Source organism: Estrella lausannensis, assembly GCF_900000175.1.
GTDB classification, from domain to species: domain Bacteria; phylum Chlamydiota; class Chlamydiia; order Chlamydiales; family Criblamydiaceae; genus Estrella; species Estrella lausannensis.
Window position 1 is genome coordinate 1 of sequence record NZ_CWGJ01000025.1, and the last position, 57,671, is coordinate 57,671.

Sequence of the window (57,671 nt, forward strand, 5' to 3'; positions counted from 1 at the left end):
ACACAAAAAAATTGACAGACTCGTTGCCATTGATCAAATTGTGCCTGAGCTTCAGAGGTGAATGATAAAATGACTGGATTTCCATCCTGATCGAATTCTAATCGATCTAAATGATCGAAAATTTTCTGAACAGGCTCTTCCAATTCAGAAATCGAGATTCCCTCAACTAGTTCCCAAGAGGTTTTAGGTTCAGGGGAAACCATCGCCTGGAATCTTTGAATAAGTCCATTATCGCCTGATCCACCTCGAACAGTATCACGAATATGTTTGGATAAAGGTCCGGGCTGTATGCTCCCAAATATAGATAAGCAAAGCGCAGGAACAGATAATGATCCTCTGCCGATCCGATCTACATCATAATCACCTTTACCACTCCAACTTTCTAAGTAAAACTCTCGGTCATTTTCGTGACCATGTTTTTCAAAACTATTTAACCACCCGGCAAGCTCATCACGGTACAAAAGAAGACCTTCGGGATTTTCAATAAGAAGCTCTGAAAGCTTTTCTATAGTTGCGTCTTGAGTTTTATACCTTTTCCTTTTGGGTTCCTTTGGTGGTTCTTCTTCATGAAATTGGATCTTGGCTTGATCGCTATGGTTTTTGATAGCTTCTTTTAATTCCCTTTTGTAATCCTCTTCTCTGATTTTCTTTCTAATTTGCCAGGTGTCATACTCCTTTTGATGCTTCTTTATGCCTTCTTCAAAATGCGCTTTGGCTCGATTGGCAAGAACAACTAAAAAATGAAAAGCCGCATTCATAGCTGGACTTTTCATCATCGCTGGACGCCCAATACACATTCCCCATAGATTTGCAAATTCTATCCAGCGACTACCCGGTCTTAATTCTAATCCACGCTTTCGGCCGATTAGGCTTCCAACACTTACTAAAAAAGGGGTGATAACATAGTCTTCTGAAATTTGCATTTGCATCGAAACACCTTGAGCCCATTGAACAATGGGATCTGCTAGCGTATGCAAGGGGCTAGGCAGGGTTTGAAAAGATATTTCTTCGAGCGGCTGAGGGTCTGATTCAAAAATGGGATATTCAACTTCATCGGAGAAATATACATCTGCATCAATGAGATTTGAAGATGAGTATTCTAAAAAAGCTTTTTGTAATTCAGTAGAATTTGACTTTTGGATGGCGTCAAAGCCGTTCCAATCTTGAGGACAAAAAGGTTGTAGCTTTAGCCAATCGACAAGATCATCACCCTTTTTCATATCCTGAAATTTGCAGAGGAATACTTTAGAATCAGGACATGCCTTCTGAATTTCTTTGAAAACAGCCGACATGTACCAATGGCCAGGATCATCGTTGTCAGGAACTAGCACAAATTCCTGAATGTGGCGATATCTTGCAAGGATCGCCCAATCCGCTTTTTCAACGTTACTAGACCCCATCATTGAGGTAATGGCAGGTAAGTCAATAGAATGCGCAGCTGATGCGCATTTTTCTCCTTCAAAAATATAGGCTCTTGTTAGAGAATGATTCAGCAGAAGGGTTTGAATACCATATAGAGGAGAAGGAGTTGGCGCTCCTTCTTCCCAGTCTTGATTTTTAAATGAATATTGACGAAACCATTTCTTTTTTGGTTTATCAGGGTCTTGGTATCTTACAACCAAAGAGATATCTTCTCCTTTCTCATTTTTATAAGACCAGTAATAAACCCGATTTTTCTTTTCGACTATTTTGGGAAGCTCATTCATAAGCCCCCCATTTTTTGCTAAGTCTTTGACAAGCTTCTAAAAAAGGTAGTTCATATTTTTTTTGTGTATATGCGATGACGTCTCCACCACTAGCACCACACGAAAAGCACTTAAAAGCTCCATTTGAGGAGCTAATGAAGAAACTTCCTGCTTTACGATCGTTATGAAAAGGACAAAGCCCCCCTGATTTCCATTCCCCCTTTTTTCTAGTCTCGACGTCATGCCCTTCGTCGCTATAAAAATCGATGGGATCTATTAATTCTTTCAATTTCAGGGTATTAATGGATCGATGCGATTCTTTTATATACTTCATCACTATCTCCTCACTTGGCCTTCGATCCATCTTTCGAAGAGATCGCGTCGTAAATAAACTCGCTTACCAATTTTTCGAATGGCCTTTTCAAGTCCATTACGATGACGCAGCATCAAAAAATGCCTTAATTGCCCTAAAGAAAATGGATAGCGAGAATCTTCAGCGATTTGCTGAACACTTAAGTACTCATGATCATTCATAGACACCTCCCAGTGTTTGTTGAATTGGGTTAGTGTCTGTAATGATAATTAAGATGGTGGCTTTAAATTGTGTTGAGCAAATAGGCTATTTGCCCAACACGCGCAAGTTTCTGTTAATTAGAAATTTAAACAAGAAGGGAAATCCTGAAAGATACGTTTCAGTTCATTCCTTTTGTACCAAATACTCCTGATAGTTTCAAAAGAAAGTGGTATTCCTATTGACTCTAGAGCTAATCTCATGGCATCACAAAGCGAATTTTTACTTTTGTACAGTGGATCTGGATTTCTCGTGATGGATAACCCCGTATCATTTACCGATGCTAAGAGCAATACAATTTGAAAATCGCGAAAAAATGTTTCATAAAAATGTTTTCCTCGTTGTCTCTTCGGCTTACTTTTTTGATCTACATCCAGAAGAAATGATAAAAGTTTTTCCGGTACACAGCCATTTTGCTCAAGCAGTTTTTGGGCCAGTTCTTTTGCTGCCATGCAGGCAACAATGTTAGTTTTTGCCGCACACAGCAATTCTTCAATATGTTCGCCTGTGAATATAATTTTAACAAAAGGATCTTTGTCCCAAGGAGGGGCAGGACGATCAAAAAAAACATGCATAGCAAAGCAATAGTGCATACCGATAGGCAATACTTTACACCGTTGTCCACTTTGCGAAATTAATTCTATTCCTGACAAAAATATGAAATATATTTTTGATAAAGTAATGCCATCTAAACCTACGAATGCACCGCGTAAAACAAAGGAAAAATAGTTTTTTACATCTTCAAAGACAGGATCATTTGTTTGCATATGTGCCTCCTTTGAAAAGTCTTTTTTCAATATTTTCCCCGATGAAGCGCGTTGATTCGGCATCAAGGTGGGTGTAGTGATCTGTCATACTTGCTGATGAGTGTCCTAGCTGAGAACGTAGCTGTAAACCACTTGCACCTGCTTTAGCACCCATTGAACAGTAGTGATGTCTAAGTCCATGAAAGACAAAGTTTTCTATTTGAGCGGACTTAAGGGCTTTATTCCAGGATTTTTTAATATCGACTATTCCGAAGGCCGTTTTACTTGCAAATACGAGATTTTTTATTGAATCGCGCTGATCATATATTTTTTTAAGTTCTTCGATGACGCAATCGACTAGTCCAATTTTTCTCGGATGTCCATTTTTTGAATCTTTGATGTGCGCAATTCGATTATCAAAATCAATAGCATCCCATATAAGATTGAGGATTTCGCTTTTCCTCGCTCCAGTAGTTAAAGCAATTAGTACAATGCAATAGAGATAAGGACTTTTGCTTGCATTACAAGCTGCCAAAAGTCTTAATTCCTCATCCTGGTTAAGAGTTCTTCTAATCTTTGGATTGGTTTTCAATTTCAGCAGATTCAAGCATGGATTTTCATCTATCCAACGCATGTTTTTACAAGCATAACGGAACGCCCCGCTAAGAGTTGAAAAATATCTATTTACAGTAGCCGGATTGAGTGTCTTTCCACGTTCATTGGGTTCGCTTAATACCTTTCTCTGAGCAATAAGGACTTCAGGAGTAATATAGGTAAGTGCGTATTTTCCAATTTTATTTTTAAAATACTTTAATTGAAAGATTGTGTCATCGGCTGCCTTATGATGGCCTATGACTGCATCTTGAATGTAAAGATCAATCAGCTCAGCTACGGTTTTTTCTCTATTTTTGGTAAAGTCGTACTTGCCTTTCTTGATCTCGGTCTCAGTTTCTTTCGCCCAATCTTCGGCAGCTTTTTTTCGATCGAAATGATCTGAAACTGTGGGGTAATTTTTAATTCTGATGACAGCTCGCCAGACTTTGGAGCCGTCTTTATTTGTACGTTGATAGATGGATGCCATCTTAAACCTCTTGTTAGTTTTGGTTTAAGCGGCTGGCTGTGCTTATAAGTTATTATTTTACTGCACCGTCATTGCACCGCGAGGGGTGAATTTAGCTTAATTAAAGTATTTAATACAAGCTAAATCACTCTCTAACAGGTGTATAAGGATTGCCCAAAGCCGGAGTCGAACCGACGACCTTCGCATTACGAATGCGCTGCTCTGCCAACTGAGCTATTCAGGCATGGAGAATTAAGATTAAAGCGTAGTCGATCGGAGCGTTTTTTCTCAATATCAAGTTGGAAATCCGGTTGCGTCTTGCCGCCGGATCTTGTAAGTTCCGTCAAAAAATTCGGTTCCGCTTTCACATGAGAAACTGCTATTTATACCCCGCTCTGCTTGGGCTCGTCCTGCTTGCTGGATCCCTCACAGCCGGTCCCAGCTCCATCTTCTGGACCAACTGCACCACCGCTATCTATCCGGCAGGTCTCATCCACCTCGATGGCGACACCTATTTCAACGTGGTTCCAAGAAAGCACGATCCTTCGGTACCCTCCGACACGGGGCTTGAAGCGGGGCTGCTGAACTGGCATGGCGTTCAGGCGGAGGCCGGCTTTGACTATGCCGGAGGCGTAGACTATCCTTTAGCCCTCAACGCCGGAGCGGCGATTCCCGAGGGGTGGCTTTTTCCGACCGCACCCTCGCTCAAAGTCGGTCTGTTCGGTTTTGGGTTGCACACCAGCAGCGACAAGAGAAACAATCAAAATATTGTCGATGTGATCGTAGGCTTTTCCCTGCCCGAGGTGATTGGAGGCAGAGTGTTTTTCGGTGGGTTTTCCGGCGGTTCCGCCATGGGCAAGAACCGGCAGGGGCTGATGGCGTCATATCAAAAGTTTTTTTGCCCGGCCACAGGCTGTGACGGGGTGGAGTACCACCGCTGGATGGTTTGCTGCGACTGGGCATCGGGGAAGAATACCATCGGCGGTGGAGGCGTAGCGCTTGGCTACTACCCGCACCCCGACGTCTCCATCCTGACAGGTCCTATTTGGTTTAACTCCGCCGCAATCAACGGCAGGTGGAAGTGGTCTCTCCAGCTCGGAATCAACTTTTCTTTCTTTGACGGCTGCCGCATCGGGAAATAAAGAACTTCATGGCTTCGAGTGGCGGATCGAGAGGAATTTTTCCGTCAGGTACTCAAGGATACCGGAGGGCCCACCCTCGCGGCCGATACCGGAGTCTTTCATGCCGCCAAAAGAGGCCTCGGCGGCACTCGGCAGGCCATCGTTGATCGCGATGATCCCAAACTCCAGGTGGTTTGAGAAATGGTGCGCGCTCGCTAGGCTATCGGTGAAGAGGTAGGCGGCAAGGCCGAAGCGGCAATCGTTGGCCAAAAGCAGCGCCTCATCGGCGCTTTTCACTTTCATCAAGGCCGCGATAGGACCAAATGTTTCCTCGTGGAAAATGCGCATGCCGGGTGTGACTCCGGAGATGACAGTGGGCTCCCCGGGTTTTCCGCCCAGGAGGAGCGAAGCGCCCTGTTCGAGTGCGTCCTGAAGGTGCTCTTCCATTCGTTTCAAAGAGAGCGGGTGGAGGTGGCAGCTGACGTTCGTTTCGGGATTCAGGGGAGAGCCAAAGGTGAGTTTCTCGATTTCATGGATCAGCTTCCCGGAGAATTCATCAAAAATTTTTTCATGGATGAGAAACCGGTTCGCGGCGATGCAGGTTTGTCCGGCGTTGCGGAATTTAGCGGGGATGGCCTCTTTTGCGGCCAAGTCGAGGTCGGCATCGTCCAAAACAATGAACGGAGCGTTTCCGCCGAGCTCCAAGGTGACTTTCTTCAGCGTATTCGACGACAGATTGTAGAGGAGTTTTCCCACTTCAGCGCTGCCGGTAAAGCTCAGTTTACGGATATTCGGAGAGGCAAGAAGCTCCTGGCCGATCATTTTCTCATCACCGACAAGAACCTGGAAAACAGAAGGGGGGATGCCCGCCTCATGGCACGCTTTCGCCAAAAGGAGCAGGCTCATCGGGCTCTCCAGGCTGGGCTTGGCGATCACCGTGCAGCCGGCGGCAAGGGCCGCGGCGCACTTCCTTGCCGCCATTGCGATGGGAAAATTCCAAGGGGTAATGACAGCTGTGGGGCCGACGGGCTCGAGGCGGGCAAGGAGTAGTTTTCCCTTGCGGGAGCTGGGGATCTCCAGTCCATATAGCCGTTCTGCCTCTCCCGCAAACCAGGTAAAAAACGAGGCGGCGTAGGCCACCTCGCCGGCCCCTTCGCTAACCGGTTTGCCCATCTCGCGCGCCATCACCTCGGCGAAAAGGTCTTTGTTTGCGAGAAGAAGGGAGGCCACCCGCCGTAGGGCAGCGCCCCTTGACGGAGCCGGCTCCTCTCGCCATGTCTGAAAGGCTTTCATCGACAGCTCGATGGCTTCCAGGACGCCGTTTTTGTCGACAGGGTGGAGCTCGAGCCACTTCTCATCGGTCGTGATATCTTTGAAAGGAAGAGGGGTGCTCTCCTGAAGCTTTCCGCCGATTAGACTGGTGATTTTTTTATCCTGCAACATGCTGTCTAGAGGCATAACGCTTCCTTTTTTCAGGTCCGCAGCGGTATTGTTGGAACAGTCATTTGTAAAGGATCGGTCGATGATTAGGAAAGAAAAAAACGGTGTCGCCTGGCTTGAATTTGAGCTTTTCCAGCAGTTTAAAGAGGTGCGACACGGCATCTTTTTAAGGAAGGGCGGAGTGAGCTCAGGTGAGTTCAGTTCGCTGAATATCGGATTCAAATCGGAGGATTCACAAGAAAATATTTTAGAGAATCTGAACAGGTCTCTTAAATGCCTGGATGTAAAAGAGTGGCGGCGCGGGCGGCTCAATCATGGATCCACGGTTGTTTTGGCGGAAGAGGCCCCCTCCGATCCCCAGTTCCAGTTCGACGGTCTTGCCACTAAGAGAGAGGAGCTCGCCTTAGTCATCACCCACGCCGACTGCCAGGCAGCCCTGTTCTATGATCCGGTCAACAGAGCGCTCGCCAACATCCACTCCGGGTGGCGGGGCAGCGTCCTCAATATCTATAGCAGCACGATCCGCTTCATGCAGGAGCGATTCGGCTCAAGGCCGGAAAATCTCTTTGTCGGCATCTCCCCCAGCCTTGGGCCGGAAGATGCGGAGTTCATTCACTTTAAAAAAGAGCTGCCCCGCCATTTCTGGCCGTTTCAGCCGAAGGAAAATTATTTTGATTTCTGGGAGATTTCCAAAGCGCAGCTTCAAGAGGCGGGAGTGCCGCAGTCTCAAATCCAGATCGCCGGCATCTCCACAGTAAGAGAGCCGGAGGATTTTTTCTCCTATAGAAGAGACAAGGGCAGCGGCCGCAACGCCACCATCGCCGCTCTTGCCGGATGAGTTTTAAGAGGGGCGAGAGGCCCATCAGAAAAAAAGAGAGAAGCCCCCTTGCAATAAAAACCTCAAGATAGCATAATGCCTGTACCACTACGCGCCTGTAGTTCAATGGTAGAACAGTAGCCTTCCAAGCTACGAGTGTCAGTTCGATTCTGATCAGGCGCTATTACACCGGGCTCTTTTAAGCAGCGCAACACCACCTACCTCCCCTCTTTCACTTTGCCAGCCCTCTTGCTCTCCTTAAAAGGGTTCGGTGTAGCTTTAAAAAAACATCGAAATTAACACCAAGACCGAAATTTCGCAATCAGTGCGAAATGCCGTCGTCAAATAGGAGGGACAAGGCTTGGCTACTCAGAACCAAGAACAGATTTCTGTATCTATTAAGGATCTTTTAGAGGCAGGAGCCCACTTCGGGCACCAGACCCACCGTTGGAACCCGAAGATGAAGCGTTATATCTTCGAGGAAAGAAACGGTCTTTACATCATCGACCTCGCCAAAACATTGCATCTTCTGCGCAATGCTACTAACATCGTCAAAGAAGTGGTTGAGAAACACCGCTCCATTCTTTTTGTCGGCACAAAAAAGCAAGCAAAAGACGTTGTGAAAGAGCTGGCTGAAAAATGCGGCGAATTTTACGTCAGCGAAAGATGGCTCGGCGGTATGTTGACCAACCTCAACACAATTCGTCAGTCGATCAAGAAGCTGGAAAAGATCGAAAAGAAAATCTCGACCCAAGCTGACACGATCACTAAAAAAGAGCTGTCCGAGCTTACCAAGCAGCAGATCAAACTGGAGAAAAACCTCTCCGGCGTCCGCGGCATGAGAAAGCCCCCAGGCCTCGTTGTTGTTGTTGACCCATCCAAAGAGCACATCGCCGTTGCAGAAGCTAACAAGCTCGGCATTCCGGTCATGGCGCTTGTCGACACAAACTGCAACCCGGATCCAATCCAGCACGTCATTCCTTGCAACGACGACGCTTTGAAGAGCATTAAGCTCATCCTGGACGCATTGGCCCAGGCTGTCGTCGCCAAAAAAGGCGAGATGCAGATCGGCATCGGCAAGCAGACTGAAGGCGAAGAAGACAGCGAATCTGCAGCTTCGAAGAGAATGGAAGACGCATTGGCAAGTCAAGAAGGAGAATAGTCCGATGGCTAACGAAATCACAATCGACATGATTAAAGAACTGCGCGAAAGAACAGGCGTCGGCATGAACGCATGTAAAAATGCGTTGGTGGAAGCTAGCGGGGATATGGATCTTGCGATCACAAACCTCCGTAAGTCCGGTATGGCTTCGGCAGTAAAGAAAGAAGGACGCGCAACAAACGAAGGGCAGATCGGTTCATTCGAAGGCTCTGAGACAGTAGCGCTCGTTGAAGTGAATGCTGAGACAGACTTTGTCGTTAAAAACGACAAATTCCAGGAGTTCGTCAAGAGCCTGGCAGAGCAAGCTGCGAAGAGCAATCCAGCCAGCCTGGACGCTTTCCTTAAAGAACCCTACTCCAAAGACCAGTCGATGACCGTTGATGAATTCAGGGCAGTTCTTGTCCAGACCATCGGCGAAAACATTCAGGTGAGAAGAGTCCAGGCGTTCCCCAAGAAAGGCGACCACTCGATCGGGATCTACTCCCACCTCGGCGGGAAAATCCTCGTCACTGTAGAGATCGCCGGACAGGGAGAAGAGAAGCTTGCGAAAGACATCGCGATGCATATCGCGGCCGCAAACCCTCAGTTCCTCTCGCCAGCCAGCGTACCTCAGGACGTTCTCAATCATGAGAAAGAGATTGTCCGCAGCCAGGTGCCTCAGGATAAACCTGACGCGATGAAAGAGAAAATTGTTGAGGGTAAACTGCAGGCGTTCTTCAAAGAACAGTGCCTGACAGAGCAACCCTACATCCGCGATGACAAAATGTCAGTCGCACAGCTTGTGCAAGCTCGCGGCAAAGAGTCTGGAAAGGCTCTTGCGATCGCTTCCTTCACTCGCTGGGATGTCGGCCGTTAATCGAATCGACGCATTTTTTTCTTCAAGTAAACCCGCCATCCGGCGGGTTTTTTTTTGCCCATATTCTTTATGTTTGGCAAAGAGAAAGATCTCCCCAGGGTGAAAGGGTGTGAGACACCCCATAGTGGGATAGGAGAGGGTTTGCTCAAGACCTCAGTGCCGGAGTTTGAAACGTTTTCGGTATTATTGACTTGTTTGAAAATCGTTAACTGCTTTTCTTTTTATTTATTTCTTATTCTGATAGAATCTTTTGCCTATTATTAAAATATTTTAGCGCGCAACTAAAGTACGCAAGCAAGGAGAACATCATGAATAGCGTGTCCTTTAATTTTTTCTCTGTGAATGAAGTTCTCAATATCGCCGAACGAAAAAGCGTGCCGCTAGAGCCTTTCGCGCTGGGAGTCCTCAAGGAGATGGCCGACAGTGATGGCCAGATCAACCGCTTCAGCTTAATCACGCAAGAGGCCGATGAAATGAAATTCAGCCTCGATCTATCCTCTCTTGACTCTTTGCGATTTCAGGAAGACCACTCCCAAGTCCGTCTTGGGATCAACAATTTCACGGTAGCAACTCTCGTCAATCTATTCGGTGTGGTAGCTGAGGAAGCTGCCAGAAGGTGTATGGAGCAGACCGGCGACAAAGTCAGAGCTTGCATTTCTAAGATAGACCTAAGCCGCAACATGGTATCGGGAAAAAGCCTGCTGTGGTTTAAGTTCATCGAAGGCGCCGAGGAGGCGTCTTGTGGTGGGTTGCAAACCCGGGTGAGTTTGCCCATCTTGGCCCAGATCGAAGAGCTTAAGATGGATAAAACATGGGTTTCCAGTCTGGGGTTGAAATTTGCGTGTCTCCTGAAGAAATTAAAATCGCTCTCGCTGGACTTCTGCCCCCGTGTCGATTCCGTGCTCAATCCCCACGTCAGCAGCATCCCTTCGCTTGAGGCGCTGAGCATCATCGGCACAACGATGTCCATCGGTAATGAGGAGATGCGCAACCTCGCGGCCAAATTCCCTCATTTGACATCGCTAGAGTACTCGCAAAAACCCAGCTCATCGGCCCTGCCGCAAAAGGTTCTTGGCATCACCGATCCCATCACGCTTTCCACGGTCATAGACCCCGTTCTCTTTGAGTGCGGGCATCTTACGGGAAGAAGTGAAGCGGACCAGATGGGAAAATGCTACTCCCAGTGCCACTCTAAGGTAATAGGAGCCTTCAAACCACTCCTGACCAGGCTCGAGAAAATCGGGGACCGCTGGCAAGTGCGGCTTATCGATTTCAAAAGGCGGAATCTTTCCGGGGCAACTTTTTATCACGACCGCTGCGGCGCCCTGTTTACATCCGAAACAGTCAGGGAAATATTTGATTCATTTAAATCAGGCGAGTCATGCCAATCGGGGGAAGAGCTCCCCTTGTGCCCGGCCTGCATTGCCAACCCGCTAACAGGCATGCCTGTTCCGATGCAACTGATTAAAGTCTACCCGGAAGAGACGCCGCTGAGCGTCGATGAAAGATCGCAGTCGATGGCAACCCTCTATCAGCAATCGGAATACATTATCTGCTAGAGAGCTCTTACGCATTTCGGTATACACCTTTTATCCCGATCCGTTTATCCTGAGGCAAAAAAGAGGGTGTATGGAGCAAAGAATAAAACCGAAGAGGGTGCTGCTCAAGCTTTCGGGCGAAATCCTGATGGGAGAAAAGCCCTTTGGGATCGAAGCGGAAAGCTGCGAGAAGCTGGCTGTCGCCATCAAAATGATGAAGCAGCAAGGGATGGAAACAGCCCTTGTGATCGGTGGAGGCAATATTTTCCGCGGTGTGCGTCTCAAAGAGATCGGCATCGAGCAGACGCCGGCAGATCACATGGGAATGCTTTCCACAATGATGAACGGAATCGCCCTCGAACGGGCGCTGGTGGCTCAAGGGACCAAGGCCAAAGTTCTAAGCGCCGTCCCTTGCCCCCCAATAGTGGAGCAGTACGAGTGGCGTAAAGCGCTCGATCTGCTTTCCCAGGGAACGACCCTGATCTTTGTGGGGGGGACAGGCAATCCCTATTTCACCACCGATAGCGCCGCTGCCCTAAGAGCAAGCGAGATTCAGGCGGATCTTCTGCTAAAGGCCACAAAAGTGGACGGCATCTATACCAAAGATCCTATCAAACATCCGGATGCCAAAAGGTTTGAGACCATCACCTACGGGCAGATTCTTGCCGACAAACTGGAAGTCATGGATGCGACGGCTATCGCGTTATGCCGAAGCAGCCGCATCCCGATCTTTGTCTTCAATATGGCTAAGCTTTTCTCGCAGCCATTTGAAACGATTTTACAAGAAAAGAATGGAACCCTAGTAAGTGGAGATTAATAATGGGGATCAAAGAACAGACAGAACAGGGAATGAAAGAGGCGATCAACCACCTGACCCAAGAACTCAAAAATATTCGCACCGGCAGGGCCAATCCCGGGATTCTCGATAGCATCTCTGTGGAGATCTACGGCTCCCAGATGCGCATCCGTGATGTTGCCAACATCACCGTTCCGGAGCCGAGACAGCTTTTGATCACTCCCTACGACAAAAGCAACACTTCAACCATCGGCAAGGCGATCGATAAGGCCAACCTCGGCTTCCGTCCCGTTGTCGAAGGAGATGTTGTGCGCATCAACTTCCCTGCCATGGACGAAAGCGTCCGCAAGGATATGATCAAATTGTGCCACAAAAGACGCGAAGAGGCCAAAGTGAGCATTCGTAATGTGCGCGCCCATTCCAACAAAATCGTTCGCGAAGAGAAAAACGGCGGTAAAATCAGCGAAGATCAGTGTGTCCATCACGAAAAGGACATTCAGACCCTGACTGATAAATACTGCAAAATAGCCGACGACCTGAGCGCTCAGAAGGAAAAAGAGGTGTCTACAGTGTAAGGAAAAGGGATCTGCTCTAGGGCAGATCCCTTTCTGATAACGACTTAGGAAAAAATGAAAAAAAACTGAATTTTGCGTTGTAAAAAAAATCGGGCTGCATGTAATATTAAGGCTCTTCAATGAAAGATGATGAAATCTTCTGAAAAGCAGGTTCATCAGTCCGGCCCCATCGTCTAGTCAGGCCTAGGACACCGGATTTTCATTCCGATAACAGGGGTTCGAATCCCCTTGGGGTCATCAAACGAGTCTTTAGCTCAGCGGTAGAGCATCTCACTTTTAATGAGAGGGTCGATGGTTCGAATCCATCAAGACTCAATTTGATTCACACACCTCCCCACCCCTCCTTATTTACAATTATTACCTTAACATTCTATATTGAACAGCAGAAGACCCCTTCAAGAGCGGCCCTTTCTTGCTTGAACAGGAAAGCTTCGGTTTGACGATCGCCTTCCGGTAAAAATAGGGTAACGAGGCATATGGAACAGAATTTTTTTGAAGATCAAGAGGAAAAGCTGCCGGAAAGGCCTCTTGAGTGCGGCGAGTGCAAAAAAGAGATTAGCGTTCGCTATACAGAGGCGGAAAAGGGAAAAGTCACCGAAACATCCATGTGCGCTGATTGCCCCAATCTTCAGAAAAAGCTCAAAGGATCAGCTCTTACGCATCATGAAACAAATACAGCCAAGGCGGGTCTTGTCTGTGGCGACTGTGGAACAAGCCTCGAGGACTTCCAGGTTGGGCATCCGTTAGGCTGCAGCCATTGCTACGAAGTGTTTGCCGATGTAATCCTGATCGAACTGACATCGCGCGCCAAAATCCCTCTCAAAATCAACACGACCAAGAAAAATCAGCCGCTGCATATGGGAAGAACCCCCGGCGAGACGATCGAGGTCAATCCTTCGCTTCAACTCATCGCCCTGAATGAAGCTTTAAACGAGATGTTAAAGAAAGAAGAGTATGAGCAAGCGGCCTTAATTCGGGACCAGATCAACGCCCTGTCCGAAGAGGCTGAGAAAAATAAGAAAAATGAGAAGAAAGATTCATGAAGGATCCCGTTCGCCCGGCACAGTTTCTTTCCGAGAAAAAGCTGTGGGATACAAACGCCAACAAAATTTTTCTGGCGAGTACAGTCTCTTTAAAACGCAATATTGAGAAATTCAACTTCCCAGGCAAGCTGAACGGGGATCTGCAGAAAACGATCATCGCGCTGGTTTCTAAAGAACTGGCAAAAGAGCCCGGTTTGCGGCAAATGCTCCTTTTTCCCGCGGAAAAGGCCGAAGCGTTTGACAAGGAATACCTGATGGAGCACTTTTTCGCCCGGGAGAAGGTGTTTCAGGCCCACAGTGGAGAGGCCTTCATGATCGATGAGTCAGGAAGCTTTCTTGTCCTGCTCAATATCGACAACCACATCGAGTTTTTCATTGTCGACGTGCAAGGGGAAATGGAAAACTCCTGGAACCGTTTAGTCAAGACGGAAACGGAACTTGGAAAGTCGATCAAATATGCTTTTTTGCCCCGCTTCGGCTTTCTCACATCCGATCCCGGCGACTCCGGAAGCGCTTTCGAGGTCACAGCCTACCTTCAGCTCACCGGGCTGATCCACTGCGGTAAGATCGATGAGATCTTGGAGTCGACGGCCGATGAGTCGTTTTCAATCACAGGCCTTCAGGGCAGCCCGACAGAGATCATCGGCGATGTCTTAGTCATCAAAAACAACTACACATTGGGGATGAGCGAAGAGAATATCATCGCCTCTATCCGTTCTTTAGTCACCAAGCTCACTGTCGAAGAGGTGGCCGAACGCACCAAGATCAAGTCGGAATCGATGGCGGAAATCAAAGACCGTGTCAGCCGCGCTTTTGGCATTTTAGTTCACTCCTATCAGATTGAGGCGATCGAGGCGTTGAATGCGATCAGCCTGGTGAAGCTGGGAGTTGATCTGGGATGGTTTGAGGGCATCTCTTTTGAGGAGCTGAACTTACTGTTTTTCAACTGCCGCCGAGCGCATCTTCTGAGTCAGTTTAAGGATAGCATTTCAGCTGAGGAGCTATCGCACAGAAGAGCCGAATTTATCCACAAGACGCTGAAAAATGTTCGTCAGCTGATTTGACGGTATGTCTTGTCGTATACCGAAAGCCTATCAGAATTTGGCATAGGGGCCTCGCGACTCTGAGACCGCTTGGGATATTAGACAACTCACAATCTTTCGATCGTGGGGAGATTTGTCTTTGCAAAAACCCCATTTTGAGACACTTTCGGTAGAAGAGACGGCTCACTAAAAAATCATACGATTTCAGTTTTTAGCTCGTATCCAAGGTTGCCGATTGGAAAAATCATAAGGGTTGTCAAGATGATGGAAAATGCCGTGCGCGCCTGCGTCCTCAATCAGTCGTCCCATATCCACTATTACGATCATCTCTCTCCCATGGCCGCGCTGCTCGAGATCCCCTTCCTCTTTGTTGAGGAAGACGACATGGCGCGCAATATGCGCTTCTATCCCGGTCTTAAAGGCGAGATCGTCGCCTTTCAGGAGTTTAACCCCGAATATCTGCTTCAACACTACGACGTTGTCTTGATGAGCGACCTATGGGACAGGCACGTCTTCCGGGAAAAATTTGCTCCTCTGGAAAAGGAGTATGGTAAAACGATGCGCCATGTCCACGTTCCCCACGGCTTTTCCGATAAAGTATTTTACATCAGGAAAATGGCCAACGAAGACATCACCTTCGTTTATGGAGATAACATGCTCGATCTGTTAAAGAGCGAGGGGGTGTATGAGAACTTAAATCAGTTCATTATCTCAGGCAACTACCGCTACTCTTATTACAAGAAACACAAAGAGTACCTCGATCAGATTGCAAATGAGGATGCGCTCGGAGGACTTGACCCGAATAAAAAGACAATCCTCTACGCCCCCACCTGGATGGATCTGGAGCAGTCGACCACCTTTTTTGACAGTTGTCATCACCTTCTGGACAACGCCCCTTCCGATTATAATATCTTGGTGAAGCTGCATCCGCGCCTTGAGTTGGATGATACTGTCGGTTTCTATGAGATCCTAGGCCGGTACGCCAAGGCGAGTAATATTTTCTTCGTGACCGATTTTCCTCTGATCTATCCGTTGCTTGCGAGAGCCGATATCTATATAGGCGACATGTCCTCCATAGGATACGACTTCCTCGCTTTCGACAGACCCATGTTCTTTCTGAACAAGGATCGAAAAGATCCAAAAAATGACAGAAGAACCTTCCTCTTCCAGTGCGGAACCTTAATTGAGGAAGAAGACTTCGCCAATGTATACCGGATTATAGAAAAAGCCCTTCCGTATGATCAGGAGCGGTTTTCGGCTATCAGAAAAAAAATCGACAGGTATACGTTTGGCGAAGAGAGGCCCTTTGAAGAGATCCGCAAAGATCTTTTCAGGGAGTGTCAGACCCCTCCTAAGAAATAATTTTAAGTCAGATCCCACTGTTTGACCAGGTCGTTGGCCCGCTGTAAATCTTCGGGAAAGTCGATCTCCACGCAGTCGCCTTCTGCGCATTCGACCGCTTCGACGTCAAGCCCTTGGTGGATGCAAAGCTGGATGGCATACTCGAAGTAATCCTCCCGTTTGCAACTCCTGAGGTTGTCGCGAAGCATTCCGAGGCTCTCTTTCGGAAAGAAATTGATTCCGACAGCTTCTCCTCTCGGATCGGATACTGTTTTAGCAATCTCCTTGATGAAGCCGGAGGAGTTTAAGTTGTATTTGACCTCCTCCTCACCAACCTTTGAGGAGTTCACCAGCATCGCCGCCCTTTTGGAGCTCAAGATGGATTTGATGGTTTTGGGATGGAATACCACATCGCCATTCAGCCATAAGACATCTTCATCGATGAGGGAGAGGGCCCTGAGTAGGCTCTTTGAGGTATTTTCTTTAAGATAATCGGGATTGTACACGTAGAGCACATCCGGGAACTTCTCCATGATCAGCTCTTTTTTGAAGCCGACGACGACGATGATCTGCGGGCAAGAGGAGCTTTTGAGCATTTTTATTTGCCACTCGAGGATGCTCTCGCCGCTGATGAGCTCGGTGAGCGGTTTTGGAAGGGAGTTTCCCAGGCGGCTGCCTACCCCGGCTGCCAAAATGATCGCTTTCATGAGGATTGATCCGGAAATAAAGTTCAACTGTCCAAAACGAGATTTCAAGCGCGATCGGATGGATCGCCGCTATAGGAAAACAAACTCCGGCCTGTTTTCTTAAAAAATGCGGACTCTTCTGTTGATGCTATCTTTCACGAAAAAATGCAAGGGGGGAAATACCGCTGCCTCAAGGGGGGGGGGCGGAAGAAACTTATGCGAGCTTGGCAGATGCCTGGGCTGTGAGGCGGGATTTTTTTCTTGAAGCTGCGTTCAGCTTCAGGATACCGCGCTTCGCTCCTTTATCCAGCATGGAGTAGCTTTCTTTCAGGGAAGCTGTGATAGCCTCTTTGTCTCCTTTCTCAACTGCTGCAGCAAATTGCTTCAAAGTTGTGCGGAGAGAAGACAAGAACGACTTGTTGATCAGCCTTCTTTTCTTGTTTTGGATATCGCGCTTTTGGGCCTGGGGGCGTCTCACGGGAGCTTTTTTATCCCCTGCTTTATCTTTAGCCATTTTTCCTCTGTAGGTTGAAATTCATAACTTTATCAGTCAAAAACAGCTAAATTATAGGTTTTAAAAGATAATTCGTCAAGGAGAGGGAACTCGCCTGCGCTCTCCCTAGGCGGAGAGGAGTAAGAGACTGTCTCTAAGGCTCGGGCTTACGGATCAATTTATTTTAAATCAAAGTTATGATTTGGCAAGGGTTGACTAAATTGGAGGGTATAGGGAATAGAGGAGGTATTAAAATGTTCATCGTTTGAAAAACAATCCCCTCAGAAATTTGATCGATTTCTCTTTTTCTATGCTGTACATTTTCTAGGTTGTCCATTTTCCCAATTTTGTGGAAGGCCTCTTACAGCCTGTACTAAAACTGATGTATATATGGTTTGCTGCTGAATTGGCCGATTGCGACTGCTAAAAAATCGCTACGCTTAAATTTTTTTTAATTTGAAGGGTGTCAGGAGAAGAGCGTAGCCCTACCGCTTAGTTCTTCTCTACATACCTGGACTGTGAGGAGGGTCTATGGCATTCAATGTGGAAAGAAGAACTGAGAAGCAGAAATACCTGGGAGATGGATTCTCGTCAAGGGAAGACAAAAAATTTCAAGAGGGGGACGATCCGGAGATCCGGGTTTCGGATCTCGGTTCAGGCATTTTAAGTCCTTCTGCGGAAAGAGAGGAGAGAGTGGCTTCTCTTTCCGAAGAGAGGGTAGCCACCCTTGTAGTCGGCGGTCCGCAGCAAGAAGGCAAGCCCGTGGCTCCAAACGAAAGGAAAGCCAAGAGGCAGTCCTTTTCGCTAGATATCGAGAAGGTCAGAAGCGTTGCTTTTGCGAAGACCGGCACGGTAGCTCCCCTTAAAGAGTCGCCGAGTCAGGCCGGAAGCGACAAAGAGGAGAACCCAAGCCCCAAGTTGTACCCACCTGTCAGAAAGACCTCTCTTGGAACGCCTCACTCCGCCTCTTCCGGCTCGCCGCGTACCCTGCCAAGACGGCGGGATAGTCCCAAAAGGACGGAAGCTGTGCAATCGAGGGCTCAGGCAGTTTTAATGCCCAAGGTGGGGGATCAATCCCTTTCGCGGCGCGACTCGCCGAAAGACAAAGAGTCTCCTCATTCCATCTCCGGTGACTCGCAGGAAGAGAGAAAAAAGCGCAGCCTCTCGTCAGAGGGCAGGCATAGGCGCAATGTGACTACTCTCCTGGTTTTGACTTCCAGCTCCGACTCGGGGGCGGCCTTGGAAGAACACTCGCCGACAAGGAAAAAAGGATCCGTAGAGCCGGAATCCGCTCACGCCTCCTTTGGCGGGGCGCCGGAAGAGCCGAGAAAGCGCGCTGTTTCCGCTGAGCAAAAAGTTCCAAGGAACAGATCCGCCCTCACTCAGTTGATGACAAAGTCAGAACCGTCAGAGCCTGTTTCCTTAAGAGAGGTCGCCAAGAAAACCGGAAAGGTCAAAGAGGGTATGCCGGTTCTTGACTTGAATGCCGTTCGAGGCAGGTCTCTTGAGGAACTCAAGGCAGAAGGAGATGAACAGGAGGGAGAGAATAAGCAAGAGAAGTACTTTCATCGGGCGTTAAGCGTAGGCGAGTTTAAAAAAAGCGAGTTTCTTTACTCCTATCGCGAGCCGTCCAGCTCCGATTCCCAGTCAAAAGATTCCCACGAGGGTCCAGGCGAGGTCAAGAAGAGAAAGTACCTACCTTCCCACTTGAGGAGCAAAGAGGCTCCGCTTGACGACTTTGATGAAATTTCAGTTCTTGGGGGAAGAGGCGAATTCGATAAAAGAGCCAAAAATATTTTATTGAGCTGTCTGGAGAAAAGGAGAAGCAAGGGGGATTTGCCGGAGGTGTCGTTTAAATCGATGAACGAGCTTTTTAAGAGGATCTGCGCGCGCGAGAACAGTGTGTGGTTTATGCAAAACAAGGCCGAACTCTCCAATCCGCATCGCTTTTTGCTGACAGAGTCTCCACGGTCTGAGATGCTGGCCACTCTTTTTCAGAACAGCGGCGTGTTGCTCACTCCGATCCTGGAAAGACTGCATCTCATGAGAAGGGAGCTGCTCAATTACATTCGGTTTCAAAACAAGAGATCGCCCTGGACGACCGACGTGTACAGAATTTTGTGCAGTCTGACGGCGATTGAGCGCTTTCCGCAGGTTCGTTATGGAGTGGAAGAAGGGATTGTCCTGTCGAAGTTTTTAGACGTTGCGTGCGGGGTGTTGGAGGGGCGCTTCAAAAACAGCACTAAAATGTGCATAGGTTCCGCCTTTGGCGACAACAGGGAAGAGCAGATGAGAGTCATCGCCTTTTTAAAGGGGTGGAGCAATCCCACTCCGGAGAGTAAATCAGGGCTTGAAGGGGAAATCCGCGATTTTGACTGGCTGATGATGAACAAGGGGATGATACCCCATATCAAGCATGTGTGCTATGAGACGCCCAGTGCCCCTTTCTCCATCAGCACCATTGAGGTGGGCGAAGTGCTTCGCTGCATGAAACAGTCGGATGAAACTCCCGTCTTGATGAATTGCATGACGATCAATGGAGAGCTTTTCTTCGACTCCTCAAAAATTGCTTATAATGCATCTCCCGCAGAGATGTTCCGGGCGCTTTACCGCGAGGCGGAAAAGAATCTCTTTGTACGAAGGGTATTAAGATCGCTCCTCTTTCATATTGTCTACTCATCGATAAAAACCGGCGAGACGGAGACGAAGAAAAAATTCTATAATAACTTCAAAAAATATTTTTCTGGTGAAGAAGATGAAGCCTTTTTGGCGTTGGCTATGCTGTGGATGGATCAGAGCGATTTGGCCTCTAATCGGCTGACAACGTTTTTAAGAGCGAAAGGCCTCGTTGAGGAGGAGACGTTTTCGCACGACTTCTTCTGGAGATCCTTTGAAGGATTTTGGTGGGACCCGACCTATAAAGAGGCGCTTTCCTACATTTATCACCTCCTGGCTTTGTCTAGCTGGATTCATAAACAGGAGAGCCGGTTCATGAATCTGGAACTGCCCTTTGGAAGATCGAAAAAGATATTTGCCTTATTAACAGAATTCTCTTCGATGAAGAGTTTTTACACGGAGCTTTTCACCGCTTTTGAAAAGGCGGGGGGCACTCAAAAGCCCGCTGAAGAGATTGCGCGTGATGTGGATGTCCTTTTGAAGATCGGAACGAAAAAAAACAGCGAAATAGCGGGCTTGCTAAAAGAGCATCCTCTTCCTTTCCTGAATGTCTTGCGCCTCACATCCAACAGCTGCTGGGGCTTTGCCGATCAGGTGATGAGATCGCTCTATCCCACCCTTTTCGCCGACCCCTACTTCGCCAAGTTGAAGCAGGGAATGGACTATCATGTCGAGATCAGGGAAGACGGTCACTATGAGGTGGCAATCCTGCGGAAGTATGGGATCTACAGGAGGCTTAGGCCTGATGTCGTCGCTATCGAGGGCCAAGAGGAACTCGCTGAAATCCCGTTCTACTGGAAGGTTTGTCCACACAAAAAGACGTGGAAGGGAGTGCTGAAAATTTTGAAAAGCTTCGCCATCCATAGCAAGACTCCTGCAATCGACCATAAAAACATTTTGTCGCAGCTGGTTAACTACAGCAAGAAAAACCAGACGGTGTTTGCGATCGAGAGCAATGTCAATGATGAAAAGCGCTTCTCCTATACTTTCGATGAGCCTTTCACACTTGAGGAGAGCGAAGGTTCATCGTAGAGCCCGCTTTTCCTAACAATTAGAGCCTGTCCGCAAGGAAATCATACGATTTCAGTTTTAGGACAGGCTCTTAGGAAAAATGGATTCTGAAGAAAGGAAAAAAGTCCTACAATCGATGGAATTATTAAATTTAACCAGCTTGGCGTTATGGAATGGACGGTTGAAGAGGAGGATAATTTACTCTCCTCTCTTGGAAAAAAATACCCGGATAGCTCGAAGGCTACCTTAAGAAAAATGGTCGCCGAAGGCAGAGTGGTGGTGGGCAGAGCGGTGGCAACCTCTCCTCTTCATCCTCTGATGAGGGGACAGAAGGTGAAGGTTTTGGCTAAAAAGAGCTTTTTGGAAGGGGATGTCAAGCTGCTTTACAGCGATAAGGACATCGCCATCGTGGATAAGCCCTATGGCCTGCTTACGGTAGCCACCGATTTTCAGGCCGATAAAACTATGCACGCCCTGCTGAAGAGACATTTTCCCAAAGCGCGTGTCTTTCCCGTCCACCGGCTTGATCAAGACACCTCGGGTCTGCTCGTCTTTGCCCTGAACGAGGGAGCGAGAGATTTTTTGAAAGAGGAGTTTGAAAAGAGGCGTCCCAAGAGACGGTATCTGGCAGTCGTTGAAGGGCAGCCCGACCCATCCGAGGGCGAGTGGCGCTCGTATCTGCGGGAAGATGCCAACTATGTCGTCAAGAACACCAGCGATCAGACGGAGGGAAAGCTTGCGGTCACCCACTATAAGACAGTCAAAAGAGGAAGGACGTTTTCTCTTCTTGAGCTTAAGCTGGAGACGGGCAGGAAAAACCAGATCCGCGTCCATTGTCAGATGGCAGGGGTGCCGGTTGTCGGCGACAAAAAATACGGCTCGACAAAAAACCCATTCCATCGTTTGATGCTGCATGCTTTTGAGCTGACTTTGAATCATCCCAAGACGGGGAAAAGCATGAAATTTGAATCCGCGGTACCCGAGGAATTCTATTCGATATGAAGGTAATGGTAAGGCACGGGGCCACAGCTTTGCTGGTCATCTTCTTCCTTATTTCCCTCTACTATGCCGGAAAAGCATATACCGGCCTCTCCACCTTTTTTTTAGCCAAAGAGGAGGCGATAGCGGACAGGGTGGACTGGAAGGTATGGGAAGGTTCTTGGGGCCGCTATTACCTTGAAGGCAGTTATCGATTCAAAGCCGATTCCAAAGAGTTTTCCGGTCAGACCGTTTTGAGAGAGCCGGTGTTCTTAAATAAACAGTCCGCCGAGGTGTGGATCGAGAAGCTTCGCAAAATCCCGCAGGCAGTTTTTTACGACCGGTCCAGTCCGGACCGATCGACTCTACAGCGAAAAATCCCCATGAAGGAGATTTTCTCGGCCTCCCTGCTCTTAATTGCCATAGCTTATCTTGTCTTGCTGAGGAAAAAGGCGGTTGCTTGATTCCACACTTTTTTTTAAGGTGTTCCGTAGCGACTGTCCTATACTGAAAGTGTTTCAAAATCTCCGGTTTTGAGATGTTTTCTGTGTAAAGCTCAAATTTCAACGCACCAGGATCAGCAAATGGAAGATGTCATCATCGAGGAATCGAGAGAGAAAGGAAAATATCAGGCCCGCTTTGCGCCCTCCCAGGGCATGAATTTGAAGAGCCTGATCTTCGATGGAGTCGAAGTCATCGATCAGTCCACCCAACATCTTTTTGAGGAGCGCTTTGCCGGCCTTGGGGCTATGATAGGCCCTCATTTCCATCGCAGAAAAACCGAATCACTTCCTAAAAATCTCGACCTCGCGCTCTTCCCTCATGTGAAAAGAGGCGCCATCCCGGAGGGCACCGATCCTTTCTCCCACGGTGTTGGAAGGTATGCCGCCTGGACGAGCACAAACGATGCCAGGTCCATCGATGCCACCTTGAAAGGGGGAGATACCCTAAATGGTGTCAAATTGAGCGATATCGAGGGCCAGGATTTCCTCATGCGCTATAAGGCGGCTTGGGTCAGCGGCGGTCTTGAGCTAGAGATGGCGTCCGTAAGCCAGGCCGATTCGGTCATGGGAATTCACTTTTACTACCATGTCCCAGGTAATAAGGGAGAGGTGATCAGCCGCGTGGCCGGTAACTATATCGTGGACGGGGAGGTCAAGCCCATACCCGCTTTGATCGGGTACGAAGAAAGCTCCGGCCGGCTTTCGTTTTCGCTAAGCCAAGAGGCCGATTACACTTTTCGCCCTTTTCCTAACCTGCTTAAAGGGGAAATCGCTCTGAAATTGGATGGTTACACCCTGCTCACAACCTACGAGAGCTCCTCCTCGGAAAACAGCTGGCAGCTGTGGCGCTCGAAAAACTCCTCTTTTGTCTGTATCGAGCCGGTGTCCGCAGCCGATCCCAGACATCCGAACTTAACCGTCAGCTCCATCAAGATAAGGCTGGAACTCGTCCGCTGAAAGGGTTTAAAAACAGTGCTTGATGACGAAAACGCGTCAAAATTTGGTATGGAGGCTGTGAGACGGCCTAGGGGGGTGAAAGATGCAAATCACATATGGGTGAGTTGCAATTTTTCAATCTGGGGAAGCTTTCTCTTTGCCAAAAACCAGATTTTGAGACGCTTGCGGCATCGTGAAGGGACGCACTCTCAATCATTGATTTTCAAGGTCTTTTGTTTTAATAGCCGGTAAGTTTGCAATGCGTTTCGAGATAAATGGAGATTTAGTATATTAATGAAATTATCCTGAAAGGAATTTGAAATTTGGCTTGTGGACGGTTTCTCGGCCAAAATCCTCAATTTTCAATTCGTTTCAGAATCCATATCACTTTGTAACCTGGAGCTTAGCATTTCACTGTATAAGAACATCTTATGCTCTATTTCCCGCCCTTGGTTAAGAGGCAGGGAATCGTGCAAATCGACTAAGATCGGATCTGTTCAAGCCAAATTGTTTGCCGGCTTATAAGACCTTTTGATCGAGTTCTTAGTACAGTCAAAGTAAAGTTCTGAAAGCGCGGCTTTGCTATGAGTAAAGGTGGAAGCGGTTTAAGGCCACTTCTCTTAACGGTTTTATTCTACACCCTTCCCCTGTCGCTCATCATCGGCGCTGCCGGCTACTTCGGCATATCCCTATATTCCTCAAAATTTCTGTCGATGGGCCTCTTTGTGATCTCCATGGGATCGATTGCCATCTATATGGAGCTTCGCCAAAAAGTGAGTTCGGAGCTGCCGCAAGAGGAGCTGCCACCTGTTGCTGAGGAGCCTTTGGTTCTTGATTTTCTTCCAGCGGAAGGGAAGGAGAGTGAAGAGGCTGCTAACACCGCTTTTCTCCAGTTGGAAAAAGAGTTGCGGGAGGAGATTGCATTCCGCAACGAAGAGATCCAGCGCCTCAATCAGGAACGGGAGAGAGAGAGGGTTGAGAAGGAGCTAAAGGAAGAGGAGCTCGATAGCGCTCAAAGGCTTTTTGAAGAGAAACTAGAAGAAGAAAAGCTTAGAAACATCGGGCTTCAGGAGACTGTTTCCGATCTGAAGTCGCGCCTTGAGTTCAAGCAGGAAGAGATCGACAAGCTGGGTGGAAAAATCCGCGACCTCACCTACGAGATCAAGACCCTTTTGCAGATCGCCGATATGAGCATCATCTCCGAAGTGAGGGATAAAAATGAGAAAGAGGAAGATCTATTCCGTAACATCTCCCTTTCTTCGCCGCCCCTGAGCAAGAGTGACAAGGTAGAAAAGCTGCCGCAAGATTCTTATCTTGCCCCCGAGAGCGTAAAAAATTTGGAAGATGCCAAAAAGCAGCTGCGCAGATGTCTGGATATCGCGCAAAAAATTACCGGTTCCCACTACATCAGAGGACAGGCGGCAAGATTCCGGGATATGGCCGACCACTACGCCCTCGACTTAAGACGTCTTTGTGACAGTTTACGTAGTGAAAACGGCGCCGCGGTGATCGTCTATTCGCCCCGGGAAAACCGGCTTCTTTTCATTAACAACCACGTAAAAACAATTCTGGGCTACAGCCCTGAAAAATTTGTCCAGGATTTCGAATCGATCGTGCAAGAAGGGATGGGAGACTGGAAAAAAGTGGTGGGTCAGCTGTCGACTTTGCATGAGGCGAAAACCAGCCTGGTCATGAAAAATAAAAACAACGAAGACGTTGTCGTGCAGTGCCTGCTCGGGATGATTCCGACCGGTGTTTTCAAAAGCCATGTTATGGGCGTTCTGTATCATTGATCTCTTTGCCGGTTGTGCACGAGAGCAGAAGCTCATCAAAATAGATTTTCAAAATAAAGAAGCCCTTTCTTAAAAGGTCTCTCCACTCAAAACTTCTTTTGGCACCCATCCATCGCGCCTCTTCAAAAAGAATCTTGGCGGTTGTTGCCTGATCTAGTCCGCGCTCTTGCAGCAAATCAAGAAGGTCGCCCCTGAAATGAAGAGGCCGCTCGTTTCTGAAGCTGCCTCGTCGACTTTTAAGAATGGGCGTCGTGATATCTACCGGGTAGTGAATGCCTCGCTCTCTGCGCATCCCTCCTTCAAGGGGAGCGAACAGATCGAAGATTTCCCCTTCGCCCTTGCCGTTCATCGAAGAAAAATAGTGTGCCTTGTTAGCGATCGCTCGCTCGAGCGAGGACGCTTTGCCTTTGAGAAAGGTCATGGTATGCAAAACCCAGACGATATCGATATTCATGCGTCGATAGTCGGCAATTCGCAAGAGCGCCTCTTCTGCTGTCATCGGCGAGCACTGGATCTCAAAACCGAGGTTCATTTCTGGGACAAAGACATCATTGATGCGGTTGATTGCGGGAAAGCGGTGTTCTAAATTTGCTTTAACGCCCTGGTTTTCAAAACTATGTTTGATGTGCAGCTGAAGCGCCAGATGCTCGGGACTCTTCAACGCCTGCCTGCAGCTGTCCGGGGGATCTAAGTGAAAGAAGTGGGGCCGCCGCTCGGATCCCAGGCGCAGCCTGACGACCGCCGCGCATTCAGGACAGAAGTAGTCTTCCCCGCGTTTGGCGTCTGGGGCAAGAAGAGTGTTTCCCGCCGCATCTTTTGCTGTCAGGTTTGCCATGAATTGATGCCAGTAAAGTTTTTGTTCCCTTCGCGACTTAAAATTTGAAGCGCTAGACTTTGAATCCCGATAACGGCGAAGGTGGCTCAAAATTTGGCATACTCCGCAATTGTAGTCTATTATAAGGAAACGGCAAGCCGTTTCATGACCAGGCACCGGTCAAGATTTTCCTTGTTAAAAAAACCGTTGCTAATTTAAAAAAACATTGTACTGTATTGTCAACTTTTCTATTCTTAAGCAAAATATCCAGGTTATGGATGCGCTTGACAAAAAGCCTTTCACTGAAGCACACTTTCCGTGCTGCTTTAACTTTTTATATTTTAAAGGCTTCTTTTTACCGAAGACTGGGTTTTGCCCAACATCTCATGTTTGATTCCACTCTGAAAAAGGGCTTCCAAGAGGAACGCGAAGGACATTATGACAAAAGCACCATTTAAGAACGCTTTTACTCCCCAGCATCAGCAGAAGATTGATGAGCTGGTCGCCCTTTCTAAAGAGCAGGGATTCATCACATATGAGGAGATCAACGAAATCCTCCCGATGTCGTTTGACTCGGCCGATGAGATCGACCAGGTCCTCATCTTCCTGAGCGGAATGGATATTCAGATTCTCAACCAGTCTGAAGTCGAACGCCAGAAAGAGCGTAAGAAAGAAGCGAAAGAACTCGAAGGATTGCCCAAGAGAGTCGAAGGCGCACCCGACGATCCGGTCAGGATGTATCTTAAAGAAATGGGATCAGTGCCCCTTCTTTCTCGTGAAGAGGAAGTGGAAATATCCAAACGTATCGAAAAAGCGCAGCAGCAGATCGAAAGAATCATCATGCGCTTCCGCTACTCCACCTACGAGGCTATCTCGATCGCTACCTTTCTTCTTGTCGGCAAAGAGCGTTATGACAAGTGCATCGCCGAAAAAGAGGTCGAGAACAAGCAGGAGTTTATCGCCAAGCTGCCGAAGCTGAAAGAGCTTCTCAAGGCGGAAGATGTCATATTGGATGATCTTTTGAACCGTCTATACGGGAAAGATGTCAAAAAAAGCGATACGGTCAAAATCGCCGAAGATATTGAAAAGTGCCGCATCAGAACGCAGGCCTATCTCCGCCTGATGCACCTTCGCCCCAACATCATCGAAGATTTCGGCGAAGTGATCATGAATTCCTACGACCGCTTCATCGATTTGGAAAGAGAAATCCAGGAGCTTAAGCCGCGGGCCGAGCGCAATAAATTTGCTCACCAGAAGCTGGAAGCGGCACAGCGAAAGCTCAAGAAAAAAGAGCTGGCTGCCGGCAGGACGATCGACGAATTTAAAAAAGACGTCCGTATGCTTCAGCGCTGGATGGACAAGAGCCAGGAAGCTAAGCGCGAGATGGTCGAGTCCAACCTGCGTCTCGTGATCTCGATTGCCAAGAAATACACCAACAGGGGCCTCTCCTTCCTCGACCTGATTCAGGAAGGCAACATGGGCCTGATGAAGGCGGTTGAAAAGTTCGAATACCGCCGCGGCTATAAATTTTCGACCTACGCCACCTGGTGGATCCGTCAGGCGGTAACCCGGGCGATTGCCGACCAGGCACGAACGATCCGTATCCCTGTGCATATGATCGAAACGATCAACAAAGTGCTGCGGGGTGCGAAAAAACTGATGATGGAGACCGGCAGAGAACCCTCTCCTGAAGAGCTTGCCAACGAACTCGGGATCACACCCGACCGCGTCCGTGAAATCTATAAGATAGCCCAGCACCCCATATCCCTCCAGGCTGAGGTGGGCGACGGAGGCGAGAGCCAGTTCGGCGACTTCCTAGAAGACACGCAGGCTGACTCTCCGGCGGAAGCAACAGGATACTCCATCCTGAAAGATAAAATGAACGAAGTGCTCGAGACTTTGACAGACAGAGAAAAGAAAGTGCTTATCCAGCGTTTCGGATTGCTCGACGGCAAGCCCAAAACTCTGGAAGAGGTAGGCCTCGAATTCAACGTCACGAGGGAAAGGATCCGTCAGATCGAAGCCAAGGCTCTTCGCAAGATGCGCCACCCGACAAGGTCCAAGCAGCTTAAGGCCTTCTTAGACCTGATGGAAGAGGAATAAAAAATACCCTCGTCAGGGCAGGTTTTCTTCGCTTGGCAGACGCCCCCATTTAATATATACCGAGGTGGATTCGCTTTTTTAAAAGTTGAGTTCGCTTCGGTATACCAACCATTAGTGTTTCCATGCCCTCGATCCGAGAAGCGAACAACATTCTTTTTGAAGAAGAGATGCTGGAGCTGCTCGGTTCCGAAGGACCCTTCTCCGTCGCCTACAAAAATTTTGAGGCGCGCGAGGAGCAGAAACAAATGCTTCTCGATGTCACCAAAGCGTTCAATGAGGCGAGAATAGCCCTTGTTGAAGCCGGCACAGGCACTGGAAAGAGCCTCGCCTATCTTCTGCCCGCCATCTTGTGGGCCATCAAAACTGGCGAGCGGGTCTTGATTGCCACCAAAACCATCAACTTGCAAGAACAGCTTTTCATCAAAGACATTCCTCTCATCAAAAGGGCTCTTGACATCGACTTCAAAGCTGTTTTAGTCAAGGGGATGGGCAACTATCTTTGCCTTAGAAGGCTCAAGGAATCGATGGAGGAGCTTCTTCTTTTTCCCGATGACACAGGCAAGGACCTTGTCAGGATCGAGGCGTGGAGCCACAGTACTTTGGACGGCACGAAAAAGGACCTGCCTCTCTATCCCTCACCGGATCTTTGGGAGAAGGTATCTGCCGAACGCGATGCCTGCAGCAAGGATAAATGCCCAAACTACAAAGACTGCTTTTTCTACAAGGCGCGAAAAGAGGCAATGGATGCGAAGATACTGATCGCCAACCATAGTCTGTTTCTCTCCGACTTAGCCTTCAGGGAAAAAAATGGATCGGGACTTCTGCCGGATTATACCCGGGTGATTTTAGACGAAGCGCATCATCTTGAAGATGTCGCTCTGGAGCATATGGCGGAGAACACCTCCTTTTCCACACTCATCAAAACGATGGGGAAGCTTCATGTCGAGAAGGGCGGTGTCAAAGGGGGGAAATATCCCCAGCTTGGAGAGAGGCTCAGGAGCCTCACCAGAACGCCTGAGATCGAGACCCTGCTGAAAAAGATCGATATCGCCCTTCCCGAGGCGAAAAATAGACTGATTCGCTCGGCCGCCGATGCGTTTGATCAGCTGAGTGATTGGCTGGAGCTGCAAAATAAACAGCAGAAAGGGGATGCTGAGGGCGAGAGTAAGCTGCGCCTGTTGAAGCACCACCTGATGGGGCCGGATTGGAAGAAGGGTCCTGAACCGGCTTTCCGCCTTTTCTTAGAGAGCGCCAAGGGCTATCTTGCCGAGTCGCAATCGACCCTCTCAGGCGTTAGCTGCCTCACGGACGAGCGTGTCCGCGAATGCACGGACGGGCTTGTCCTGGACATCACCAGCTTGATTAAGAGGCTCACGGCCGCTTACGAAACAGCGGACGGTTTTATCGCCGAGTCGTTCGCCGCGAGTGAGGTGCGATGGGTGGATGCTCCCTTCAGGAAGGGGATCGAGACGATGCGCATCTACCGGGCGTCGCTCGACATCAAAGAGCGGCTCGAGGCGGTGCTGTTCAAAGCGTTTCCAACGGTTGTCTTGTGCAGCGCCACATTAGCTGCCAATGGAGGCTTTCAGTTTTTGAAGGGGCGGCTTGGTATCCCGACGGGCAAAGAGCCTGCCAAAAGTCCTATCGAAAGCATCTACCCCTCGTCGTTTGATTTTCCACGCCAGGCCCTTTTTTTAGTGCCCAAGGATATGCCGACTCCGCTTGAAGCGGGATTTTTAGAAAAATCTTCCCAGTTTATTTTGAAAGCCGTGCGCTCTCAGCCGGGAGGGGTCTTCATCCTTTCCACTTCCTTTGCCTATTTAAATAAAGCCTATCAGCGGCTGAAGACTGCGCTTGAAAAAGAGCGCTACACAGTTTTGAAGCAGGGGCAACTGAGTAAGGGAGAGCTGATCCGCTCTTTTATCTCATCCAAGAGAGCCGTTTTATTTGCGACCGATTCTTTCTGGGAAGGGGTGGATATTCCGGATGGCATCTTAAAGCTGGTTGTCATCGCGAAGCTGCCATTTAAAGTGCCCGATGAGCCTCTCGTGCAGGCAATGGCTGAAAAGATCCATCGGGAGGGCGGAGATCCCTTTTTGCAAGACTCCCTGCCGGATGCTGTCGTCAAGTTCAAGCAAGGGTTCGGGCGGCTGATCCGCCGAAAAACCGATAAAGGGTGCGTGATCTGTCTCGACAAGCGTCTGTTCACCAAGCCCTATGGAAAACATTTTTTCAACGCTCTGCCGCTAGCCCCCCGCCACTTTCTGCCAGAAGAGGAGTTGATCGCCGAGATGAAGCGATTCTTCTTTAAGAGGCCGTCCTCAAACTAAAATCGTATGATTTGTTGGCTGAATTGGGCTTTAAAGCCTGAAAAATTTTCAGCCTATCAGTCCAATAGTCTGAATTTTTTTAACTTTCATACGAAAATTCACCCGTAAAGCGCAGTTAATTCAGTGTGTGGGCATTCTCTACGCAGGCGTCAATTGGCTTGCTTCGATTGCTTTTGGCACAGGGCGCTCTTTCAAACAAGTCCACATAGTGGGCACTTCCTGATGCGGGAAAACTGCACAATCCGTTTTAATTGATCGTTCGTTAAGTCTGTTAATGAAACATTCATAATTCCTTAACATTTAATTAATTTATCTAGTGTTTACTTCTATCATTTAACTACTTATAATTTCGTGAATTGTAGTTACATATATATAGGGAATAATAACCATGGACGGCATTAGCATTCTTAACCCTCTGAGCAACAGATATCACGCGCTCGAGGACTTCAGTAAACTTAGTTTAGCACAGCGCATCGTCACCGTCGTATTGACAGCCATTGCCGCGGTGGCTACCGCATTCATCGCTACGGCCGCTGTCTTTCGCACGCTCGTCGGCCATTTTGTGAAGGTCATGCATCCTGTTTCCGGTAAAGAGAAGAAAGCGCTCCCCCCGAAAAACGATTTGTCCCTGCTCCCCGGAAAAGCTCCTGCGAAAAAGAAAGAGAGGATGCAGCCGTCAAACAAAGCAAAGAATCCAGCGGTTGGCAAAGGATCCTCAGTCAAGCCGGACGTGTCTGCAACGAAAGAACCTATCCAGTCTCGCTCCGTTCTCCCAAATTCCGATCTCTCCATTGCTTTAGACCGACAAGAGCCTTCTACTTTAGGCGGATCAGCCTCTCCGGCAATTGAAAACCCACTTTCCCGAAGCGATTTGAACACCTTGTCATCGATACGGACCGTCCATCGTTCCTCGGTAGAGCCGCACCTGACTCCTGTTTTGGCCCCTTTCACACCCGAGGGTAGTGAAGAGTTGCCCTCTTTCTCTCAGCCTCTTACTCAACCAACACAAGCATTGGGTGCTAGGGCATCATTTCAAGTTGAAGACAGCGTGGAGTTGCCATCTCTTCCCGAAGAGTCATTTGAGCCTCTCCCCCTGATTCCTTTTCATGTTGATGAAAGCTCTCTCTCAGCTCTTGATATTGAGGCCCGTAAAACCTATCAGATCGCCCCGATTGCGCTTGATCCATCCGGAGCGGTTGTCAGGGCCGTTGAAATGGGGCTGAGGCAAGGGGTCATCGACGAAATTCAACGCTACGACGTCAACCATCCTCTTCTCATTAGGAGTGGAAATGAGTCGGTAGCGGTGACGATTGTTGGCTCATGTATCAAAGCGCACATGACAAAGGATGGGGCAAACCGTTTCGCTTACTTGATCGCGGCCGAACTTCAGCTGGCCCATGAGACCCGGCGCCTGGAAATTGCCTTCTCATCCCCAAAGGATGCAAGAGACACCGCCGCTATCGGCAACTTGGCCCTCCAGCACATGGAGAAGAGGGGACGGTTCGTCACAGGGAACATGATCGCCGACGCGGCAGACAGGGACTTATCCATCTTCAGGCCCACAGCAGAACTTTCTACGGGGTTTTTGGATCGTATCGAACAGCTCAGAATGGAGGTTCCATCCATAAGACGCCCTCTTTCGATTGAATACCGCGGCCAGCTTCCATCGAAAGCTCTGGAACTTGAGCAGCAGCAAGAGATCTTGGGCGAACTTGAAGCGTCGATGCGCGGCTTCGCGAAAGAACAGGCCGCTTTGGAGAAAGCCCAGAAAGCGGAAGACGCCTACATGAGTCTTGAAAACGAAGAGGGCGGGGTTAACGGCAGCAGCGCGTCTTCGGATTCCGAAGGCGACTCCGTCGACATAAGCGTCCCCAATTTGTTTGATGAGCAATTCGGGGAGGCCAGCGGCCTGGAAAGCAGCTTTGTCTTGATGCAGCAAGACCTGATGTCTTCGGTGATTGATAAAAGCAAGGAGCGGAAAGAGCTCGGTTTAGAGAAAAAGCATTGCAATATCGTCTCTTACATCTATCACCATATGAACGATCTTATTGCGGACGGGGAAAACGAAGCGAAAAAAATTCAAGACAGTGATGCGATCGCTTTCAAGGACGGACGAATCGTCAAGACCGAGTCCGAAGCGGAAGCGAAAAAATCCCATAAGGAGTTTTTCCACATCCTGAAAGAGAGTTTTGGCACTCTGTTGGCAAGGCGTGTTTTCGGGAGATACCGCCTGAACAAAAAAGATACCATCGCCCTCGGCGATTTGAAAAAAGCCATGGTGGGAGTCGCGTCCAACGTTTTGGAGTGCGATCTCAAGAACCTTTTCGAACATATTAAAGCCGGCATGCCGGGTAAACTCGATTCCTATCGGGCAGGAGACTATCTCTACCAGATGAATGAGAATCTCTACATGAACATCAAAGGGAAGGAGACATTCAATGATCTTTCGACTAAAGAGATCAACTTCCTTCACTCCGCTTTCAGGACGGTGCCTGTGCTTAACACCGCTTTCAGTGTTTCCGATGTGTTAGGACACTTAAAGAAAGGCGCAAACAGTTCCGAATACCTCTTTAACCATGATCTCGACGCCCTGACTTTGATGGAATCGTGGAGTCAGCTCGATTTGGCAAATCCAGACATGGCTATCGGTGAGTACGCCGGAAAGTCTTTGGCTTATTTGGAGCTTAAGCAAGGGCAGATCCTGCCGATGCCCATCATCAAAAAGGGAAGTGAAGAAGTTTTAGAAGCCCCTGTTCTTTATAAAGTTGCTCAATCTTTAGAGAGAAAGAACGACGCCGTGATCGCGCATATTTTAGCGCCTATGAATGAAAACCAGGCGATTTTACCGGCAGAAGACGGCAAGAAGAAAGAAGATGCCTTCTTGGTGTTCAGGGGAACGCTTCCCGATCCGGGAGCGACCGCCGGCGGCATGAGCCTCTACCGGGATTTCCACTATGAGGGGATCGGAAGAAAAACCTATGATCTCAGGGAAAAAGAGATTCAGAATATGACAGAGGACTACCTCAGAAGGACCGCGAGCGACGAGGTCACCTTGCGTATCTCGGGGCATAGCCTTGGCGCCTGCGATACCCAGAGAGGGGTTGTGTCTATCCTGGAGAAGATCGCCGCCTCCGAAGAGGGAAGTCCCTGGAGAAAGGTCAAGAGTGTCGTCGTGACGACTTTCAATGCCCCTAAAGTCAATCAAAGCGTGAACCATCGCATGAAAGAGGCGGTGAAGACGATCAACGCAAAAGGCATTGGGGTGAATATCGATCTGAAACACATCCGCTTTTTTGACAAAAGCTATGAAGACACCATCCAGAAGTTCGGGGATATTCTCCTTGGCGCCGACTATCATGGCGGAACAGGCGAAGAGGTGTTTAAAAACGCTCCCAACGTGAAGAGGTCGATCATCAACATGCATATGGATGATGATCAAGGCTTTGCAGCAGGGTTTTTAGTTCGCCACGGCTACCGTCCCTTCAACAAGGCTCTTTGTCAGGTGCCTTATGAGATGAAAATCCGTTCCACCGATGCGGCCGTGTCGGCAGATCCCGAAAAAGACCGGATCGATATGGAAAAAGAAATGGCCGGCACCTATTACTGGAATGAAAGCGAGATGGGCACTTTCGGAAAAATCATCGGCAACGTGGTATGGTATACTACGTGGTTTGGCTTCAGACAGCCGAAGAAGGTCGTTCAGGCTGCCTTAGTCAACGCCCCTCACAGCGTCGGGCTTTCGCTCGCCAGATTGGTGAACGGGTCGACCTACCAGACTCTGGATGAGGCGAGAGACGCCTCTTTATAAACTAAGAGACTGTCTACACACTCAAATCATGCGATTTCAGTTTTAGTACAATCTCTAGCGCCCCCGCAAGGGGGCTTCTCATTTGCCACTCTTTCAAGGAGATCTAGTCGATGAACGCTCTCGTTTCCACTTCAGCGACCGATACAGGACAGTCCCCTTGCTTCGTCATTCCCGACCCTAGCCCGGAGACGACGGCCGCTCGTCTCAATATACGGGAAAATTACGGGACGAGGCACGAGTGGGCGCTGGCTCAGATTGTCGCGGCAGAGCTGCGTAACCGGAATCTACTTGCCTCTTTACAATCCGGAAAGGTCGCCATCGGAACGAGCCGGAAAGTCGCCCATATCTGGAACCTGGCCCTGCAAAGCCCGGTATTTGACCGCTTGTGGCGGTCTCAGTTTACAGAGAGTAAAGCGCTCGCCCACGAAGGGGTGGCGATTCAGTTTCCCGGCTGTGATCAGATGCTTGTCGACTGGATAGTGGAGTATCTGGAGTCCTCCGATGAAAAACGGGAAGAGATGATCAAAGACTTTCAGCCCGACCTCTTGTTTGAACTTCTCCTGACGGCCGACTTTTTTCAACTGGACAAGCTCAAAGAGGTCATTGAGTACCTCATCGTTCAAGCGTTTATCTTCGATAAAAATAGCCTGGAGGTAATTTCCTCGCTGGAAATCGGTACTTTCAGGACTCTGCAGAAGTTTCTTTTTTTGAGCAGGTGGTTCCAGGCAAAGAACCCCGACCACCCTCTGGAGCTTTGCTGCCGGCAAGCCCGCAAAGTGATTTTATCCACTATCAAACACACCCCCGAGCTCAGCATCGACCTATCGGTTATCCCCTTTTTGCTGTCGGTGCCTGCCAGGGAAGCGCCCAAGATAGAATTTTCGTTGCAAGAGGGGTGGCAGCTAGATGAGGCCGCTCTTCGGGATCTGGATGATATCGGCAGAGCCTTCAAATCTAAAAAGCTGCAGATGTTTATTCTCGGCGAGAGGCTGAAGCTTTTGGGGGCATCGCTCGAGCCTGTATCTCCTCGCAAACTCTACGTCGACGGATTCCACAAAGACAACTACCAACCCAATCAGCAAGCAGCCCCCTCGCCGGTAACGGAGAGATACCTGCGGCAGAGAAGCTTTTTTCATCTTCCCTGTCCTTCTGCCTCGCACGAAGCGGTTGTGCGCTCAGCGAACTTTAGCGACGCTGTTATCGCTCTAATCCGGCAGTATCCTCAGCTTAAGCTCGGGATCGAAGTTTCCAAAGAAGCGCTCCTTGAGTGTGAAAGCAGCCTGCCCTCACTTGATAACGTGCGTCTTCTTGCTTTGGCCGGTACCTTGCCGTCCGACGATGCCTTCAGGGAAAGACTCGGTAAAATCATGGAGAAGATGCCCAATCTTGATATCTTGGTCGTCAATCCGGATTCGTTAAATGCCCTGACCGGCTTCAGATCTTTCCCACACCGTCTTCAGGATAAAAAAATCTCCCTGTGGAAAACTCTCGCGGGTAAAACCATTAAACGGCGCGTGGCCATCCACAACGGTTTTGATGCCGAGTGGGAGAAGAGGGAAGACTCTTATGTCGAAGACCTTAAAAAAAAGATGCTGCTCCTGCCTTTAGAGCCGCTGAGCAGAGAAGACAGGCGCATCCAAGAGCTGATCGCTCAAATTCCCTTCGCCAAAAGTGATTTGCAGAACTCCCCACGGGAGCATAGAATCCGTAACGGGGCAAAATGCTCCCTCTAGAGTCTGCCCTGCAAATTAACCCGAACGCTTGTGGCCTAAGGAGCTGCAAAGACGACAGATTTGAATTTGTGGACAGTCTCTCAGGTCAAAGCCTCCATTTTGACCTCTTTTCGTGACGCTCTCCCTTCTTTTCCGTTCATTCGGCATGAAACTTGCTACACTCAAAAATAAAACCCTTCATTCTCTGTGATATAGATCAATGTTGGCTACTACTCCTCTAGGAATCAGTAGGACGGCCTGATTTTGGAACCGGAGCGCCTCTTTATGGCAGATGAGTATTTCAAAGAGAGAGTTACGTCGGAGATATCTCTTATTTTGGCCCATGCAAAAGCTGTGATCGCTCTTTGCCAGGAGATGAAAACAAGAGAGTCAACAGATGTTCTATTCAACCTCAAAAGCTTAAAAATCCTGACTCTGAAGGACCATTCGTGGTGGTCTAAAGTGACGCGCCTTTTCAAGACGCGCGTGCTTAGGGATGCGATCGAAGGAGAATCGGCCGTTAGTTTGAACGTGATCCAGTTTAGAAAGAGAGCGCTGGACCTCGTCTACTCCATTCAGGAGATGCTATCCCAAAATCCCGATACCCCTTCCGTCTTAGATGCCATGCAAAAAGCCTTCGCGGCTATCGAGGAGTTGTCACAGCAGATTAAGGAGGTCATCGAAAGCTCCCTTCTTAGGGATAAGGAAGACCTTTTGAAGAAAGTGCGTGAGATGGATTTTTTAATCGGAAAAGAGAAGGGAAGGAATCTCTCCCCTCTTCTTTATTACACGGAACTCGACGATGCCTGGAGAAAGGCAGTGGAAGCGCGAAGGCAGGACATTTTTTTAAGGAATTTCCACGAGAAGTCTCAATTTTTGCAAGAGAGCGGCAGAACCTTGGCTATGATGGTCAGGGGTAAGAAGAAAGTGGGTAGATGGGCTACAGCGCTCGACATTGATGGCAAAAGCTCATTATTTCAAGAGTCGGCAGAGATCATCCTCCAAAACGAGCTGAAAGAGCTCAAAAAGCAAAGTCCGGCCGCCTATCAGAAACGGTTGGAAGAGGAATGGAAGCTGCTCGCTGCCTATTTAAGAGGACTTAAGAATCCTGTTGAATCAGAAGAAATGCTGGAGAGCCTGCGGAGAGCCTTCAGCTATCGGCAGCTTGAGGTGTACGGGGATGAAGGCCTCCAGGATTTGATCCGGTGGATTGGATCGGAAAAGGAGGAGGCTGCGGCGCGCTTCCGCCTCCTTAGAAAAAGATGGGTGGAGAAGAGGCAGAAAACGGATGCGGTCAGAAGACGGCTGGAGCGGCTGCAGGAGGCTTCAGAAGAGACCCCGCTATTCCCCAAAGAATCGGTGGAAATTCCCCTTTTACCCGAGGGAGTGCTTCCGGAGGTGAACACCAAACTGAGCAAACTCCTTAAAACTCTGAAGGCGCTCGAATCCCTTGACAGCTATCGCCATGAGTGGAACAAGGCCCGTTCAATCCGGAAAAATCTGGTCGAGCAGGGTCTTATCGATCCTACCTTTGAAGAAATCAGGAAGGAGGATTCGCTATTTGGGGATCCGGCTCTTCTTAAGCACTGTCGGGATATCGAGGAGGCGCTCGCTTCGGAAATTGCCAAAAGACAAAAGGATCTGCTTGATATCAGCCAGATGATGGAGAGTTATCGGGACAGGGTTGAAAACAGGCAGGAGATCGAACGTCTGAAGAGATCTTTGGAAGAGATGAAAAAGCTTCATGGCCGTAACTTCGTGCGCACGCTGCTCGAAAAAAGCCAAAAGCGCAGGTCCATCTTTGAAGAGGCTAGGAAGGAGGCCGCGGAAAATGAGCCTCCATCGCCGGTAGCGCCCGAATCCCAATCAATCACCCATTTCGAGGAGTGCAAAAGCCTTGTCGAATCTTTGGTCCGGACCTTGAAGATTGATAAATCCCCACTCTATACCACCCAAGAGGATCTTCTGGAGGCGTTCGGCATCCTTTCCAAGCCCTACATGACGGAGGGGACGCAGGGAAAGTTGCCCAAGGATATCGCCCGCTTAAAAGTGGAGGTGGAATCAGCTATAAATAGCCTGGAGGTCATGCAGAAGTCCCCACTCTTTGGGCTTGCCCGGGAAAAGGATAGGATAAGGGCTTTGATCAAAAGTCTAAGCGCCCCAGCCGAACCTCTTCTTTTGATCCGGACGTTTTTGCAGTCGCATCATGATGAACGATTGAAGGAGCAGGAGATTCGCCGCCTCCTCAAAGAAAAAAAACGGTTCGAGGAAGAGCTTGCAAGAACCGAAGAGGATATGACGGCAGCCGAGAAAGAGCTGTGTGTTCTCGAGGGCATTCTGGCCGTCGAGATTGAACTTGGCATTTTCTTAAGCTGAAGACTCTCCTACCTTTTCATATGCTCTAAGGGAGTATCGTCAAATTCCTCTTCGTGATAAGTCGCCGGATTTTCCCAGATTGTCAGGAGCCTTCGGAAATTGTAGGCGACCTCGCTCTCCACCATCTCATCGGATATCCGCTTTTCAAACCAGTGTTCGGCCACATGCTGCCAGAGCGAGCGTCCGATGGCGAACCCTTTGACTTTGTGGATCGACTCTTTTAGACCTTTTAAGTCTTTAGCCAACTCTTTCAAGGGCCTTCTGTCACCCAGCACTAAAATTCCTGCCTGCTTGTCGTGCTTATCGATTGTCTGTTCTATGTGGCGCCACCCATCGAGATCAAAAGAGGGCTGCAGTTTCCACAAAGTGGGGTGGATGTCTTGTTGGTAAAGGGAGTTGATCGCTGCGAGCACTCTCTCTTCCCTACCGTTGCGCTCTTTGTCATAGATCTCCACAAGCAGCTGATGACCCGTTTCTTCGACGGCTTCAAAGAGACGTTGCATCCAGCGGATGTCGCTTGAGGGAAGTTCTCCATCCCTTAAGTTGAGCAGTACTTTGACGATCTCTTTCCGCGGCCAGGAGCGGATCAGCCCGTAGGGATGTTCCTCGAATACTTTTTTAGTATGCTCGTCGACTGTTCTGATGATCGAATAGTGATGAGCCAAAGCCTTGGCAAGAATCTCTTCGCCATGGCAGTTGTCGACACAGACTCCCAAAGTGGCATGATGCGCCGTTGCAGCTGTTCTCAAAAACGCCTGATAGATCAGATCCTTGAACTTGGCGATGGACGTTTCACTGCGGCGGTGTTTGCGGGCCAGTTCTTCAAAGTGGCCGATCTGGTCGAATGTAAGGAAGCAAAGCCCTTGGTCTTCAGTACCCAAAGAGATAGCATCGCGGCTGGCTTGCTGGCGCTCATTTTTTCCGTTTTTCAAGTTTTCGAGGTAGGGGAGTATATTCATCAGGGGAATCCGTTCCACCACCCTGGCGTCGGCCTTTTTGAGGATTTCCATGCCCTCTTGGATCTGCTTGTTTTCCATATACACGGTAATGAAGGCGGCAATCATCAGCAGATGCTCCTCTCCGGGGATGGCTGCCGTTTTTTTTCCGAGGGAGAAATTGCTGCGCTGGCCGTGGATGCTGAGCTCGAAGACTCCGGGGTGGCGTTCGATCACATAGGAGGATGTTTTCCCCGTTTTTAAGGCGAGGTCCATGGTGCTGAGAAATGAGGTGGAGCGCTTGCCGAAGGAAAAGAAGAGATCCGCTTGCTCTATGAGAGGCCAAAGAGTGGCCTTATGTTCGTCGGAAAGCTCTTCTTTTTCCTCCGGCAGAATGAGAATCAATTTTTCGCCGCTTTGTTTCCGTAGAGGCAGCTCCGCGGTTGTTGCTTTTAACTGCTCGATGGCCTTGGGGCTTTTCAGAAAGAGAACCAGGGCGCTGCCGCATTCTTTGGGAAGAGACACCCCTGCCTGTTCTGGATCGGCATAGATTAAGGTAGCTGTCTTGTCTTTGGATTCAAACGAGATGAATCGGATAGGGGTTTTGGCGCCGGAGCAGGCCTTTGTCTGCACCCCTTCTTTGACCAGTTGGTTTAGAAGGGCCTCTCCAAAAGGATCCGATCCAATCAACGAGCACAGGGAGACCTCGGTTTTAAGCCTGGCGAGCGCGACAGCGAGCAGAAATCCTTCGCCGCCGAACCCTTTCAAAAAGGTGTCGTTGGATGAGAGGGATGCCCCTTTCTGCTCGGAGATAAGTTCCAGGTAGGAGTCTCCCACCACATGGATCTTGTTTGATTTAGTCTCTGCTCTCTCTTTCATCGATCCTCTCTCCTTCATCTTGGCGTATTCCCCTTTTAGTCCCGCTATTCTTTGCTGAAGAAGCCAGGGCGTGCCTGTGGAAAATCAGCTGAGTAAAAAGGGGGGCGTTTTGATGCCGCTTTTGAAAGGTAATGGTATCGCTCATTTTGCACAACTTGGGAAGAGCGGGTTTAGGAATTTTTAAATTCATAAGCAAAAGCTGTTTGAGCGAGATTTGTATTTAAAAAATCTTAGTAAATTATAATTAATTTGATCTTTACAAATGGTAAATGTTGTTAGTTCTATAATGGGAGTATGCAAGCTTTCATTATGCAAGGAGGTTGCCATGGAAGTGCAAAGCAGCGGGAAAGCTCCCCTCAATGTTTTTGTTGGTAAAGAGCCTTCATTGCCCGGAAGTGCCGAAAAGATGGAGGGTCGGCTTAAAAACGCCTACGCAGCAGCTGTCAAGGGTAGAGCTGCCGCGCCAGAGGGTGTTCAGGAATCTTTATCCACTTTGCATATGCTCGATATATCCGAAGCCAAAGAGCGGGCCCTCTTTAAGAAAATTGACAGGTTCGCTCAAGGGTATTTGAGCTAGGAGTCTGTCTAAGATCGTAGCAGACCGATTCCAGGGGGGAATATGAGAGTTCAACATAGTCAAATGAGAAATATTTTAGAGCTTTCCAAGGCTGCGGAAGTCTCTAGCGTCAAAAGCTTGGATCAATCCGAAAGAAAAATCCTGATGGTGATGCTTTCCGCTCTGAAACGAGGGGAAGCGTCGGTTCATCTGGAAGGGGTTGATCAAAAGAAGCTGGAGAGAATGAAGATCAAACTTCAGACTCCGCAGGAAGTGCGAGCCTCTTCCTTTATTCAAAAGGTAGTGAAGATTGTGTTGAACTTTTTTGGGTTCAGGACAGGGTCAAGATCTGTTGTCAAAGCGGTGGAATCCACCAAGAACCTGATGGAAGAGTGTCAGATGCGGTTAAACTCTTTAAAACCGATATTGGATAACAAGAAAGAGGCTCTCTCCGAGTTGATCGAGCAAGGAGGAGCGAGAGATGAGATAGAGCATCTAAGGCAAGATATCGAAAAACTGAATCGTGAGCTTTCAGAAATCGAAGGGATCTTAACTCCGAAAGAGGATGTCTCCGTCGCCTATGTTCAGGCAAAAAAAGAGGCTATCGCATCCTTCCAAAACCAGATTCCCTCCCTCATCGAAGATGCCAAAGCAAAGGTCTCGGAGAATGATGCCAAGGAACTGATTGAGCAGAACATGCAACTGGATTTGGTTAAAAACCCTAACCGTTTAGATAACGAACAATTCGAGAAGGACTATCTGCGGCCGGGGTTTCGTTTGCGGATTGAAGACCCCTCCAAAGGGGTATTTCAGGGATATCCCAAGCCATCGGATTCAACAAAGCCCGCTGATTATTATGCCTTCCACAAAGAGGGATTCAACCATCTCTTCGCCTCCGAGGAAAAGATCTGGAAGCATTTTATCCAGGCGGCCGTTACGCAAACGCCCGTCAATGCCATGATGGTGCCTTTGCATATGGAGATGAATATTAATCCTGAAGGTCGTCTGAGGCATCTTGATGTGATGGGTAAAGAGGTGCCTGTCATCTTCGATTTGCAGGAAGTGGTTAGGAATGTCGATGTTGAAGTGCACCGCAACTCCTCCGGCGTGATTGAAAAAGTCACCGTTTCAATCAGGATGGATACACCGGTGGAAACGGGAATGCATCTTGCCGGACTTCCCAAGCCAAAGTCGCTGGACACTATCGGAGTTATTACTTCCACAATGCGTTTTGAGCTCTCTTTAAAAGATGGGAATCCTCTCGTTGGTCATCTGAAGTATGATCATGTTTTCAATAAAGACGGCAGGAAACCCGAGCCTCAAGCCTCCGCCCCCGGCTTCACTCCTCTTGAAAAGAAAAAGGGAGCCTCTCCCCAGTTGAGCGGGCTTGAGAAGATGAAGGCAGGCTGGAGATCCGATCTTTCCAGGAAAAAGCTCTCTATTCAGCCGACGGGAGAGAAGATCTGCTGGCTTGAAGGGAGATTGGGAGATCTCCGAGCGGTTCAAGAGCGAGTGGACACGCGGCTTGAGAAAGAGTCCATCGGCCTTATCTTGAACAGCTATCGATCCTATCTCGAAGAGCTCACAAGGTAAATAAGCGGCTTTCCCTATTGCTCTTTCAGGGTGCGGTGGAAAAATTTCAATGTTTCTCTGGCGATAATCCGGTGCGCTTCTCTCCTCTCCTTGGAAAACCTATCCTGAGAGGGAGGGTTGAGGTAGATGGTGTGGTCGGCCTTCCCGCTCAGGGTGATCATCCCCGCCGAGGGGATCGTCTGCTTGAAAAAGAGAGCGTTCTCTTTGATAGGAGCTCTATCATCTTCTGACGCAGCGATGATGAGAAGGGGAACCCTGATGGATGAGAGCCCCTCTTTGCTGAATGCAAAGCCGTAGACAGGAGCTAAAAGAAGGAAAGCCTTGATTCGTTCGTCTTTTAAATTTTCTTTCGCTTCTGAGATGTCCAGATTTTCTATGGCCTGTTCGTTAAGACCCTCTTCCATTTCAATGTCCAGGCTATTTTGGACGTCCGGTTTTCGGTAATTGGTGGCAATGCCGCCTGCAAGCCAAAGGCCCGTCAGAGACCCCAGGGAGTATCCGATCATACCGATCTTGTCTTTATCGATATGAGGACCAAACACGGGATCTTTGATGATGGCGTCGATCACGTGGGAAACATCGAAGGTTCTATTCCATCTTTTGATTGATTCTTCGGGATCGTAATTCGACCAGGTTGCTCCAAAATGGTCTACCGAGGCGATGATATAGCCATAGCCGGCCAAAATATCCAACAGCCACGAGAGGTTGAAGCGGTCTCCTTTCTGGCCGTGAGAGACAACAATCAGCGGATATTTTTTGTTGCTCCTGAGTATAGGAGAGTCCCTGGCTTCTTTGAACCGATCAAAAATATCGGTGGTCGTCCTTTCACTCTTGGTTCCATTCTCGGCAGGGTAATAGATCTCCGTCAAAAGAAGCTTTTCCCTTAAGTCATCGTGGAAGGCTATCGTCTTAACCCCGATATCCAAGGTGATGGCGTCTTGAGTGGCGCCAAAAGCAAAGAGCGGGATGCATAGAAAAACAGCCAGCCAAACCATGAGAAACCTATCTTATCGGGTCTAACAGAAAGAGATGAAGCGAGCCGCAGGATCTGCCGTAGCCGACAATTTGTCCGACATCATTGATGTCTGTCGCCTCTATCAACGTCATCTCTTTGCAGCCGCCATGGACCAAAGAAGAGAGAACTACAGGAGGTTCCATGTTGATGGAGATAGCCGCCTCGCCGCAAAGCGAGCCGACGATCGTATGGCAGCTGTTGACGGCGGAGATTTTCATCCCGGAGAGATCGCGGACTCTGAAGTATCTCTCGATGGGAGTCCACTCATATGCCCACATGTAAGGCCTTCCATTCTTGGTGCTTCGGAAACTGCCAAAAACAGCGCTGTCATGGGCGATCGTCATATCCATCTGAAACTGAATTTTCCCCTTAGGTTTTTTAAGGCACGCCTCGTCAGAAAAACCGTTCCATCCTCCCCTGTAATGGTATAAAAGCGGGGTGTTCTCGTCGGAAGGCGATTCAAATCCCACCATGTTACCGCTGTTGTTGGCGCCGAGCAAATAGGCGCAAGACAGATCCTGTATCCCCTTTTCAGGGCTGTAGAATACCGCCATGTACTCCTCTTTGTCTTTCACTTTCCTCGCGCCCGTCAGCAGGCCGTTGTCGTTGATTGACCTGAAGTGCACATCACCGCCATTTAGGCATTTTAAGTTAAGCGGCAGCGGTGTCTCTTGATGCCGGCAATAGACATAAGACCACAGATACCACTCTCCCGATCCGTCCGCTTGGTTGACGGAAGCCAGTACCAGGCCGTTGTTGTTAATCCCATGGAAAAAAGCGTAGGTTCCGTTTCTTTGAAAGCAGCTTTTGGGATTGCAGAGGTCCGTGACAAACCCTCCATAGCTGGTGTTGCCGATCACGTGTCCTTTTTGGTTGATCCTGGGCCCTAATGAGACCGGGAAGCTGTCTCTTGCCAAACAGCACTGCGGAAGGTCGGTCGGTCCGAGATCAATAAGCCTGTAGCAGCTGTATGTCAGGTGGGGGTTATAAAACAGCCTTGCTTCCAAGGGGGCGGCTATAAAGCCTATAAGGGGTAAGATCAAACAAAACAGAAGCAGCAGCCGCTTTTGTTGGAACAGACACGCCATGGTTTTACTCCACTGTGGTTTGGCAAGGAATGTGAGTCTACCTGTCATAAATTGAACTGCACACCGGAGTGTGCCTAAATTTTGAAACACTGTCGGTATACGTCATGCGATCTAAAAAACATAATATCAATTGAATAAGATGTCTTTTGGGAGCGCACAACAGGACGTCACCCTTAATTTTTTTAAATCCTTCGGTATTGCGTATCTAATCAAAAAGAAAGAAATAAATCTAGAATGTTGAAATTGAGGGAGATTTTAGATTGGCACCCAACCAGCCAAAAGGGGGGTGCCCGGGGAGTTAGGGGTGACGTAAGCTGTTATTGATGAATATCCTACCCTCTTTCAGCAGGAAGATATACTGATTTCAGTTTTAAGACAGGCTCTTTAGGGCGGCGAGCTCATCTAATTTTTCATCGAAGGTCCGGGTTTTATCCTGTATGAGAGCCGAGACCTTTTCGAGTTCCTCAAACAGGGAGTCGATACCCTTTTCGCATTCGACAATCCTTTTGTGGATCCGCCCTCCCTCTTCGCCGTTTTTTTCCATATAGGCCTTTTCGAGCGTAGCATTCAACTTTTCGAGCTCTTTCTCAAGCAGGTGGATGCTGTCTTCGATTTTTTTCATCTGCTGCTTCAGCGGCGAGAGCGCCTGGATTTTTTCCGCTTTGAGCCGTCCGATCTCCCCTTTGATATCCCGTTTTTGTTCCTTAGGCTCGGTCGAAGAGGACTCGGCAAACCCTCCTTTATCCAGGAAGTCGCCGAATCCATAGGGAAGCGAGCGGGCTCCTTTGTCGTCAAATACGATCAGATGGTCTAATTCGAGGTTCAAAAGGAGCTCTTCGCTGTGGGTCACTAAAACGAAGGCTCCGGAAAAAATTTCGAGCGCCTGTCGGAGCGCTTCGGTGGACTCAATGTCAAGGTGGTGTGTCGGCTCATCCAAAAGAAGCAGGTTGCAGGGCTTGGCCAAAATTTTTGCCAAGACAACGCGGCTTCTCTCTCCTCCCGACAGCATCGAAATCAGCTTGTTTGACGCTGATTTGGTGAACATCATCAAACCGGCGAGGGAGAGAACATCTTGGTCGCTTAGATTGTGATTGGATTCCTTGATCTCTTCAAAAACAGTCTTTTTACTGTCGAGCCGGTCGATCATGGTCTGCCCGAAAAACCCCACCTGGATTTTGGGGGAGATGCGGATTTTTCCCTCATCGGGATTTAAAAAGCCTCCCAGCAGCTTAAGAAGGGTGGACTTGCCCCTGCCATTCTTGCCCACGACTCCGATCTTGCTGCCATTTAGCACATCCAGGGAAAGGTTTTTGATCAGCGGTTTGTCTTCCTTTTGGTAAGAAAAGGTCATCTCGTGGGCTGCGAGGAGCACTTTCGATTCAAGGGGCGCTTCTTTGAATTCAAAATCGAGGTTATGGATCCGGGAGAGCTTCTGCAGGTTGGGTGATTTATCGATTTCCTTTTGCTTCGATTTAGCCTGGGAGGCCTTGGTCGCCTTGGCGCCGAAGCGGTCGATGAACCTCTGGAGCTTTTGGATCCTCTCTTCTTCTTTTCTACGGGTCTTTTCGAAGACTTCCTCTTCCTGCACGATCTGCCGGTAGATGTCTTCTGTTCCCCCCTTCATCTTTCTGACGAGGTTCCGGTGGATCATCATCGTACTGTCGGTAATGCTATCCATGAAGTGGCGGTCGTGGGAAATAATGATGAGTTGCTTGGTCCACCCTTTTAAGAAGCGCTGCAGCCATTTTTGCGAGATGATGTCCAGGTAGTTAGTCGGTTCGTCCAAAAGGAGCAGATCCGCATCTTCGACAAGCGCCTTGGCCAGCCCCAGGCGCATCTGAAATCCCGAAGACAGGTGGGAGGGCGCCTTTTTTAAGTCGGCCTCCGTAAATCCCAGGCCGAAGAGGATTGCCTCTGCCTTGTGCACGCTCTCTTTTTGCCCCTCAGGCAGTGAAGAGGCTGCCTCCAGAAGGGTGCTTGATTCCTTAAAATCGCGATGCTGTCTTAAAAATGCGATGCGATGCCCTTTGGGAATGGTAATCGATCCTGCGTCTTCACTCTCCTCGCCATTGATCATTCTGAAAAGGGTGGATTTCCCCGATCCGTTGCGGCCGGCGAGGCCGACTTTTTCATTGGGGGAAATCGTAAAGCAGGCGTCTTTGAAAACCGTCTGGTCTCCGTAGCATTTGCTGACTGAATCGAAGATGATCATAAGTGAATTTTTATCAGGGTAAAGGGTGCATTATACATCAACGGGAGGAATTTGCGCTGGAAAAACTTAGAGACTGTTAAAATCAGGTTTGGCGGCCAAGATACTGTTGGTATCTTCTGCGGAGGATGCTTGCCCATTCAGGAATGGGTTCGGCATAGGTTATCGGACAAAATTCCTTGAGTCCACTGAAAGTAGAAGATCGCCGCTTCAAAATTCCACTCGGCGTTCGCATGATTGGCCTCCGCTCTTAGAAGCTGGGTCTTGGCGTCTAAAAGGTCGGTCAATGTCGAAGCACCGGCTTCATAGCGTTCTTCCGTGAGGCGCATGCCCTCTTCGGCGTCTTTGACCTGAACGGAGGTGGTCTCGATCACTTCGAAAGCTTCTTTAAGCTTTGAGTACGCTGTGTGCACTTCCTCTTCGATTTTCAGCCTTGTCGAAGCCAGATTAGCCTCAGCTTCCCTGATGTTTGCTTTGGCTTTGCCCTCTTCATGGGTTATCCTGAAGCCTGTAAAGAGGGGCATCTCCATGCGGACACCAAAGAGCCACTCGTCTTCTTCGGGTAAGAAATCGCTGTCCCTTTTTCCATAAGTTCCAAGAGCTGTCACCTTGGGCCAGTGGGTGCTTTGGACGGCCTTCAACTGATGCGTCCGCCCGCTGATTTGAAAGCAGAGAGACTTAATTTCAGGCCTAGCGGCGTACGCTGTCTTTCTTGCCCATAAAAGGTCATCTTCTTCAGGCTGGGATCTAGAGCTTCTTTCAGCTTGAATAGTCAGTGCAATGTCGCTGTCAAGACCAATCGCTTCCCTGAGCCGTGCCCTGGCAATCTCAAACTGGCTTTCCATGCGCACTAAGTTCAGTTTCGCCTCCGCCACATCGACCTGAGCTCTTAGCAGATCGGACTTGGGAGCCGTACCCACATCCCGCTTTTGCTGCACCAGCTTGAGGTGGTGTTCCGTCCTTTCCAGATTTTTTTGGGCAACCCCAACGAGGGCGTCGTAGGATGCCAGCTGGTAGAAGGCGATGGCGACGTTAAGCAGGATCTCCTCCTGCAGGCGGATGCGGTCAAACTCGGCAGCTCCTTTTTTGGAGCGTGCGGCCAGGTACCGCTCTTTTGCCTCGCCGAAATCATAGAGTGTGTATTTAGCAGAGACCAAATACCCATAGTCCTCTGTCGGTCCGATGACGGATGGCAAGATATTGGGGGGAATTCCGGGGGGGATCGTGCTTAGTTCCAAGAAATTATGCGTTTGCCACTTAAATCCGTGGGCAGAGGCCTTCAGCTCCGGGTAATAGGCTGCTTTCTCGATCAAGGCCTCTTCTTTGGCCTCTTTGACCTTCATACGCGAGGAGACCGTTTTCGGGTTTTCCTTAAGGCTCAGCTGGAAGCAGTCCTGAAGAGTAAGGGGAGCGCCATGAAGACAGCTTAGAAAAAAAAATGGAAGTGCCGCCAACAACCTGAACATTACCCTTGTGTCATCCTAAAGTTTTTTGGAACCGTTTTGTCGCCAGCCAGATGCTGCCAAGGCCCATGATAGCCAATGCGGCAATTTGGGGCCAAAGAATCTCAAGTCCCACGCCCTTAAGGAATAGTGACCGAATGAACGAAATGAAATAGCGCAGGGGGTTGATATAGGTCACCCACTGGATGCTGTCTGGCATGTTGACGATGGGAAACAGGAAGCCTGAAAGAAGCACCATCGGAAAATAGAAGAAGAATGTTCCCATCATCGCCTGCTGCTGCGTATGGCTGATGGTTGAAATGAAAAAGCCGATTCCCAGTATTGTGAACAGGTAGAAGGTGACGGCGACAAAAAGAAGCAGAATACTTCCCCGGAGCGGCACTTCAAACCAAAAGGTGGCGACGGTTAGTATCAGGATCACATCGATGTAGGCGATCAGGCTGAAAGGGATTGTTTTGCCTAGGATAAACTCAATTTTTTTGATCGGACTGACCAGAATCTGCTCCATGGTTCCCACCTCTTTTTCCCTGACGATTGACATGGATGTCATCGTCAGGGTTACAAGGGTCACGATGGTGGTGATGATGCCCGGAATGTAGAAATTGCGGCTTTCCAAATTATCGTTGAACCAGGCTCTCGATTCCAAGTGGATTGGTGCATAGGCCATCTTGTTGCCGATTTGCCGAAGCTTTTTATCCGCCGATTCGTAGTTGAGACCTCGTGCGATCTTTCCAACGTAGCCGCTGACGATCCTCGCCGTGTTGCTATCGGTGCCGTCGATAATCGACTGCATGGTTGCCACCTCTCCCGATTCGATCTTATCTTGGAAACCTTGCGGTATTGTCAAAACAACCAGCGCACTGCCTGAATCGAGAACTTGGGCGATTTCCCTCTCATTCTTTAAGTAGCCGTGGATCTGGAAATAGCCTGACTTGGAAAACGCGTCGGAGACAGCGCGGCTGCTTTTGGAGTTGTCGTTGTCTAAGATCCAGGTTGCAATATGATTGACGTCGGTTGTGACGGCGTAGCCAAAGATGACAATCTGAAAAATGGGAATGACGAAGATGATGCTCCGCATCCTGGGGTCTCTGAAGATCTGAATGAACTCTTTGAGAATCATCTCTTTTATTCTGGAGAACATCTTTAAACCATCTTCTTTTTGAAGGCCATATTGGCAAATAAAAAGGTCATGAGGGCAAAAGTGATTAAAAAGAGCGCTTCGATGTAAAGCGTCTCGATGCCTTCGCCCTTGAGGTAAATCGATCTTAAGAAATGGATTAAATACCGTGCCGGAACCAAAAGGGTGATCATCTGAATGAAAAGGGGCATGTTGGCGATGGGGCTTAAAAACCCCGAAAGAAGGAAGGATGGAAGAAAGGTGACCACAGTCGCCAGTTGGCTTGCCAGCAGCTGGCTTTTGGTGATGATGCTGATCAGCATTCCCAAAGAGAGCGCCCCGACGAGAAATATGGTGGTGAAGAGGAAGAGAAGCCCTAAGCTGCCGCGCATCGGAACATGGAAGACAAACTCCCCAATGGCGATCACGATGATCACGTCGATCAGCCCGATGAAGAAATAGGGGATCATCTTGCCGACAATCAATTCGAAAGGTCTGATCGGGGTTGTGATCAACGTCTCCATGGTTCCCTTTTCCCACTCCCTTGCCATTGTCAGGGATGTCATCAACGAGGTGATCACCATCATGATGACACCGATAAGGCCGGGGACGATGGTGTATTTGGATTCCATATCGGGGTTGTACCATACGCGAGAGCGCAGATCGATGTCATTCAAATTGCCACGGTATCCTTCCTCCCTGGCAAAGCGTGTTATCCTCTCTTCCGTAAGCTTGCCGATGATGGCTTCCGAGTACCCCAAAGCGATAGTCGCGGTGTTGGAGTCGCTGCCATCGACAATGATCTGCACTTTTTTTAGGGAGTGGCTTTTTGATCCAAGCTCTATGTCTTGCGGGATAACCAGAGCGATGAGAGCCGTCCCGTTGTCGATCATTTTTTCGAGATCTCGGTAGTTCGTGCTGGTGCCGACGAGCTTGAAATAGCCGGAGTCTATAAAACGGGCAGAGATATCGCGGCTCTCTTGTGTGTTGCTCTGATCCATCAGGGCAAGGGGGACTTTGTCGACATCGAGCGTGAGGGCGTAGGCGAAGAGGACTAAGAGGAAAACAGGAGTTCCCAAAGTCAAAAGGAGGGAGCGCCAATCTCGAAGGACATGGATCCACTCTTTTCTCGCTACAGCGATCACGCGATGGAATTTCATCTCTTATGGACCTCCTCCCTGTCGGTTTTTTCGATCAGGGAGATAAACACATCTTCCATCGTCGGGTCGATCTGCCTTAGGGAAAAGCCGACGCCGCCTCTTTCAAGCTCATGAATGAGCCGGTCTTTGTCTGAGCAGCCCTCATTGAGATAGATATGGGCGCCGCTGCCGAAAAGAGAGGCCTCCCTGACGATCGGCAGCCTCTTTGCGGCATCGCAGATCAATTGGGGATGGTCGGTTTCAACGTCAAATATCGAACCGGTGATGGATTGCTTTTTCACCTCTTCAGGAGGGCCTTTGATGATCAGCCGCCCACGGTAGATGAATGCGATGTAGTCGACATATTCCGCCTCGTCCATATAGTGAGTGGTGACAAAGACGGTCATTCCGTTGTCTGCAAGGTCGTAGATCAGGTTCCAAAAGTGCCTGCGGTTGATCGGGTCGACACCGGCAGTGGGTTCATCAAGGAAAAGCAGCGATGGATTATGCAGAATGGAGCAGCCCAAAGAGAGCCTTTGTTTCCATCCGCCCGAAAGGGTCTCGGTTCTTTCGTTGCGGTGGTGCTTAAGTCCGGCCATTTCGATCGCCCAATCCTTTCTCTTTTCTCGGATTAACGGAGGAACCTTATAGATCCCCATGTAAAAATCGATGTTCTCCTCCACCGTCAGATCACGGTAGAGGGAAAATTTTTGGCTCATGTACCCGATCGTTTCCTTGACTTTTTCGGGCTCCCGGGCGATATCGAGGCCGGCTACGATGCCCGTTCCTGACGTGGGGGTCAATAGCCCGGATAACATGCGGATCGTCGTCGACTTGCCGGCGCCGTTCGGACCTAAAAAACCGTAGATCTCCCCTTTTTCCACTTCAAACGATAACCGATCGACTGCCGTGAATGAGCCGAATTTTTTGGTCAGGTTGACCACCTGGACGCTTAACGGGGGTTTAGTATTGACCACTCTCAGACCTCATCATCATCTTTTCCTCTCATCAGGGCCATGAAGATGTCTTCTAAAGTGGGCGCTACAGAGGTGATTGACGCATCAACGATCCCGGCCTCAGTCAGGATTTTTTCCACAGTTTCGATCGTGCCGGGTGTGTCGGAAGCGAAGAGAAAGACGTGGATGCGATTGCCAAAAAGTTTGACCACATCGGTGCCGAAGAGGTTCCGCAATTTTAGGAACGCAATCCGGGGCGTTTTGCATTTAATTTCCACCACATTGCCCGCGACAGACCTTCTCAGCTGATTTAAGGTGCCGCAAGCTAAGATGCCGCCCTTGTGAAGAAAAATGATCTTTCCGCAGCGCTCCGCCTCATCTAAATAAGCGGTGGAGAGGAAAACGGTGGTTCCCCTTTCATTCAAAGAGCGCAAGATATTCCAAAAATCCCTTCGGGAAACAGGATCCACTCCATTGGTCGGTTCGTCCAAGAAGAGCACCTTGGGGCGGTGTATCAGTGCGCAGGAGAGGCTCAGTTTCTGCTTCATGCCTCCCGATAGCTTCTCTGCCTGAAAATCCTTGAAGTCCTTGAGCTGGCTGAACTCTAAAAGCTCTTCGATCCGTTGATTCTTCTCTGAGTTTTCCACGCCGAAGACATCACCGAAAAAATGGAGGTTTTCCATGACGGTCAAGTCTCCGTAGAGCCCGAACTGCTGACTTACATAGCCAATGCGATCCTGGATTTTTTGCTCGTCAGACAGGATAGAGAAGCCATCGATGAAGGCGTTGCCTCCCGAGGGAGGCAGCACGGAGGTGAGCATGCGGATCAGGGTGGTCTTGCCGGCTCCGTCGGGACCGACAAGCCCGACGATCTCTCCTTCATGCACTTTGAAGGAAACCTGATCGACAGCGACTAATCGGCCGAAACTCTTGCTGAGATTGTCACACTCAATCAATAGAGGCTTCTCTTTTTTTTCCGAGACAGATTCCATCGATTGTCCCTTAAAGTGTATCCTGAAGGGGAGTAACCATGATCAGTCCGTCGGCCGGCTGTCCACCCTTGAGCTCATGTTCTTTGTTATCGACATCCACCTTGATGCGGTAGACTAATTTGACGCGCTGCTTTTCTGTCTGCACGTTCTTCGGGGTAAATTCAGCCTCTTGGGATATGAAAGAAACAACTCCATGATAGATTTTATCGGGATAGGAATCGGTGGTGATTTTGACGTGTTGTCCCAGCTTGACTCTGCTAAGGTCCATCTCGTCGATGTACGCTTTCAAATAGACTTCATCTAAGTTTCCGACCGAAATGATCGGAGTGCCCGGCTGCACAAACTCCCCCTCTTCGATATAGTCTTGCAGCACAAAGCCGCTGATCGGAGAGGTTAATTCGGCAAAGCTCAGCCTCGTCATGGCAAGCGAGACGGCCTCCTCGGCTTTTGTCAGACGCGCTTTTGCCTGGGCGATCTTCTCTTCGCGGATCCCTTTTTTCAGCAAGGTCAGGTTTTCCTTCGCTTCCAACACTTTAGCTTGCGACACCGCGAAAGCGGCCTGGCTTAAATCAAATTCCCGAAGCGATATCACATCTTCTTTATAAAGCTGCTTCTGACGGCTATAATCAGCGTTCAGCCGGTCGAAGTCCGCTTCGGCTTGCTTAAGCCGTGCTTCAGCCTGGGAGACCTCTTCGGGAAGGTAGCCGACTTGAAGCTCCTTGAGATAGGCTTTAGCAGCTTCTCTTTCCGCCTCGTTCATTTTCAGCTCTTGCCTTAGCTCCTCGGAATCGATCCTCGCCACCAAAGCGCCCGCCTGAACCTTTTGCCCTTCCGATACAAATCTTTTGACGACACGGCCCGGAATTTTGAAACTCAGTTTCACTTCGGTTAATTCGATATTGCCGGAAATGATGATCGTGCCGGGATCCGATTCGTTCAAAAAGCGCGAGAGGATCAGAGACACAAGACAGATGAGGGCGACGAAAGGAATCAGTAAAAACTTTTTATTCATACTCTACCATCTATTCTTCTTAGAGGGGCTGTTTTCCGGAACCAAAATCTCAGATTGTGAGACGCTTTCGGCATAGGTCAACCCTCCAGTGAAACGCTCGTCACAACGCTACCATAATCTCTCAAGGTTAATTATGGAATCGTCTTCGCAGAATAGCCCTCGTAAGAGGTAATCGAGTGTTCTATTCTACTTTGTATAAGCTGTTTGTGGCGATTCTGTCTCGGGATTTTGGGGTAAAGACCCCTTCATCTTTTGGAGCGGTTCATCCAATAATCCCTTCCGTAATCGATCGTGATCTCTTCCCCCGGCGCGATCTCGCCGATGGCGAAAAACGCGAGGTGCAGAAGCCCTCTGTCCAGGAGGTATTCCGCCGCCGCATTGGGTCGGTCTTTGTGATTGGCAAAGCGCATGAGGTTGCACTTTTTTTTAGCATCGACGCCAAAGAGATTCATGGAAAAAAAACGCGTGGGATAGTGCACGATGTAGTCCGTATCCAGCTCTTCTCTTTCAAGCTTTGTCAAGAGGCCGCAATACTCTCCGATCCACTCGCCGTGGGTCAGCCGCTTTTCGGCAAACAGCCCAAATCCCTTCATCTCGTCAACAAACCTTACACTGCAAGGGCTCTGTTTCATGTGGAACAGTTCTTCTCGGTAAAGCGATCCTTTCCTTTTCATTTCGCTACCAAGCGCGGTGTATCGATAACTGAAGGGGCATTGCCTGATGCTCTCTTTGAGAAGCGAGTAACTTGGACAGGTGAGGCTGGGGATCAGCCGGATGTCAAAACGCTCTTCAAAGTGTTCGGTTAACAAAGCATCGATCGCCTTGCCTTTGTCTTGGAAAAGGATGTGCGTGGGGGGGCGATAGCCAAACTCTTTGGCCATCTCGAGTTTCCCCAGCAGAAGCGCCAACTCCCCGGCGCTGAAGCCAAAATTGTCTTTGGAAAGATAGTGTTTGGGATTTGCTTTGTTTTGCAGGATAAAAGGCAGATCTCCTTCAACCACAGCCTGGTGCAGTGGCGGGAGATGGCCTTTCCAGCATGATGTGAAGAGGGATTTCCTGGCCAGGGTAAAAGCTCCTTGTGTTGCGATCAAACGGTTTTTGCCCGCTAAATCCGATCGGCTGATTTTTTTTGCAACACCCTCGGTATACCGAAAGCGTCTCAAAAGATCAATTTATGAGATCCTTTCGGTGGATACCGAAAGGATCTCAAAGCCAAATAATAAATTCGAGACACTTTCGGTATAAATAACCTTTGCCGGAATTGACATTTTAGACGAGCGAATGCCGCACTATTTGGTCTCTCCCATCAGCAGGGCAGCCTCCTCATCGGAAAGAATATGGCCAAAATGGGCAAACTGGAGATCGGCAACCGCTTTTCTAAAGCCGGCGACCTTTTCATCTAAGAAACCATAGCGCAGTCCCACAAAAGCGATGCCTTCGTTTTCCAAAGTATGTTCGACATCTTTCAGCTGGTTCAGCTTATCATCGATAAACACGATTTTATCAGGGCAGTAATGAAGATGGCGCAGAAGTTTGACCAGGGCATTGCCTTTGTGGGTGCCCGAGGCGAAGAGAATGCCGGCACGGTAGAGAACACCGTGATGGTTTGTGAAATAGAACTCTTCTTTGGAGGGGGCTGTCTGTGTCAGCTCTATGCCGACGCTTTTTAACTGTTCGACAGTCCTTGTCGCCAGGGAAAGGCCTCGCGCGGTCAAACCCATGCAGATATATCCTTCCTGCTGCAGCTGTGCAATCAACGACGGAGTCACTTTCTCGACAGGCTTCACTTTTGTAATGCTATGGATGGCAACATACTCAGACACAGTTTTTTCCTTCGCTTCACCCGCGGGCAAACCCAGCGCTTTATACTCGGTCAGGCGGTGCTCAAACCACTGATCCGTACCCAATTCCTGCACAGGTTCAATCAGGGTATTGTCGATATCGAAGAGGATGAGGGTAGTCGGACCGGCATGGGTTCTGACGGATTCGATGGAGTGTGTTTCGACGATGAGGGCCGGCAGGCGAAAGATCAGGGAAATGAGGACCACTGACCATAGGACTACTTTCTTTTTCATAGACATTCTCTTTTTAGATGTTCTTTTGTATATCGAAAGTATCTCAAAGTTTGTCGCTTTCTCAAAGCCAAAACCCCAAACTTTGAGATCCTTTCGGTATAAATTGGCAGATGTATATTCAGAAAGCGTAACCTGCCGGAAGGTACACCGAAGATGATTTGAAAAAAAAGTAGAATCTCTTAGTACCTGCAGACGATACGTCCTGCCCTGTCTGACTCGCAGGGCTTTGGCTCAGGATGTACAAGACAATTGCAGCACCTTTTCTGCAATTCCCGAGGTTCTTGGCGTTTTTTCGGACAAGATTTTGCATAGGGTCTCTTCTCTCGCGACAAGGCAGGCGCGCTTTTTGACCCTTGTCAGTGCCGTATAGGCTATTTTTTTGCCAAAATGCTCCGACCCTTCCGGCAGAACAATTAAAGCCTCCTGAAATTCACTCCCTTGGGATTTGTGGATCGAGAGGCAAAACGCCCATTCATATTTTGGCAAGATGGCCTCCGGAAACGCGATAGTCTCCACGGTATTCTGTTTTAAGAATATGGCCTTCCTTTGGCCTGAGTGGCCTTCTTTAAGGAATCCAATATCGCCATTGAAGAGGCCCAGATCGGGCTTGTTTTCCAAAATGATGATCGGCACGGCACCCTTGGATGTCGCCGTTGCAAACGCTTTATTGATGGCGTGGTTGATCGCTTCAGAACCGAGCATTCCTACGCGAAAAGGAGTCAATACTGTGAATGTCGATTTGAGCTGAAACAGCTCGGTATCGGTCAGATTCTCTCTTACCATCCATTCATACTTTAACTTGGATGAGGCCACAATATGGCCAAGAATCTCCTTGTCTCCCTCATCGTGGATGGGGCGCCACTCGACCTCTTCCCGGGGCACTTTGAGAAATTGCACTGTTTTGTTTCCGTCCCCTTCCAGCATCAGCTTTGACAGCTCCAGGATATCCTTAGTCTCGCAACGGATGCTGACGTTCAGCTCCACGCAGCTTAAGGAAGGGGGTAAATTGTCTTTGGCATCGGCAATGTCGGAAAAGGGAGATCCCAGGTCGATCGGCGGGAGCTGATTTTGGTCTCCTAAGAAGATGGCCTTTGCCGTAGGCTTCATCGACCGCAGAAGGGCCGTCATGAGCTCAATGTCAATCATGGAGGCTTCATCGATGATGTAGAGATCGTGGCTGAGCTGATAGGGTGATTTCACCTCTTTTGACTGATAGCCCAGATTCAAAAGGGAGTGGAGAGTTCTGGGCTCTTCGATCCCTTCTGTCGCCCCGCATTTCGAAAGCGCCTGCTTTAAATTGGAAGCGGCTTTTCCCGTCGGTGCAGCGAGGGCAATTTTATAGGGTTCAGAGGAGATGCGTGCCTGTTGAAGCATGCGTACGATCATGGCGGCAGTGTACGTTTTCCCGGTGCCGGGCCCTCCCATGATCAGGGTGATAGCCGAATCTAAAAAGGCAAGAGCGGCTTGGGCTTGTTTTTCTTCAAGCGATCCACTTCTCTTCATCTCTTCGACAAAGAGCATCGCTTTTTGACGGTCGAACTTGTCTTTTTTCCTAAACTTTAAAAACTGCGTCATGGATTGCAAAAAACGCTCTTCTGCACGGAGGGAGCGCTGAAAATAGAGCCTGTTTCCCTCGCGTATGATCGGTTTATCGGCAGCCTTCTCCGTGCTGCGCTCGTGTACAAGCGACGCCGGAAGATGGAACCCTTCGATAATCTTCTCTTCTACGGCGGCGATATCGACCGGGGAGAGAAGCGGATCTTTCTTTTTATCTTTCCAGATGCTTACAGGAGAGGGCATCAGTTTCCCGCTTTCTAACGAAACAGCAAGACTTCCCTCCCTTAATGAGCGACTCATATGGCAAAGAAATAGGGCCCACTCTTCCTTTTTATCCTTCTCATTTTTGAGGAGGTTTTTTGCAAGTGTAAGATCGAGTTCGTCAATCATCCCCTTTTCCTTGCAGAGGTGGATCAGCGGCCAGGGGCGCTCGGTAAGATTGTCTTCTGTCATAGAGCCTCTAAATCGTTTAGAAAAAGTACAGGGGCAACTCCTGTCAACTGGCCGCCGGGTGGAGGCAGGCCTCTTAGATAGACATAATATGCTCCACCGAAAAGCTCTTCAAAGGGGCGGTCGTCGAAGAGGCGGACATAGCGCTTTATTGCTTCGGCATAGATCTTGGCTTGCAGTTTGTAGTGGTGCTCTTCCATGGAGCGCAAGATTTTGTCTTCGGTATAATCGGAGAGCTCTCTTCCCAGCCAGTTGGTTTTCCAGTCGAGAAGATAGTACTTCCCCTGATGCAGGAAGATTAAATCGATAACCCCTTTCAAGTAGCCATCCGCTGACGGGGATAGTGATGCGGGGTAGAGAAACTCATACTCTCTCATGGTTTTGGCAGGGTCGACCTCAGCGAGGCTGAAACCAAATATAGTGTGGGTAAACGCTCTTTTGACCATTTCTGCGATCGCCTGCGACCAAGGAGCGTATTCGGATCCCGACAAATAATCGGTGACGAAGGATTCCGCTTTCCTGGGATGGAAGGGGATTCTTTCCAGTATGGAGTGGATGACAACGCCTGTTTGGGCACCGGCAGGCAGGGTCAGGGGCGACTTCAAAGGAGCGTTAAAGTCCC

45 protein-coding genes, 4 tRNA genes and 2 pseudogenes (1 of these 51 running past the window's edge) are annotated in these 57,671 nt (G+C 49.0%); 25 read left to right on the plus strand and 26 right to left on the minus strand.

Translation table 11 applies throughout. The features are described 5' to 3' along the window. The 6 genes from ELAC_RS07625 to ELAC_RS07645 all read right to left on the minus strand — a co-directional run. Positions 1–1,706 (minus strand): YfjI family protein (locus ELAC_RS07625; protein ID WP_098038691.1); only part of this gene is annotated, 1,706 nt, incomplete at its 3' end. Continuing rightward, positions 1,699–2,019 carry a CHC2 zinc finger domain-containing protein gene (locus ELAC_RS07630; RefSeq protein ID WP_158227838.1) on the minus strand — a complete coding sequence of 107 codons (321 nt, stop codon included), beginning with the start codon at positions 2,017–2,019 and terminating at the stop codon, positions 1,699–1,701. The genes ELAC_RS07630 and ELAC_RS07625, both read right to left, overlap by 8 nt. A gap of 2 nt (positions 2,020–2,021) precedes the next feature. Continuing rightward, positions 2,022–2,219, minus strand: coding sequence for a DNA-binding protein (locus tag ELAC_RS11760; protein ID WP_158227839.1), 198 nt, complete (start codon positions 2,217–2,219; stop codon positions 2,022–2,024). Between the two features lie 117 nt (positions 2,220–2,336). Beyond that, positions 2,337–3,023 (minus strand): hypothetical protein, encoded by a 687-nt coding sequence (locus ELAC_RS07635; RefSeq protein WP_098038693.1) that lies wholly within the window; start codon positions 3,021–3,023, stop codon positions 2,337–2,339. Beyond that, complete coding sequence (locus ELAC_RS07640; RefSeq protein WP_098038694.1) at positions 3,010–4,083, minus strand: tyrosine-type recombinase/integrase; 1,074 nt, start codon at positions 4,081–4,083, stop codon at positions 3,010–3,012. Before ELAC_RS07640 ends, ELAC_RS07635 begins: the two co-directional genes overlap by 14 nt. Before the next feature lie 150 nt (positions 4,084–4,233). Beyond that, positions 4,234–4,306: transfer RNA gene (locus ELAC_RS07645), tRNA-Thr, on the minus strand. Positions 4,307–4,430: 124 nt separating this feature from the next. Here ELAC_RS07645 and ELAC_RS07650 point away from each other — a divergent pair. Next, positions 4,431–5,204, plus strand: coding sequence for a hypothetical protein (locus ELAC_RS07650; RefSeq protein ID WP_098038695.1), 774 nt, complete (start codon positions 4,431–4,433; stop codon positions 5,202–5,204). A 6-nt stretch (positions 5,205–5,210) separates the two neighbouring features. Here the strand turns inward: ELAC_RS07650 and ELAC_RS07655 are convergent, their stop codons facing one another. Next, a complete protein-coding gene (locus ELAC_RS07655) occupies positions 5,211–6,641 on the minus strand; it encodes an NAD-dependent succinate-semialdehyde dehydrogenase (protein WP_158227840.1) in 1,431 nt (476 codons plus the stop codon). 64 nt (positions 6,642–6,705) lie between these two features. Between ELAC_RS07655 and pgeF the strand changes: the two genes are divergently transcribed. The 12 genes from pgeF (at position 6,706) to ELAC_RS07715 (ending at position 15,815) form a co-directional block, all read left to right on the plus strand. After that, a complete protein-coding gene (gene pgeF / locus ELAC_RS07660) occupies positions 6,706–7,461 on the plus strand; it encodes a peptidoglycan editing factor PgeF (protein WP_158227841.1) in 756 nt (251 codons plus the stop codon). Positions 7,462–7,552: 91 nt separating this feature from the next. Beyond that, positions 7,553–7,623 (plus strand) — tRNA-Gly (locus ELAC_RS07665). A 178-nt stretch (positions 7,624–7,801) separates the two neighbouring features. After that, the gene (gene rpsB, locus ELAC_RS07670) at positions 7,802–8,602 is read left to right on the plus strand and encodes a 30S ribosomal protein S2 (protein WP_098038698.1); all 801 of its coding nucleotides are present in this window, start codon (positions 7,802–7,804) and stop codon (positions 8,600–8,602) included. Positions 8,603–8,606: 4 nt separating this feature from the next. Next, entirely contained in the window at positions 8,607–9,458 is an 852-nt protein-coding gene (tsf, locus tag ELAC_RS07675) for a translation elongation factor Ts (protein WP_098038699.1), read from the plus strand. A gap of 308 nt (positions 9,459–9,766) precedes the next feature. Beyond that, the gene (locus ELAC_RS07680; protein WP_098038700.1) at positions 9,767–11,017 is read left to right on the plus strand and encodes a hypothetical protein; all 1,251 of its coding nucleotides are present in this window, start codon (positions 9,767–9,769) and stop codon (positions 11,015–11,017) included. A gap of 70 nt (positions 11,018–11,087) precedes the next feature. After that, complete coding sequence (gene pyrH, locus ELAC_RS07685; protein ID WP_098038701.1) at positions 11,088–11,813, plus strand: UMP kinase; 726 nt, start codon at positions 11,088–11,090, stop codon at positions 11,811–11,813. A 2-nt stretch (positions 11,814–11,815) separates the two neighbouring features. Next, a complete protein-coding gene (frr, locus tag ELAC_RS07690; RefSeq protein ID WP_098038702.1) occupies positions 11,816–12,367 on the plus strand; it encodes a ribosome recycling factor in 552 nt (183 codons plus the stop codon). A gap of 162 nt (positions 12,368–12,529) precedes the next feature. Further along, positions 12,530–12,604 (plus strand) — tRNA-Glu (locus ELAC_RS07695). A 6-nt stretch (positions 12,605–12,610) separates the two neighbouring features. Beyond that, positions 12,611–12,682 (plus strand) — tRNA-Lys (locus ELAC_RS07700). 161 nt (positions 12,683–12,843) lie between these two features. Continuing rightward, on the plus strand, positions 12,844–13,410 hold the full coding sequence (locus ELAC_RS07705; RefSeq protein ID WP_098038703.1) for a UvrB/UvrC motif-containing protein: 567 nt from the start codon (positions 12,844–12,846) through the stop codon (positions 13,408–13,410). Beyond that, positions 13,407–14,474: an ATP--guanido phosphotransferase gene (locus tag ELAC_RS07710; RefSeq protein WP_098038704.1), complete on the plus strand. Its 1,068-nt coding sequence runs from the start codon at positions 13,407–13,409 to the stop codon at positions 14,472–14,474. Before ELAC_RS07705 ends, ELAC_RS07710 begins: the two co-directional genes overlap by 4 nt. 240 nt (positions 14,475–14,714) lie before the next feature. After that, positions 14,715–15,815, plus strand: a complete 1,101-nt coding sequence (locus ELAC_RS07715; protein ID WP_239414442.1) for a CDP-glycerol glycerophosphotransferase family protein — start codon at positions 14,715–14,717, stop codon at positions 15,813–15,815. Positions 15,816–15,817: 2 nt separating this feature from the next. Here ELAC_RS07715 and ELAC_RS07720 read toward each other — a convergent pair whose 3' ends face one another. Both ELAC_RS07720 and rpsT read right to left on the minus strand, forming a co-directional pair. Continuing rightward, positions 15,818–16,501 carry a phosphocholine cytidylyltransferase family protein gene (locus ELAC_RS07720; RefSeq protein ID WP_098038705.1) on the minus strand — a complete coding sequence of 228 codons (684 nt, stop codon included), beginning with the start codon at positions 16,499–16,501 and terminating at the stop codon, positions 15,818–15,820. Between the two features lie 193 nt (positions 16,502–16,694). Further along, a complete protein-coding gene (gene rpsT / locus ELAC_RS07725) occupies positions 16,695–16,994 on the minus strand; it encodes a 30S ribosomal protein S20 (protein WP_098038706.1) in 300 nt (99 codons plus the stop codon). 510 nt (positions 16,995–17,504) lie between these two features. Here rpsT and ELAC_RS07730 point away from each other — a divergent pair. The 5 genes from ELAC_RS07730 (at position 17,505) to ELAC_RS07750 (ending at position 24,870) form a co-directional block, all read left to right on the plus strand. Continuing rightward, positions 17,505–20,681 carry a hypothetical protein gene (locus ELAC_RS07730; protein ID WP_098038707.1) on the plus strand — a complete coding sequence of 1,059 codons (3,177 nt, stop codon included), beginning with the start codon at positions 17,505–17,507 and terminating at the stop codon, positions 20,679–20,681. Positions 20,682–20,828: 147 nt separating this feature from the next. Then, entirely contained in the window at positions 20,829–21,662 is an 834-nt protein-coding gene (locus ELAC_RS07735) for an RluA family pseudouridine synthase (RefSeq protein ID WP_098038708.1), read from the plus strand. Next, positions 21,659–22,102 carry a hypothetical protein gene (locus ELAC_RS07740; RefSeq protein ID WP_098038709.1) on the plus strand — a complete coding sequence of 148 codons (444 nt, stop codon included), beginning with the start codon at positions 21,659–21,661 and terminating at the stop codon, positions 22,100–22,102. The genes ELAC_RS07735 and ELAC_RS07740 overlap by 4 nt, the downstream gene beginning before the upstream one ends. A gap of 120 nt (positions 22,103–22,222) precedes the next feature. Further along, positions 22,223–23,098 carry an aldose epimerase family protein gene (locus ELAC_RS07745; RefSeq protein ID WP_098038710.1) on the plus strand — a complete coding sequence of 292 codons (876 nt, stop codon included), beginning with the start codon at positions 22,223–22,225 and terminating at the stop codon, positions 23,096–23,098. A gap of 563 nt (positions 23,099–23,661) precedes the next feature. Continuing rightward, positions 23,662–24,870, plus strand: coding sequence for a hypothetical protein (locus tag ELAC_RS07750; RefSeq protein ID WP_098038711.1), 1,209 nt, complete (start codon positions 23,662–23,664; stop codon positions 24,868–24,870). Here ELAC_RS07750 and ELAC_RS07755 read toward each other — a convergent pair. Continuing rightward, positions 24,848–25,705 carry a competence protein CoiA gene (locus tag ELAC_RS07755; RefSeq protein ID WP_098038712.1) on the minus strand — a complete coding sequence of 286 codons (858 nt, stop codon included), beginning with the start codon at positions 25,703–25,705 and terminating at the stop codon, positions 24,848–24,850. The two genes, ELAC_RS07750 and ELAC_RS07755, sit on opposite strands and share 23 nt — an antisense overlap. 417 nt (positions 25,706–26,122) lie before the next feature. On the opposite strand from ELAC_RS07755, the gene ELAC_RS07765 reads away from it, so the two are divergent. The 5 genes from ELAC_RS07765 (at position 26,123) to ELAC_RS07785 (ending at position 38,013) form a co-directional block, all read left to right on the plus strand. After that, positions 26,123–27,787, plus strand: coding sequence for an RNA polymerase sigma factor (locus tag ELAC_RS07765; protein ID WP_098038714.1), 1,665 nt, complete (start codon positions 26,123–26,125; stop codon positions 27,785–27,787). Between the two features lie 122 nt (positions 27,788–27,909). Continuing rightward, the gene (locus tag ELAC_RS07770; RefSeq protein ID WP_098038715.1) at positions 27,910–30,117 is read left to right on the plus strand and encodes an ATP-dependent DNA helicase; all 2,208 of its coding nucleotides are present in this window, start codon (positions 27,910–27,912) and stop codon (positions 30,115–30,117) included. Between the two features lie 388 nt (positions 30,118–30,505). Further along, positions 30,506–33,925 (plus strand): hypothetical protein, encoded by a 3,420-nt coding sequence (locus ELAC_RS07775; RefSeq protein ID WP_098038716.1) that lies wholly within the window; start codon positions 30,506–30,508, stop codon positions 33,923–33,925. 110 nt (positions 33,926–34,035) lie between these two features. After that, positions 34,036–35,658: a hypothetical protein gene (locus ELAC_RS07780; protein WP_098038717.1), complete on the plus strand. Its 1,623-nt coding sequence runs from the start codon at positions 34,036–34,038 to the stop codon at positions 35,656–35,658. A gap of 264 nt (positions 35,659–35,922) precedes the next feature. Beyond that, complete coding sequence (locus ELAC_RS07785; protein WP_098038718.1) at positions 35,923–38,013, plus strand: class I SAM-dependent methyltransferase; 2,091 nt, start codon at positions 35,923–35,925, stop codon at positions 38,011–38,013. An 8-nt stretch (positions 38,014–38,021) separates the two neighbouring features. On the opposite strand, the gene ELAC_RS07790 is transcribed toward ELAC_RS07785, so the two are convergent. Both ELAC_RS07790 and ELAC_RS11765 read right to left on the minus strand, forming a co-directional pair. Beyond that, positions 38,022–39,827 carry a PfkB family carbohydrate kinase gene (locus tag ELAC_RS07790; RefSeq protein WP_158227842.1) on the minus strand — a complete coding sequence of 602 codons (1,806 nt, stop codon included), beginning with the start codon at positions 39,825–39,827 and terminating at the stop codon, positions 38,022–38,024. Then, a complete protein-coding gene (locus ELAC_RS11765) occupies positions 39,805–40,017 on the minus strand; it encodes a hypothetical protein (RefSeq protein ID WP_098038720.1) in 213 nt (70 codons plus the stop codon). The genes ELAC_RS07790 and ELAC_RS11765 overlap by 23 nt, the downstream gene beginning before the upstream one ends. A 135-nt stretch (positions 40,018–40,152) precedes the next feature. Between ELAC_RS11765 and ELAC_RS07800 the strand changes: the two genes are divergently transcribed. Then, a complete protein-coding gene (locus ELAC_RS07800; protein ID WP_098038721.1) occupies positions 40,153–40,404 on the plus strand; it encodes a hypothetical protein in 252 nt (83 codons plus the stop codon). 42 nt (positions 40,405–40,446) lie between these two features. Beyond that, entirely contained in the window at positions 40,447–41,976 is a 1,530-nt protein-coding gene (locus ELAC_RS07805) for a hypothetical protein (protein WP_143406475.1), read from the plus strand. A gap of 14 nt (positions 41,977–41,990) precedes the next feature. Here the strand turns inward: ELAC_RS07805 and ELAC_RS07810 are convergent, their stop codons facing one another. From ELAC_RS07810 to ELAC_RS07870, 14 genes and pseudogenes are all read right to left on the minus strand, one after another. Beyond that, complete coding sequence (locus ELAC_RS07810; protein WP_098038723.1) at positions 41,991–42,971, minus strand: alpha/beta hydrolase family protein; 981 nt, start codon at positions 42,969–42,971, stop codon at positions 41,991–41,993. 7 nt (positions 42,972–42,978) lie between these two features. Beyond that, positions 42,979–44,079, minus strand: coding sequence for a hypothetical protein (locus tag ELAC_RS07815; RefSeq protein WP_098038724.1), 1,101 nt, complete (start codon positions 44,077–44,079; stop codon positions 42,979–42,981). 370 nt (positions 44,080–44,449) lie between these two features. Continuing rightward, positions 44,450–45,364, minus strand: a pseudogene (locus tag ELAC_RS12080) (ATP-binding cassette domain-containing protein); the annotation flags it as partial. Between the two features lie 153 nt (positions 45,365–45,517). Next, positions 45,518–46,291, minus strand: a pseudogene (locus ELAC_RS12085) (ATP-binding cassette domain-containing protein); the annotation flags it as partial. Between the two features lie 137 nt (positions 46,292–46,428). Next, positions 46,429–47,754 carry a TolC family protein gene (locus tag ELAC_RS07825; protein WP_098038726.1) on the minus strand — a complete coding sequence of 442 codons (1,326 nt, stop codon included), beginning with the start codon at positions 47,752–47,754 and terminating at the stop codon, positions 46,429–46,431. Positions 47,755–47,764: 10 nt separating this feature from the next. Continuing rightward, entirely contained in the window at positions 47,765–48,892 is a 1,128-nt protein-coding gene (locus ELAC_RS07830; RefSeq protein ID WP_098038727.1) for an ABC transporter permease, read from the minus strand. A 2-nt stretch (positions 48,893–48,894) separates the two neighbouring features. Further along, on the minus strand, positions 48,895–50,028 hold the full coding sequence (locus ELAC_RS07835; RefSeq protein WP_098038728.1) for an ABC transporter permease: 1,134 nt from the start codon (positions 50,026–50,028) through the stop codon (positions 48,895–48,897). Beyond that, positions 50,025–50,984 carry an ABC transporter ATP-binding protein gene (locus ELAC_RS07840; RefSeq protein ID WP_098038729.1) on the minus strand — a complete coding sequence of 320 codons (960 nt, stop codon included), beginning with the start codon at positions 50,982–50,984 and terminating at the stop codon, positions 50,025–50,027. The genes ELAC_RS07835 and ELAC_RS07840 overlap by 4 nt, the downstream gene beginning before the upstream one ends. 2 nt (positions 50,985–50,986) lie before the next feature. After that, entirely contained in the window at positions 50,987–51,955 is a 969-nt protein-coding gene (locus ELAC_RS07845; RefSeq protein ID WP_098038730.1) for an ABC transporter ATP-binding protein, read from the minus strand. A 10-nt stretch (positions 51,956–51,965) separates the two neighbouring features. Continuing rightward, positions 51,966–52,967, minus strand: a complete 1,002-nt coding sequence (locus ELAC_RS07850; protein WP_098038731.1) for an HlyD family secretion protein — start codon at positions 52,965–52,967, stop codon at positions 51,966–51,968. Positions 52,968–53,212: 245 nt separating this feature from the next. After that, positions 53,213–54,058 carry an SET domain-containing protein-lysine N-methyltransferase gene (locus ELAC_RS07855; protein WP_143406476.1) on the minus strand — a complete coding sequence of 282 codons (846 nt, stop codon included), beginning with the start codon at positions 54,056–54,058 and terminating at the stop codon, positions 53,213–53,215. 198 nt (positions 54,059–54,256) lie between these two features. Further along, positions 54,257–55,042: a DUF2608 domain-containing protein gene (locus ELAC_RS07860; protein WP_158227843.1), complete on the minus strand. Its 786-nt coding sequence runs from the start codon at positions 55,040–55,042 to the stop codon at positions 54,257–54,259. A 231-nt stretch (positions 55,043–55,273) separates the two neighbouring features. Further along, a complete protein-coding gene (gene recD / locus ELAC_RS07865) occupies positions 55,274–57,052 on the minus strand; it encodes an exodeoxyribonuclease V subunit alpha (protein ID WP_098038734.1) in 1,779 nt (592 codons plus the stop codon). Further along, a protein-coding gene (locus ELAC_RS07870; RefSeq protein WP_098038735.1) for a UvrD-helicase domain-containing protein crosses the window boundary here: on the minus strand, positions 57,049–57,671 show its 3' end. Its footprint extends 2,770 nt past the window's final position; only the last 623 of its 3,393 coding nucleotides appear in the window; its start codon lies beyond the right edge, outside the window; the stop codon is at positions 57,049–57,051. The genes recD and ELAC_RS07870 overlap by 4 nt, the downstream gene beginning before the upstream one ends.

Bases quoted from the DNA above. Each gene is read 5' to 3' on its own strand.
- ELAC_RS07720 (WP_098038705.1), bottom strand. From the start codon at position 16,501: ATGAAAGCGATCATTTTGGCAGCCGGGGTAGGCAGCCGCCTGGGAAAC.
- ELAC_RS07860 (WP_158227843.1), bottom strand. From the start codon at position 55,042: ATGAAAAAGAAAGTAGTCCTATGGTCAGTGGTCCTCATTTCCCTGATC.
- ELAC_RS07640 (WP_098038694.1), bottom strand. From the start codon at position 4,083: ATGGCATCCATCTATCAACGTACAAATAAAGACGGCTCCAAAGTCTGG.
- ELAC_RS07710 (WP_098038704.1), top strand. From the start codon at position 13,407: ATGAAGGATCCCGTTCGCCCGGCACAGTTTCTTTCCGAGAAAAAGCTG.
- ELAC_RS07805 (WP_143406475.1), top strand. From the start codon at position 40,447: ATGAGAGTTCAACATAGTCAAATGAGAAATATTTTAGAGCTTTCCAAG.
- recD (WP_098038734.1), bottom strand. From the start codon at position 57,052: ATGACAGAAGACAATCTTACCGAGCGCCCCTGGCCGCTGATCCACCTC.
- ELAC_RS07730 (WP_098038707.1), top strand. From the start codon at position 17,505: ATGGCATTCAATGTGGAAAGAAGAACTGAGAAGCAGAAATACCTGGGA.
- ELAC_RS07705 (WP_098038703.1), top strand. From the start codon at position 12,844: ATGGAACAGAATTTTTTTGAAGATCAAGAGGAAAAGCTGCCGGAAAGG.
- ELAC_RS07825 (WP_098038726.1), bottom strand. From the start codon at position 47,754: ATGTTCAGGTTGTTGGCGGCACTTCCATTTTTTTTTCTAAGCTGTCTT.
- ELAC_RS11760 (WP_158227839.1), bottom strand. From the start codon at position 2,219: ATGAATGATCATGAGTACTTAAGTGTTCAGCAAATCGCTGAAGATTCT.
- rpsT (WP_098038706.1), bottom strand. From the start codon at position 16,994: ATGGCTAAAGATAAAGCAGGGGATAAAAAAGCTCCCGTGAGACGCCCC.
- ELAC_RS07635 (WP_098038693.1), bottom strand. From the start codon at position 3,023: ATGCAAACAAATGATCCTGTCTTTGAAGATGTAAAAAACTATTTTTCC.
- ELAC_RS07765 (WP_098038714.1), top strand. From the start codon at position 26,123: ATGACAAAAGCACCATTTAAGAACGCTTTTACTCCCCAGCATCAGCAG.
- ELAC_RS07680 (WP_098038700.1), top strand. From the start codon at position 9,767: ATGAATAGCGTGTCCTTTAATTTTTTCTCTGTGAATGAAGTTCTCAAT.
- ELAC_RS07845 (WP_098038730.1), bottom strand. From the start codon at position 51,955: ATGGAATCTGTCTCGGAAAAAAAAGAGAAGCCTCTATTGATTGAGTGT.
- ELAC_RS07740 (WP_098038709.1), top strand. From the start codon at position 21,659: ATGAAGGTAATGGTAAGGCACGGGGCCACAGCTTTGCTGGTCATCTTC.
- ELAC_RS07655 (WP_158227840.1), bottom strand. From the start codon at position 6,641: ATGCCTCTAGACAGCATGTTGCAGGATAAAAAAATCACCAGTCTAATC.
- ELAC_RS07755 (WP_098038712.1), bottom strand. From the start codon at position 25,705: ATGGCAAACCTGACAGCAAAAGATGCGGCGGGAAACACTCTTCTTGCC.
- ELAC_RS07630 (WP_158227838.1), bottom strand. From the start codon at position 2,019: ATGAAGTATATAAAAGAATCGCATCGATCCATTAATACCCTGAAATTG.
- ELAC_RS07745 (WP_098038710.1), top strand. From the start codon at position 22,223: ATGGAAGATGTCATCATCGAGGAATCGAGAGAGAAAGGAAAATATCAG.
- ELAC_RS07850 (WP_098038731.1), bottom strand. From the start codon at position 52,967: ATGAATAAAAAGTTTTTACTGATTCCTTTCGTCGCCCTCATCTGTCTT.
- ELAC_RS07770 (WP_098038715.1), top strand. From the start codon at position 27,910: ATGCCCTCGATCCGAGAAGCGAACAACATTCTTTTTGAAGAAGAGATG.
- ELAC_RS07735 (WP_098038708.1), top strand. From the start codon at position 20,829: ATGGAATGGACGGTTGAAGAGGAGGATAATTTACTCTCCTCTCTTGGA.
- ELAC_RS07815 (WP_098038724.1), bottom strand. From the start codon at position 44,079: ATGGCGTGTCTGTTCCAACAAAAGCGGCTGCTGCTTCTGTTTTGTTTG.
- ELAC_RS07800 (WP_098038721.1), top strand. From the start codon at position 40,153: ATGGAAGTGCAAAGCAGCGGGAAAGCTCCCCTCAATGTTTTTGTTGGT.
- ELAC_RS07750 (WP_098038711.1), top strand. From the start codon at position 23,662: ATGAGTAAAGGTGGAAGCGGTTTAAGGCCACTTCTCTTAACGGTTTTA.
- ELAC_RS07810 (WP_098038723.1), bottom strand. From the start codon at position 42,971: ATGGTTTGGCTGGCTGTTTTTCTATGCATCCCGCTCTTTGCTTTTGGC.
- ELAC_RS07780 (WP_098038717.1), top strand. From the start codon at position 34,036: ATGAACGCTCTCGTTTCCACTTCAGCGACCGATACAGGACAGTCCCCT.
- ELAC_RS07775 (WP_098038716.1), top strand. From the start codon at position 30,506: ATGGACGGCATTAGCATTCTTAACCCTCTGAGCAACAGATATCACGCG.
- ELAC_RS07650 (WP_098038695.1), top strand. From the start codon at position 4,431: ATGAGAAACTGCTATTTATACCCCGCTCTGCTTGGGCTCGTCCTGCTT.
- ELAC_RS11765 (WP_098038720.1), bottom strand. From the start codon at position 40,017: ATGAATTTAAAAATTCCTAAACCCGCTCTTCCCAAGTTGTGCAAAATG.
- ELAC_RS07830 (WP_098038727.1), bottom strand. From the start codon at position 48,892: ATGTTCTCCAGAATAAAAGAGATGATTCTCAAAGAGTTCATTCAGATC.
- pyrH (WP_098038701.1), top strand. From the start codon at position 11,088: ATGGAGCAAAGAATAAAACCGAAGAGGGTGCTGCTCAAGCTTTCGGGC.
- tsf (WP_098038699.1), top strand. From the start codon at position 8,607: ATGGCTAACGAAATCACAATCGACATGATTAAAGAACTGCGCGAAAGA.
- frr (WP_098038702.1), top strand. From the start codon at position 11,816: ATGGGGATCAAAGAACAGACAGAACAGGGAATGAAAGAGGCGATCAAC.
- ELAC_RS07715 (WP_239414442.1), top strand. From the start codon at position 14,715: ATGATGGAAAATGCCGTGCGCGCCTGCGTCCTCAATCAGTCGTCCCAT.
- ELAC_RS07790 (WP_158227842.1), bottom strand. From the start codon at position 39,827: ATGAAAGAGAGAGCAGAGACTAAATCAAACAAGATCCATGTGGTGGGA.
- ELAC_RS07835 (WP_098038728.1), bottom strand. From the start codon at position 50,028: ATGAAATTCCATCGCGTGATCGCTGTAGCGAGAAAAGAGTGGATCCAT.
- ELAC_RS07785 (WP_098038718.1), top strand. From the start codon at position 35,923: ATGGCAGATGAGTATTTCAAAGAGAGAGTTACGTCGGAGATATCTCTT.
- pgeF (WP_158227841.1), top strand. From the start codon at position 6,706: ATGATTAGGAAAGAAAAAAACGGTGTCGCCTGGCTTGAATTTGAGCTT.